Below are 57,671 nucleotides of genomic sequence, written 5' to 3'. Positions count from 1 at the left end.
AGGCGGAACTCTACCAGCTTGTCCGCTCCAAACCTTTTTGGCTAATAGAAGGGCTGCTCTTTTTTCTCATTTTCATCAGCTCTCTTGGTGAAAGCAACTTTAATTTTTATATCTCTACGTCTTCTGATCCAGAAGAAATAGTCATCCAAGGTTGGACAGGATTTGAAGCTCTCGGGGAGCTTGCTAAAGATTTCCTGCCCTTTGTCATGATTACTGTCCTTGTGCTCGTTATCTTTCTGTTAGGTCGTGACCTGACTAGAAAATTATACAACAATATATTAGCCAGCGGGGTTTCTCGGAAAGAATTTTACTTATCCAAAATAGCTCTTCTTGTCACAATTATCATCTTTCAACTAGTAACAGCCTTTGCTATAGCCTTTATCTTTGGGAGCCTCTTCCACGGACTTGGGACTATGCCAAAGAACTTTTTCTGGAGCTTTTCCTTGTCTTTCTTTCGCTCCTTTCTCTTTATTATGACCTGCAGTTCCGTAGTTACCTGTCTTCTCTACCTGACCCGCTCTACCCTAGCCAGCTATCTCGTCTTTTTCGCCCTAATTATGCTTCAGTCTAGCCTCGTCATCGTTTTCCCCCAGATAAATTCTGAACTATTCTTATTCCTTATCCTTGCTGGTTCTCTCTTAGGTGGTTACCAAGCCTTTCAGCACAGAGACTTATAAATTTAAGCAGTCAGCCCTTTGGCTGCTTTTTTATTGCTTTTGGATTGGTTCTGCATTTCTTTAGAAATATTTTAGAATTTCTTGAGAAATATTTGAAGTCTAGCTTGTATACTAAAATCAAACCTAAGAAAGCGAGAATATACCATGCAAACTGTTTTAGAAGTAAAGCAAGTTACCAAACAATATGGCCAGCAATATGCCCTTGATCAAGTCAGCCTATCTATCCAAAAAGGCGATATTTATGGACTGATTGGCAAGAACGGAGCTGGTAAGACTACTCTTCTCAAGACCATTAGCCGGCTCATTCATGCCAACAGCGGAACCGTTTCTGTCTTTGGTTCGCAGAACTCTAAGGAATGGAATGAAGCCCTGCGCAAGATAGGTACCGTCATCGAAACACCGGTCGCTTACAATCAGATGACTGCTTATCAAAACCTCAACTACTACTGCAAGGTCCACCAGATTGCCCAGCCCGACCAACTCATCAAGGAAACCTTGGCCTATGTCGGATTGAGCAATACTGGTAAAAAGAAATTCCGCAACTTTTCGCTAGGAATGAAGCAGCGCTTGGGGATCGCAATTGCACTTATCAGCAAGCCTGAACTCATGATTTTAGATGAGCCCATCAACGGCCTAGATCCTCTTGGAATCAAGGAATTTCGACTGATGATTCAGCGACTCAATCAAGAATTGGGAATCACTTTTATCATTTCCAGCCACATCTTGTCTGAGCTTTATCTGGTAGCCACCAAGTTTGGCGTGATTGACCAAGGACGCCTTGTCGCAGAATTCACCAAAGACGATTTTGACCGAGCCAGCGAAGATTATATCGTCCTCAAAACCAGCGATAGAGATCAGGCTGCCAATCTCATCCAAGGCAAGCTCCACTATCAGCTCAAGGACGCTGATAAATCTGACGAACTGCACATTGTCGCCCAAGAGCAGGAACTAAATGACATCAACAGGGAGTTGGTCCTATCCAACATTCATGTCAATGGTATCTATGCAGCTCACAAAGATTTAGAAAAATACTTTACAGATTTAGTCCAGTAAGGAGAAAAAACATGTTACATACTTTTCAAGCAGATTTTTACCGTTTCTTTCGTTCCAAGGCTGTTTGGATTACCGAATTCATCTTTCTACTGACGACCTTGAGCGCAGTCTTTGGCAAATTAAATGCCGTCCAGCTTATACAAGCGGTGTCCAACGCTATCGGTAACAATACTTTTATCATCATTATCCTCTCTATGGTCGTCATCGGGACAGATCTGAACAAGCAGCTTTACAAGAATACATTAACCAGCGGCGTTTCCCGTACCAGTTTCTTCGTCTCTAAAGCCCTAGTCATGGTCTGCGTAACGTTCCTGCAGTTGGCTCTCTTTTATAGCATCAACTTTATCCTAGCGGCCATTCTAAACGGTATTGGTGATTTATCCGCCACCTTCCTGCTTCAGTTTATTCTTCTATTCTTTGTGCAGTGCCTGACTGTCATTGCTTGGACAGCTATTATCTCCTTTATTCTTTATCTGAGTAAATCTATGATTGCTGCTTTGGGAGGTTACCTTTTCTGCGCATCCTTAACCGGAGCTCTTGCTCAATTTTATCCCAAATCTTTATGGCTGCAGCATTTCACCATGAGCTTTGATTTTGAGACGCTTCAAAGCAACGGTGTAACCTTAAGAATTGTTCTAATCGCCTTGTTTTTAGGAACAGTCTTCACCGCAGCAAGTCTCTATACTTTCCACAAAAAGGATTTATAGTAAACAATGAGCTGGCTCTCGACTGGCTCATTTTAATCTTTCCAATTTTAAATTTCTTTAGAAATATTTTAGAATTTCTTGAGAAATATTTGAAATTTAGTTTGTATACTAAAAGTATAAACAAAGTAACTAAAGGAGAAACATCATGCAAAATGTTTTAGAAGTGAAAGGACTCACTAAAAAATACGGTGATCAATATGCTCTGAAAGATGTCAGTCTTTCCATCAAGAAAGGAGAGATCTACGGTCTCATCGGAAAAAACGGTGCTGGTAAGACCACTCTGATCAAAATCATCACGCAAGTCATCTATCCTAGCGGAGGGACCGTATCTGTCCTGGGCTCTCAGAACCAACAAGAATGGACCAGAGCCCTCAGCCATACTGGATCTGTCATCGAATCCCCTGTAGCTCATGCCCACATGTCGGCCTATGAAAATCTGCGCTACTACTGTACCGATCGGGGCATTCCAAATGCTGACAAAGTCATCAAAGAAACCCTGCAATATGTCGGCCTGACCGATACTGGAAAGAAGAAATTCCGTAATTTCTCTCTGGGGATGAAACAGCGATTGGGCATTGCCATTGCCATTTTGGGGCGTCCCGACTTGCTCATTCTGGACGAGCCCATCAATGGTTTAGACCCCGTTGGGATTCAGGAATTTAGAGAAATGGTCAAGCGCCTCAATCAAGAACTGGGCATCACCATCATCATTTCCAGCCATATCCTGTCCGAGCTTTATCTAGTCGCAACTCGCTTTGGTTTTATCAATCAAGGGCATTTCATCAAGGAGCTGTCTAAGGAAGAATTTAACCGAGAAAGCGGCGACTATATCATCCTCAAAACGGATAATATCAAGCAAGCTGCTCATTTAGTGCAAGACAAGCTAGGCTACCAGCTCAGACCGACCAACAAGGAAGATGAGCTGCATATTTCCGGTAAGGTACAAGAAATTCGCAAGATTGCCAAGGAATTAGTCCTAGCCGACATCCCAATCGGGGAAATCTACTACGCCCACAAAGACTTAGAAAAATACTTTACAGACTTAATCAACCAACAAGGAGGAAACACTCATGTTTAATAGTATCAAGGCGGATTACTACCGTCTCTTCCGCTCCGTAGGATTCTGGGGAGTGCAGGCTTTCTGCATCTTTGGAATTCTCCTCGCCATTTTCACTTCCAAAGTTGTCAGTTCCGACAACGGTATCTTTTTTGCCATAGATGTCGTCTCCTACAACAGCGGCATGCTCTTTATTGCCTGCAATGTCATGACTAGCTTGCTTCTCGGTGTTGATCTCAATGACAAACTTTATCACAATAACCTGACTACAGGCAAGACTCGGACCCAGTATTACTTCTCTAAAGCACTGGTTATCGGTAGCTTACTGCCTATGCAGTTCATACTGCTCTACATTTTAGGTATTGTCATCGAATTTGTCCGAACCGGCGGTAATATGGGAACCCTGCCAGCTAATTTCTGGGGACAATTTGCAATACTCTTTGTCATGCAGGTCATCTGTACCTATGCTTGGTACTGCATTACCAGCTTTGTCCTCTACTTGACTCGAAACTATAGTGTCGTCTTTATCACCTATATCATGACCTACATCTTACTCGGCCTCCCTAGTCAAATGGTTGATGCCAATAATGAATGGTTCAAGGCTATCAAGATGGAGTTCGTCTACGGAGACGCTTCAATACCAGGTGTCATCATCAAAACAGCTATCTTTGCTCTCAGTCTGATCACGGTCTTTAGCTTAGCAGGACTGGCTACACTGAAAAAGAGAGATTTGTAAAATAAAAACTCAGCTAATCACTAAATTAGCTGAGTTTTTTGAGCGGATTTCACTCCTTCTGGTCTAGCACCGCTTTATCGGCTTTCTTTCACTACTTCCAATCTTGCTTTTTCAAGAACAGACTGATGCAGACTCCTAGGATAAGGTAGAAAGTGACAAAGGTAAGACTGGCTGCCAGACTGGTCGGATATGGAAAGATCTTGCCCAGAGGAAAAAGAACATTAGATAGAAATCCGAGGGGAACAAAGAACAAGAATAAAATCAAGGCTAGCTTAACCTGAAAAGAAGGTCTTACCTCGGATAGATTGCGGCCCGTTCCCCACACCAGCAGCCCTACTCCCTGAACGATCAGCACCGGCGTTAGCAAGATACTGATCTTGAGAAAATCAGCTAGGATAATGGAGAGGATGATGCCCAGACCGACAAAGCCAAGAGAGAGCTGATAGCAAATATTGCTGGCTATTCTCCTGTACTTGATTGACTGCTCTTCCTCTTTCTGGACTACAGGCTCAATTCCCTTGAGCAGATAGTCTGTGGTCACCTCAAAATAGTCACTCATGGAAATGATCTTATCTAAATCAGGCATACTCTGTTCACTCTCCCACTTGGAAACGGCCTGTCTGGACACACCGAGTTGGTCGGCTAGCCCCTCCTGAGAAATGCCCCGCGCTTTTCGCAGGTACTGGATTCTGTCTGATAGATTCATGGATTGTTTTACCTAATCTTTCTTATTTTTTATACTTTCTTTCATTGAAACTTATTATAGCACAAGGCGGATAGACTACAAAGTCTGATTGTCATCTCTTCATACAATGCTAGATTTCTTCTTTAGATGGAAGTGCTTTTTCCTCCCTATCCGTCCGATACCAGAGATAGATACTATAAAGTGTCAGGAGAATCACACCTCCAAAGTAAAAGAAGGGATTGACTTGAGAGAAATCCAATTGATTGTTAGCTTGAGCTATGCCAACAAAAGTCGGGATAAGGGTGTTGGAGAGCGCATGAAAGATGTTACAAGCAAGAACAGACTGGGTCTTCTTATAAAGTGCAGCAAGCCAGAAAGAGAGAAGGATACTGAAAATGATAAAAACTGAGAAAAGATCATGGCTTCGATCATAAAAGCGATCGTAAAACCAGAGAGGAATATGCCAGATGGCCCAAATAATACCGGTCATCAAGGTAGAGACAAAGAAAGAAAACTTTTTCTCTAAGGCCGGCTGTAGGAAGCCACGCCAGCCGAATTCTTCAATCCCGCCCGATAGGACAATACAATAGATAAAAAACCAAGGAAATCTTACTAAAGCGCCGTCTACCAGCTTGCCGCCAGAAGCTAGGGCATAGAAGGTGGTCAGACCGCCACCATAGATTAGCAAGTAGAGCCAGGTCTCTTTCTTGCCTGAAAAGAGATAGGAGCAAATGGCCTTGAAGCCTTTCTTTTTCAGTACGATCAGGCTGGCCAGCATAGGCCCAAACATAGCAATACCATTTAGAATAGCTTCAAGAGCAAGATAGGCTGTAGGTGGGCTGTCTGGCCAAAGGTTTTTGAGGATAATGTCCAGCAGCCAGAATCCCCATGTCCAGCCGAAGTTCCAAGCTAGGAACGGCAAAATTAGTTTTGGTTGTGGTTTGATAGTTGTTTCTGTATTCATGAGAATACCTCCTTATAATATAATTAAACTCAAGTTTTTAATCCAAATCTTCAAAGACAGCGACTCGTTCATTCCGAAATCAAAAACTTGGCTTCTGCTTTCAGATTAACAAAAAAGCCAGTTGCCTTTCTAGCGACTGGACTTGGAATAAAGAAAAAATCTAGTTGCTTTTTGAGTGATTGAACTTGGAATCATTGTCAACTGTCAGTTGCAAGTCAGTTATATCAAGGGTTTAGAGCAGTTGGCTGATTTTTCACTTTGACTGTTAAAATGACCTCGCTGATATGACTTGCTTTTCAAATCACAAAACAAAAAGGCATCTTTATCATGCCTTTCTTCGACTTAATCTAAAAACAAACCTCCGCCAATTCAAAAATTAGCTTAGGTTTTTTGAGCGGATTTTGAGACTAGCTGATAGAGCTGAGCCTTCCTTATTTTGCTTTTTCAAGTCTTTTTTACAAAGTCACAGCTAGTTCAAACCAGTCGTCCTCGGCTTTCATTGTCAAGTCTCCGCCTAGGATTTCGACTAACTGCTGGGTGATGTAGAGCCCCAGCCCTGAAGACCCCTCGCTGCTGGATAGATTTTCTGAGTAAAAGCGATTGGTCAGCTTATCCAGATATTGGATAGGCTGCTGGACGATATTTTTGACGGTAAAGATACAGTGCTCGCCGTCTTTTTTCAGCGAAATGCTAGCGGCCTTACGACCGTGCTTGAGGACATTGCTTATCATATTTTGGACAATACGCTCAAGAATTTCTGGGTCTGTCTCTAACTCTAGACCTTCAGCTAACTCTACCTGCAAGTCAATCTGGGCTTTCTGGAAGGCGTCATAATAGGTAAAAAGCTGCTGGGTTACCAGCTGAGATATATCTGTCGGCTGGACATTGGCCCTTATGGCCCCCTCCATCAGCCGGCGGTACTCCATCAAGGCTTCCAGCCGTTTGGATACCATTCCCAGACTATCTGCAATTTTGATTAACTGCTGACTTTCCTGACTATCATCCTTCAGCAGCTGCTGGGTATAGCCGCTAGCAATGGTCAGAGGGGTGCGGATATCATGGGCAATATTACTGATAGCCATATCCAGCGTCTTCTTTTCCTGCTGGACAACAAAGGTCGTCTTATCTAGCTCCCGAAAGAGCAACTCTGCTTCCTCTGTCAACTCCAAAATACTGGGGGCATGAGCAGCAGGAGCCAGACGATTCTGGCTCCCTGTCTGTCGCTTCCGACGAATCTGCTGTGCCACATCCTTGACCGCCAGATGATAGCGTATGAAACCAATAGCCAGAAACAGACTGATAAGGGCAAATAAAATGACTAACACCAACATATCAGTCCTCCTTGAGCCGGACACCCAGTCCCCAAACAGTCTCTATGTATTCCTCTGTTGGGTCCAACTGAGCCAGTTTCTTACGTAGGTTGCTGAGGTGAGTATTCAGGGTATTATCCCCAGGCAGATAGCTCTCTTCCCAGACCTGCTCAAAGAGCTCTTCCTTGGTGTAGATCTTCTTGGGATGACGAAGCAAGAGCTGGAGGATATGATATTCTTTCTTGCTCAGACGGACGCTTTTCTCACCGCAGGCCGCCTCAAAGGTAGCCTTGAGCAGACGAATATTTTTAAAGGACTGGCCTTCTTCTTCGCCAGCCAAAGTCTGCTGGCTGCGCAGCTGCACGGTGATACGGGCAAAAACCTCATCCAGATTGAAAGGTTTGACGATATAATCATTAGCACCATTCAGCAGGTACTGGCTAACCAGCGCTTTCTCACCAAGGGCTGTCAGCATAACCACTGGCACCGTAGCATTGCTGCTGCGAATTTCCCTCAACACTTCATCGCCATTCTTCCCCGGCAGCATGATATCCAAAAGGACCAAATCAATCTCCTCCCGCTCAAACAGCGAAATGCCCTCTGTCCCCGAATAGGCAGAATAAACCGTGTGTTCCTTCTGAAAAAGTTCTTTTAGAATTTCATGAATATCACTATTGTCTTCGATGAGTAAAATATGAGCCATAAACACTCGCCTCCAGAAATTTCCTATCACTAGTGTAGCAAGGATAAGAGGCTAAGTCAATAAAAGATGGACTATTCGAAAAACTTTAGAAATATTTTAGAATTACTTGAAGGATATTTGAGAATCGGACTTTAAAATAGAAAGAAATAAGAAATGTATGTGCTATAAAAAGGAGGCTTAATATGTTTAAAATTTTTTGCAAAATCATTTTTAGAAGTATCACTTTCGCCCTTGAGGGCTAAAGAAAAAGGAGACTCGCATGAAAAAATTGATTTGACTGATTCTTTTATCAAGCTTAAGGTCAAGGATTTTTCAACAAGAGCTGAAGTGCAAATGCCGTCTTTTATACAGAGTACAGCTAAACGAAGCAAAAAATCAATGACCTTATCAGAGTACAAAAATCAAACCATTTAAAGGAGAAAATCCTATGACTAATAAAACAAGAATAGAACCACAACCAAAACTAGTCTGGCCGTTCCTAGCCTGGAACTTCGGCTGGACTTGGGGATTTATGTTGCTAGCTATCATTCTCAAAAATCTCTGGCCGGAAAATCCACCTATACTCTATCTGGCTCTGGAAGGCCTCCTAACGAGTTTCAGTATGTTCGGACCGGTGATAGCAAGCCTAATCGTGCTGAAAATAAAAGGCTTCAAAGCCATCTGTTCCTTTATCTTCTCAAGCAAGAAAGGGACTTGGCTCTATCTCCTATTCTTCAGTGGAGGTCTGGCTGTGACTTTTGCATTAGCTTCCGGAGGCAAGCTAGTAGACGGAGCTCTGCTTTCATTTATTGGATCCTTTATCTACCTTATGACCTTGGCTGGTGGCATGGAAGAGCCTGGCTGGCGAGGCTTTCTGCAGCCGGCTTTGGAAAAGAAGTTCTCTATGTTTATCGCCTCCTCGATAACCGGACTAGCTTGGGCTTGCTGGCATATTCCTCTCTGGTTTTATGACCGCTTTTATGATCGAAGTCAGGATCCCTTTCTAGTCTTTATCATTGTAAGTATAGTCCAGTCCATCTGGTTTGCTGCACTGCATAAGAAGACGAAATCTGTCCTTGCCTGTATGATTTTCCATGCCCTACTAGATATTCTGATAGCAACGTTTGTCGGCATCAACCTAGCTGATAAGTTTGATTTCTCTCAGGTTAACTCCCTCATTTACCTTGGCGGCTTGGGTATTCTGACCCTTTACAGTATTTATCTCTGGTATCGGGCGGATAAGGAAGAGAAAAACGCATGATAAAAAAATAAGAATAACCTAATTCTAAATTAAAAGGAGACTGCGCCGACTATCTGAACTCAGCTTATGTGAATACTTAAGTTGAACAGAAAGGAAATGCTATGAAAAAAACATTTATTCTAACGCTTCTAACGATTATAACTCTAGGACTCTTCCGGCCAATTACTGCATCGGCTGAGGAGTCTCAAAAGCTGCCATCTGGTATCGAACGTGACCTGATCAGCCAGAAAATCCAAGACTATGTCAAGGAACATGAAAAAACAACAGCTGGCATGGAAACTGCTATCTTTGACAAGAATGGTACCATTTATCAAGGCAACTTTGGATACATGGATAAGGAAAAAGGCATTAAGGCTGATGATGATAGCGTTTTTGAATGGGGCTCCGTAACCAAATTAACCATCTGGGTCTCTGTCATGCAGCTCTGGGAGCAAGGTAAGATTAACCTAGAAGAAGACATCCGCACCTATCTGCCAGAGGGCTTTCTTAAGAATCTCCGCTATGACAAACCTATCACCATGTTGGATCTGATGAGTCATCAGGCAGGATTCGATGAGGTAACCATGTACCTACAAGAAGATAAAAGTATCGAAGAAATCCTTAAAGAACAACAACCTATTCAGTCTTTTGAACCCGGTACAGTCACAGCTTATTCAAATTACGGTGCTGGCTTGGCTGCTCTGATTGTCGAGCGGATCTCTGGTCAGACTTTTGCCGACTATGCCCATGAGCATATTTTCCAACCACTGGGCATGGATAAAACGGCTATTTTGCCGGATCTATCAGACAATTCCTACGTTCAGAAAAAGCATCAAGAAACCAAAGGTTACGACACTAAAGGAAACTTACTGAGCAAGGACCATTTCATCACTAGCATCTATCCTATCGGAGCGGCTACTGGCACCTTGAAAGACTTGGAGAAGTTCGCCCAAGCCCTGCTGGCTCGCAAGACGCTCTTTGAGCGCCCAGAGACCTGGAACACCCTCTATACTGCCAGTTCCACCTATCCTGACACGGATATCATCCGCAATGCTCATGGCTTTTGGGCCAACGAATACGGTACTACTGTGTTAGGCCACGGCGGAAATACAGCTGGCGCTACTTCACGGATAATCTTGGACTTGGAACACGGTATCGGCTATGTCGTCATGACCAATCAAGGTACAGAGCAAAATTATAATTTCCAAATGCCAGAGCTCGTCTTTGGACCGCGCAAAACGGCCAGCAAGGAAACCAAAGAGCAGTTCAGTCCAGGCTATTATCGCACTCTGCGTAACTTTAATCAAGGGCCTCTGGCTATCTTTAAAATGATTCCAGCCTCCGCAGACTACTTACAGGAACCATCTGACGATCAGCGATTGCCAAACAACTTCTGGACCATTTATCAGAGCCAAGGCAAGACCCGTATCGCAGTGGCTGTCGCAGACTATGAGAAAGTCTCTGACTTTGATTTCTTTAAAGACTATGTTGTTCTAGGCTTTGCCGGACTTGGTATCATCTACGCCCTCGGCCTGCTCATCATCAGCCCGCTTCTAGGAGTCTATCGGCTTATCTTTCGCAAGAAACAAGACCAGCCAGACCGCACTTGGAAGGTCTGGAACCTCCTAACAGCTGTTGGTATTTTGGCTGTCCCAATCAATCTCTTTCTGCTATTCATGTCAGCAACTTCAGGAGATTTCAGCGAAATCGCTCAGTGGCGCTACATGCTCTTTGCTGCTTTGGGACTCCTGCTAACCGCAGCCGCTCTGTTACCTCTCTTCAGAAAGTCCAGAGAAAAGCTCAGCAAAGGCCGCCTCTTCCTGACGGCCATGACTAGTCTATCTGCCTTAGCAGTGACCGCTAATATCCTCTATTGGTCCCTCTATCAGTGGTGGGTATTCTAATATGAAAGGAGCCAGCTATGAAAAAAACATTTTCCCTAATCCTTTTAACTTTTCTGACTTTAGGACTCTTTCGAACAATTACCGCACTGGCTGAAGAGCAGAAACTCCCATCTGGCATTGACCGCAACCAAGTTGGCCAGAAAATCCAAGACTATGCCAAGGAGCATGAAAAGACGACTGCCGCTATGGAAACAGCAGTATTTGACAAGGATAGCACCATTTACCAAGGCAACTTCGGTTATATGGATAAAGAAAAAGGCATTAAAGCTGACAACAGCAGCGTCTTTGATTGGGGCTCTGTGACCAAGCTGACCGTCTGGATAGCTGTCATGCAACTCTGGGAACAAGGAAAGATTGACCTAGAGGAAGATATCAAGACCTACCTGCCAGAGAATTTTCTTAAAAATCTGCACTTTGACAAAGCTATCACGATGCTGGATCTCATGAATCATCAGACGGGATTTGATGAATCTCTGTCTTACACAAAAGGTGACAAAAATATAGAGGAAAATCTACGCATGCTCCAGCCTGTCCAATCCTTTGAACCTGGAACAGTAACCTCTTATTCTAACTATGGTGCTGGGCTCGCTTCTCTGATTGTCGAACGGATTTCCGGCCAGACCTTTGCTGACTATACCCACGAGCATATCTTCCAGCCGCTTGGCATGGACAAGACAGCTCTCCTACCGGACTTATCTGATAATCCCTATGTTCAGAAAAAACGCCAAGAGTCTAAGGCCTATGATACAAAGGGAAATTCACTAGGGACAGCTTTTTATGAATATGGTCTCTACTCAATTGGCCAAGCAGCCGGTACCTTGGAGGATTTACAGAAATTTGCTCAGGCTCTGCTGGGGCGCAAGGCTCTCTTTGAACGTCCAGAAACTTGGAATACCCTCTACAATCCCACTTCGACTTATCCAGGTACAAACATAGCCCGTAATGCCCACGGTTTTTGGATCAACGAATACGGAGTCAGCATCATTGGCCACGGCGGCAATACTGATGGTTTCAGCTCTCGTCTCATACTAGACTTGGAAAGTGGCATCGGCTACATAGTCATGACCAATCAAAGCATGGAAGAGAATTACAACTACCAAATGCCCGAACTGGTTTTCGGAAGACGCAAAACAGCTGACGAAGAGACTCAAAAGCAGTTTAAACCAGGCTACTACCGTTCTCCGCGCACCTATCTCCATGGTCCCTTGTCCTTTCTAAGACTCATGATGCCCTCAATAGAAAAGATTGACAATCCTGCTCAAAACCGAATCTTGAGTACCAATTTTTGGACCATCTATAAGAGCAAGGGAAAGATTACAATCCCCGTCGCTGTGGTGGACTATGAGAAAATCTCTGCTTTTGACTTCTATAAGGACTATATCATCTTAGGATTAGGCATCCTTGGAATTGTCTATAGTTTTGGAACGCTCATTATCAGCCTTTTATTAGGAGCTTATCGCTTGATTTCCCGAAAAACGGTTGAGCGCACAGACCGCACTTGGAAGGTCTGGAATCTACTGACTTCTCTTGGTATTCTGGCTGTTCCCCTAAACCTACTAATGATTATGATACCTTTGATGTCAGATGACCTTGATTCTCTAGCTCATTGGCGCTACATGCTCTTTGCTGCCTTGGGGCTCCTGCTAACCGCTACTGCTCTGCTGCCGCTGTTCAGAAAATCCAGGAAAAAGCTCAGCAAGGGCCGTCTCTTCCTGACGTTCATGACCAGTCTATCTGCTTTGGCAGTGGTCGCTAATATCCTTTACTGGTCTCTTTACCAGTGGTGGGTGCTGTGATATAAGTTGCCTGCCTTCCTTTGGGAAGGTGGGCTTTGGCTTTTTGGAAAAATATGATGTCCTCCATATTAGCTGCTTAGAGGTACGAGGGAAAGATGTAGAGAAGCAGTGTCAGGTTGACAGAATAGATAGGCGAGAAAGAGAAAACATATGCTTAGCTATCAAATAGTAACATGTCATACGTTTTTTGATTCATACTCAAGTTATTCCTGCCTAGTGTGAATTTTCATTATTTGAGTATGAATGCCAAACTGATAATTTGTTAATTTGTTCTTGAATAAAGAGGGTTAGTTCCTCAACTGTTAAGGGAATATCCTGTCTGGCATATTTTTCTAGCAGCGCGAAAATCCCTCCCATTACAAAATCAAAAATCAAGTCTAATTCTGTATTTAGTTTTTCAACTTTTAAAAATGCCAGCAAATGAGGTTGCAAGGCTTGTTTGTAAGATTCATAAAAGGAAGAATCTCTGTTTAGAAATACGATTATTTCACCATAGACTTTATGAACAGTAATCAACGATTTTATAAATTTCTCGTCTGTCAGATTTGGTTGCAGACTGATTTCAGAAATGATAGAGTGAATCAAATTGGTTTCCACTTGCTTCCTGAGATCATAAACATCCTCAAAATAGTAGTAAAATGTCGACCTATTATAACCCGTCCTTTGACAAAGTTCTTTTACTGATATTTTATTTAAAGGCTTTTCGCGTAAAGCCTTGAGAAAAGCTTCCATAAAAAATTCTCTGGTTTCTTCTAATGCAAATAACAAACTCATGACTTTCCTTTCGGACACTTTGGGCAAAATTGTTGGTATCATTCATGGCAGATTTTGTCTATACTAGACTTATCTTATACAAATGAGGTATTGTTATGTCCAAACTGATTTCTGTTTGGTTAAAAATCTGGATTCCCATTCTCTTTGCTATGGGAATCGGTATTCTCTTATATCTTATCACACATTGGACCACACTAGATGCTGGAAGCAGATTTGTCGCTATAATCTATGTCATGCTCCCTTTACACTGTCTAGAGGAATGGAGATTTCCTGGCGGTTTTCATTATAACTACAACATGCTTCGGCGCTCTCAACAGCCCGATCGCTATCCTATGAATCAATTTTCTGATATGCTGACTATCATGTTAGCTGAATTAATTGGTATTGTCTGTCTCTTCTACGGTGTCAATCAGATCATTGTCATCTGGAATCTTATCTTTTGCTTTTTTGAAATGATTGGCCACCTGATTTTTGGGTTCAGTATGTACCGACGTTTTCGTACAGTAGGAAAAAGAACCATTTATAACCCAGGTTTTGCGACAGCGGTTGTCTTTACGCTTCATGCTCTCTACTATGTTCTGAACCAGTATCCTACAAATCTCCCCAGCTTGTCAATAATCATTTTAGCCATTATCAGTGGAACAGTTCTTGTAAGTAGTGTCGTTCTTATCCCTGAGCAACTGTTCAAATCAAAAGAGACCCCTTATCCTTTTGATAGCAATCGTTATTATGAAAAATATATTGCAAGAGAAAAAATCTGAATTCCCTTCCCTATTTCATAATCTTCTTTAAAAATTCTATGAGAAGTCGAAGGCATAACTGAGCGACTAATACTCACCGAAAATCAAAAAGTGACCTAGTTTTATTCTTCTATTTTAAGTTTGGCCTTGCGACTCAATCAGACATATCTAATGTTTGTTAGCTGCTATTTCCAACTCTGTCGCGACAGAAACAATAATATAGACACACCTGACCAGTCTCTCTGCTTTGGCAGTGGTGGGTGCTCTAAGGCAAATTTTATATATCAGTCCCTCTGGCTTTCTATTTTTTGACCACTAAATTGTATTTAGTTTTTTCTTGATTTTTTATATTTTATTTATTACAATATGAACAAATTCATAAAATGAACGCATTCATATTTTGAAAAGGGATTTAAAAATGAAAGTAAGTAAAAAAGAAAAAAATCGTCAAGTTATTTTAGAAGTGGCAGGGGAGTTGTTTCGCTCTAAGGGCTTTGGAGCAGTTTCTATGCGAGAGATTGCAGAAGTCTGTGATATAGCTACTGGAACTCTATATAATTATTTTAAAAGCAAGGGGCAAATTTTTATTGAAATAGTTATCCAGAAGCAGTTTAAGTTGACTACAAAATTTGATGAAAATGCTGAGACTTATACAGAGCTTGTGGCAAGTATTAAAAAGCAGATTATATCTGATGTTGGCACTATAACTGAAGTTGAAAAGTCCGACTGGCAGAGCATTTTTCAAATCCTCACCTCTGATACTGATTCAAGTCAATATTTGAGCAATTTGCTGTATCTTGACAGCCAATATCTTCAATCAATTAAGACTTACTTGGAAAGCAAGGCCCATCTACTGCCAGAAAACTACCCAATCGACCTCCTGCTGGAAATACTTTATAACAGTTTAGGGCTTTTGGTAATCCGATATCTTTATACGGATATGCCATCATCACTTTTAATGGAAAAAGGATTGGAACAGATAGAATTTATCATGGGGCAGGGAGGAAAAAAATATTGAGAGATATTTGCACACCTAAGTTTTTACAGGAACTATTTGGACGGAAAACAAGTCTGATGACCATAGTTATCACGATGACCTTCTCTTTTCTGGTAACTGGATTACTCTGGCGTCTTTCCTTGCCAGATCAGAATTGGCCATTATGGCAAATCATCACTTTTTGCCTCTTATCTGTAGATATCAGCGGAGGAGTGATCGCTAATTTATCTCAAGGGACTAATCATTATTATCGGGAGTCTGTAAAACGACGATGTATTTTCCTCCTGATTCATATTCAGCCCTTACTTCTAGCTCTACTTTTTAATCAATCTTTACTAACCTGTACTATGGTCTGGCTTGGTGCGATGATAGGCGCTCTGTTTGTTAGCGAACTACTGAAAGATTGCAGGGAGCAAGCATTAACTGGTGCTTCTATGGCGGGGTTGGGTTGCATTCTTCTTATTAGTTACAGTAAATTGCCAATCAGTATGACAGCTCTTTTATCACTTTACCTGATTAAACTTCTATTCGCTTTTAGTGTAAATCACGATATGACCGCTTGGAGTAAAGATTATAAATAAAAGTATGCGAGTCTAAAATACGATGAACAGAAAGGAATCCCTATGTTGAAAAGAATCTTTATATTTATCCTTAAAACAATCACTTGGCTGGTAGGACTCTTAGCTCTGGCCTTATTGGCTATCTTTCTCTATCACCGCTTTCAAATAGCTCAGGAAAGCAAACTCATTGAGAAGCCGATTGGCCAGCTAGTCGAGGTAGAGGGTAAGAAGCTTAATGTCTACACTGCCGGCAAGGGCAAGAAGACCTTGGTTTTTCTAGCAGGTCTAGGCACCAATGCTCCGGTTCTGGATTTCAAGGCTCTTTATTCCAAGCTGGAGGATGATTATCGCATCGTCGTGGTAGAACGTCTAGGCTATGGTTACAGCGATGATGGAAACGATGACCGCTCATTGGATAGACAAGTGGAGCAGACACGTAAGGCCCTCAAAGCTGCTAAGATATCCGGTCCCTATGTTTTGGTTCCGCATTCGATTGCTGGTTTAGAAACGATTCACTGGGCCAATCATTACCCAGAAGAAGTAGAAACTATTATCGGGCTGGATATGACCATGCCTCATACAGAGGTGGCCGACCAGCAGAAATTTTATGGTTCTTATCAGACTATCCAGCTGGGGAGAATGTTAGGCTTAGCCCGCCTACCGATTTTCTTTGATGAAAATAGCAGCCCAGCCATAAAGTCTGGGGCTCTCAATGATCAGGAAAAAGCTGTCTTTAAAGCCTTGTTCCACCAGCGGTCAGTCACCCAGGCGGTCATGAACGAAGTCAAGAATCGGAAGAAAAATGTTGAAACGATTAACAAAGAACCCGTGCCTCAGATTCCGACTCTTATCTTTGCGGCTGTCCAGAAAGGCGGAGAAGCTCCCAAGTTAGAGGAAGAGTTTGCCGCGCAGAATGCCCAAGCCAAACTTGTGACATTAGAAGGCTCCCACTATATCCATGATGAAAAGCCAGAGGAAATCGCCCAGCAAATAAAAGAATTCTTGAATTAATGAATCTTGTAAAATATTTAATAAAAATACATCCTTGAAAAAAGCTGAGAAATTCATATCTCAGCCTTTTTCTTATTTCACAGATGCTCCGTTAGTCGCGATGACTTCCTTGTACCAGTCAAAGGATTTCTTCTTAGAGCGTTTGAGTGTCCCCCTGCCTTCATTGTCCCGGTCCACGTAGATAAAGCCATAGCGCTTCTTCATCTCGCCAGTGCCGGCTGATACCAGGTCGATACAGCCCCAGGTCGTGTAGCCCCACAGAACTACCCCATCCTCATTGATGGCTTCCCGCATAGCCTTGACATGGGCCGCCAGGTAGTCAATCCGGTAATCATCAGCCACATAGCCATTTTCATCTGGAGTATCCACTGCACCCAGACCATTTTCCACGATAAACATGGGCTTTTGATAACGATCCCAGATGGTATTAAGCGTAATGCGCAATCCCAGAGGGTCGATCTGCCAGCCCCACTCAGAAGCTTCCAAATAAGGATTCTTGAGAGAAGCAAAGATATTGCCCTCGGTCAGCTCATTGACCTTAGGGTCGCCCGAAGCCACTCGGCTAGAGTAGTATGAGAAGGAAATGAAGTCCACCGTATGTTCCTTAAGCAGCTGCAAGTCTTCTTCTGTCATTTCGACAGTGATGCCCTCGCGCTCCCAAGCTTTCTTGGCATAATTAGGATATTCGCCATGCGCCTGCACATCAATGAAGAAATAGTTTTCTCTATCTTCCTGCATGGCCGCCCAATAGTCAGCTGGATGAGCTGTATTGGGATAGTATGGACCCGCCGCTAGCATACAGCCGACCTTGTTTTCCGGGTCAATCTCATGAGCCAGCTTGGTGGCAATAGCTGACGCGACCAGCTCATGATGGGCTGCTTGATATTTGACCTGTTCTTCGTTTTCACCTTCTTCAAAGCAGAGCCCCGCCCCCATAAATGGTGCATGGAGGATCATGTTAATCTCATTGAAGGTCAGCCAGTACTTGACCAAGCCCTTGTAGCGGGTAAAGAGAGTTCGGCAGAGACGCTCGTAAAATTCCAGCATGCGACGGCTCCGCCAACCGCCATATTGCTCAATCAAGTGCATGGGACAGTCAAAGTGAGTAATGGTTACCAAGGGCTCAATGCCATACTTGTGGCATTCCTTAAAGAGGTCTTCGTAAAATTTCAGGCCAGCTTCATTGGGCTCCAGCTCATCCCCCTTAGGGAAAATCCGGCTCCAAGCAATGGACAGACGATAGGTCTTAAAACCCATCTCACCAAAGAGGGCAATGTCCTCCTTGAAGCGATGGTACATGTCAATAGCTTCCTTGGCTGGGTAGAAATAGCCTTCCTCAAAGTCAAACATCTTTTTCTTACCCGTGATGATGGCCAGACGGTCCTCACCAATCGGCACCACATCTACATTAGCCAGCCCGCGACCATCCGCATCATAAGCGCCTTCGCACTGGTTGGCAGCTGTCGCTCCGCCCCACAAGAAACCAGCAGGAAAAGTCCGTTTTTCAGTCATATCTTCCTCCTTAGTAAGATAAAAGATTTTCTATACTTTATAGTATAACAAAGTAAAATCTAAAATACTTATAACATAATGTCGAATAATAATATTATTCTATGACCGATCAATTTCACAGCTGAAATAACAAATTCCCAATCTGGCATTTCTCTTCAGACCAGTGATAGATTTTCCTTATCAGTGCGATAAAAAATACATATTACTAAAGGTCTGTTATCTATGCTAAACTAGGAACATCAAGTGTTTAAGGAGTGAGAGCCGTGAACTGGGACATTGTAAGTGACTACTATCCCCTCTATCAAGAGGCCTTTCTTTTAACCATGTTCATCGCCTTTTGGGGGATTTTGGGGTCGATTGCTGTTGGATTTTTAGTCAGTCTGATTCGCTTTTACAAGATTCCCGTTTTGAAGCCGCTAGCAACCGCCTATATTGAGTTTTCCCGCAATACGCCGCTGTTGCTGCAGCTTTTCTTTCTTTTCTTTGGCCTGCCTCGTGTTGGCCTCGTTCTGTCCTCTGAGGCTTGCGCAACGATTGGGCTAATCTTTCTGGGTGGTTCCTATATGGCTGAGTCTTTCCGAAGCGGCCTTGAAGCAGTCAGCCGAACGCAGAGGGAGGTCGGACTATCTATCGGCTTACGACCAGTGCAAGTCTTCTACTATGTCATCCTGCCTCAGGCTACAGCTATTGCCCTGCCTTCCTTTAGTGCCAATGTCATCTTTTTAATCAAAGAAACCTCAGTATTTTCAGCTGTTGCCTTGGCAGACCTAATGTTTGTAGCTAAAGACTTGATTGGCCTTTACTACGAGACAGATACGGCTCTGCTCATGTTGGTCATCGCTTATCTGATTATTTTGCTGCCAATCTCACTTGGCTTTAGCTGGATAGAAAGGAGGCTGCGGCGTGCAGGATTTGGGCATTCAAGTACTCTTTCAGGGGAATAATTTCTTACGTATCTTACAGGGGCTGGGCGTTACCATTGGTATTTCTATCCTCTCGGTCATCATCTCCCTTATCTTGGGGACTATTTTTGGCATCATCATGACCTCGAACTCAAAAGTCGTGCGCTTTCTGTCCAGAGCCTATCTAGAGTTTATCCGCGTCATGCCCCAGCTGGTTCTGCTCTTTATGGTTTACTTTGGCCTAGCCAGAAACTTTGACATCAATATCTCTGGTGAGCTTTCAGCCATCATCGTCTTCTCTCTTTGGGGAACGGCGGAGATGGGAGACTTGGTACGAGGGGCCATTACTTCCCTGCCCAAGCATCAGTTTGAGAGTGGTCAGGCACTGGGACTGTCGCAGCGCCAACTCTATGTCTACATTATCATCCCACAGGTACTGCGACGGCTTTTGCCGCAGGCGATTAACCTAATCACGCGGATGATTAAGACAACCTCACTCATCGTCCTTATCGGAGTCATTGAGGTTGTCAAGGTCGGCCAGCAGATTATTGATAGCAATCGTCTGTCTATCCCTTCTGCTGCTTTTTGGATTTATGGCTGCATTCTGCTGCTTTACTTCGCAGTCTGCTTTCCTATTTCTAAGCTGTCCTCTTATTTGGAAACCATCTGGAAGGAGTAACGGACACCATGTCGGAAATCATTTTAGAATTACGAGACATTCGCAAGTCTTTCGGCAGCAATGCCATCCTTAAAGACCTGTCTCTTTCTGTCCAAAAAGGAGAGGTCGTGGTCATCCTAGGATCATCTGGCTGCGGCAAGTCGACCCTGCTTCGCTGTATCAACGGTCTTGAAAGCATCCAGTCTGGCGATATTTTACTGGATGGCCAGTCCATCCTCAGCCAGAAAAAGGACTTCCATCTCGTTCGTCAGAAGATTGGCATGGTCTTTCAAAGCTATGAGCTCTTCCCCCATCTGGATGTCCTGCAAAATCTGATTCTTGGTCCCATAAAAGCTCAAGGGCGCAAGAAGGACGAGGTCATCAAGGAAGCTGAAAGCCTGCTGGAGCGGGTCGGCCTGGCTGATAAAAAGCACAGTTTTGCTCGCCAACTGTCTGGCGGCCAAAAGCAACGGGTAGCAATCGTCCGTTCGCTCCTCATGCACCCAGAAATCATCCTTTTTGATGAAGTAACTGCCTCGCTGGATCCCGAGATGGTCCGCGAAGTGCTAGAGCTCATTAATGATCTGGCTGAGGAAGGCCGGACCATGTTGATTGTGACCCACGAAATGCAGTTCGCCCGTGCCATTGCCGATCGGATCATCTTCATGGACCAAGGTGGTATCCTCGAGGAAAATACCACCCAGCAGTTCTTCAGTCAACCCAAAACCCAGCGAGCTCAGGAATTTCTCAATGTCTTTGACTTCAGCCATCTAGGCTGACAGTTAGGTCTACCCCACCACTGATGTGGCTGCTCTTTGGTAGCTCTGTATTTTCTTCACATTCCCATATCTTATAAAGGAGTCTCCTATGAAATTATCTAAAACAATCTTTGCTTTAACAACCCTTACTCTAGCTTTCTTCCTTGTCGCTTGTGGCAGTTCCAGCAAGAAAGATGCTGGTAACAAAGACGCAGCTTCCAGCAAAACAGTCAAGGCCCGCAGTCTTGAGGAAATTAAAAAGAGCGGTAAGCTTCGTATCGCGGTTTTCAGTGACAAGAAACCTTTCGGTTATGTAGATAACAAGGGCAAATATCAAGGCTATGACATTTATCTGGGCGACCAACTAGCCAAAGATTTGGGTGTTAAGCCAGAGTACGTGCCTGTAGATGCTGCTAATCGAGCGGAATACTTAATCTCCAACAAGGTCGATATTACCCTAGCCAACTTCACTGTCACAGACGAGCGGAAAAAACAAGTTGACTTCGCTCTGCCCTATATGAAAGTATCTCTTGGAGTTGTATCACCAAAAGGCTCAGTTATCACCAAGCCTGAGCAGTTGGAAGGTAAGACCCTGATCATCACCAAAGGAACCACAGCTGAAACCTACTTTGAAAAGAACTATCCGAATATCAAGCTGCAAAAGTATGATCAATACAGCGATGCTTACCAAGCCTTGCTGGACGGCCGCGGCGATGCCTTTTCTACGGACAATACTGAAGTCCTTGCCTGGGCGCTGGAAAACAAAGGCTTTGAAGTCGGCATCACTTCGCTAGGTGATCCAGATACCATTGCTCCAGCTGTGCAGAAGGGCAATACCGAGCTGCTCAACTATATCAACGACGAAATCAAGAAACTCGGCAAAGAAAACTTCTTCCACAAGGCCTATGAAGAAACTCTCCACCCGACATACGGCGAAGCTGCTAAGGCTGACGACCTAGTTGTTGAAGGCGGGGAAGTTAAATAAACCTGCTGATATAGAGCAAGAAGTTAGAAAAAACTTAATTTCTAGCCGAAATATAAGAACAGTTCACATAAAAACGCATAAAATCAACACTTTTGTAATCAGTTGATTTTATGCGTTTTTTCTATGTCAAACAGACCTATTTCATTCGATAAAAATCAATCACTAGACCAGCAGGTCCTTTAACTAGCAGGGATTCTGTTCCCCAATCAGTTACAGCTGGGCCGTGTAAAATTTCAGTACCAAGCTCTTTCAACCGCTGGTAATTCTGGTCTACATCCTCAATCTCGATGTGGAGAATGATTCCTGATTGGAAATTTTCCAAAGGAATCAAATGATTTTGGGACAACATGAGGCAATGACTGCCAATCGTGAACTGAGCAAAACTGTCGTCAACATAATCGGCTTTTTTATCAAAAATACGCTCCAAGTCAGCACAGACTTGGGGAACATCTGAAACGATAATATCTAATTGATTTAAATTCATTGACTATTCTCCATAAAAAGACCAGATTGCTCCGATCTTTTCAAGTTCGACTCTAAGAAAATCAAGTTATAAACAAGACATCAAAGCGCAGGCTGTACCGCTATGCGGCAAGGTGAAGATGACACAGTTTAAATTTGATTTTCAGCGAGAGGAATTATTTAATTGCGCGTGATTGCAAACCTTCTTCTTCCAAGAAGAGGCGGAATGGTACGAGTTCTTCTGCTTCGTATTTTTCCTTGAAGGCTTTGATTTCTTCTTCTGAGTGAAGTTTTGGATCCAACTCAAGAACTTCTACCGGAAGCGGACGGTGTTGAGTGATGCGGGCATCAATAACAACTGTCTTACCTTCTTTGTTGAGTTTCACAGCTTCTGCAACAACTGCGTCGATGTCTTCGATACGGTCAACTGTAAATCCAACAGCTCCTTGAGCTTCAGCGATTTTCGCGTAGTCAGCGTTAGGGAAGTCAACACCAAACAAGTGTTTGTTGGTATCTTCGTATTTATTCTTGATGAAGGCATATTCAGCGTTTGAGAAGACAAGGTTGATAACTGGAAGGTTGTATTGAACGTTCGTGATAACGTCTGGGTAGCACATGTTGAATGCACCGTCACCCATGATGTTCCATACTTGGCGATCCGGATTGTCTTTCTTAGCAGCGATACCACCAGGAAGGGCGATACCCATTGTCGCAAAGAGTGGAGATGTACGCCACATATTCTTAGGTGTCATGTGGAGGTGACGAGTAGATGTTTGAGTTGTGTTACCTACATCGATTGAGTAGATAGCGTCTTGATCAGCGTATTTGTTAACTGCGTTGTATACTTGGTACAATTGCAATTCACCCTCAGTTTTACCTTCGAGTTTGTTCATGTAATCACGCCAGTTTTGGTTGTTCTTAACGTTTGCACGCCACCATGGAGTTGACTCAACTGCGTCTACCTTATCAAGAATCGCTTTAGCTGCTTGACCTGCATCACCAAGGATAGAAGCGTCAAGGGCATGGCGTTTACCAAGTTTGTAAGGGTCGATATCTACTTGGATGAATTTTTCAGTGTTCTTGAAGGCTTCGTACACTTCAGCAAATGGGAAGTTTGATCCAAGGAAAAGAACTGTATCTGCTTCGAAGACCACTTCGTTGGCTGGTTTCCAACCAACACGGTAAGCAGAACCTGTCAAACCTTCATAGTTCCACTCGAAAGCTTCAAAGTTTTTACCAGTTGTGATGATTGGTGCTTTGATTTTACGTGACAATTCAGTAATCACTTCACCAGCTTTAACACCGCCAAATCCAGCGTAGATAACTGGACGTTCGGCCTTGTTCAAAATTTCAACAGCTTTGTCGATTTCAACTTCGTTCAAGGCAGGAGCGATGAATGAACGCTCGTAAGAACCTGATCCATAGTATGAGTTTTCGTCGATTTCTTGGAAACCAAAGTTTACTGGAATTTCAACAACAGCTGGACCTTTTTTAGATACTGCAGCACGGCAAGCTTCGTCGATAACTTTTGGCAATTGCTCAGCGTAAGCTACACGTTTGTTGTATACAGCGATTCCGTTGTACATTGGGTTTTGGTTAAGCTCTTGGAAGGCATCCATGTTGAGTTCGTTGACTGGACGTGATCCAAGGATAGCAAGGAATGGAGTGTTGTCCATAGCTGCATCGTAAACACCGTTAATCAAGTGAGTCGCACCTGGACCACCTGAACCAACTGCAACCCCGATTGAGCCGCCAAATTTAGCTTGCATCACCGCAGCAAGAGCACCAGTTTCTTCGTGGCGAACTTGCAAGAAACGGATATCCTTGTCTTCAGCCAAAGCGTCCATCAATGAGCTGAGTGTTCCTGATGGGATACCGTAGATAGTGTCTACGCCCCATGTTTTCAATACGTTGAGCATTGCTGCAGATGCAGTAATTTTTCCTTGAGTCATTGTAACTCTCCTTTAAATCTATTTTGATCCTTTAAAAATGTAGCATAGCGCTTCTACTCCATCTTTGCGATCAGGTTTCGTTTTGAAAATGAGTTTTTTCTGACATTTCTCATGAAAACGATTTACAAAACGATTACAGTATTAATTTATCACAAAGAGATTCACATATATAAGAATCTGCTCAGAGATGCTCAATCCCTATTACATAACAGATGCTCTTTTTTTGAGAAAATTTCACAAACTATAGTAGAATAGGATATTTTATTATAATTTGCATGCGCCTCTAAGACTTGTAGCTGTAGGAAATCAAACAAAAAGCGATACAAAATTCTGTATCACTTTTTATTTCATTTAATCAATTTTCTCAACATTGAGAAGCAGCGAGCTAGTCAAAACAGACAAAGAGCTAAGGGCCATAGCAAGACCTGCTAGTTCTGGATTGAGGGTCAATCCCAGTCCTACAAAGACTCCAGCAGCAATTGGAAGCCCAAGGATATTGTAGATAGAGGCCCAGAAGAGATTGAGTAATATCCTGCGGAAGGTTTTTTGACTCATGTCAAAGGCGCGCACAACGCCAAGTAAATCATTTTGCGTGAGCACGATGCCACCGGACTCGATCGCAATATCCGTTCCAGATCCCATAGCGATCCCCACATCCGCGATCGAGAGAGCTGGAGCATCATTGATCCCATCTCCAACAAAGGCGACCTTGCTAGCTTCTTGCAGTTTTTGGATGGCGCTAGCTTTTTCTTGAGGAAGGACATCAGCAATGACGGTGTCAATTCCCACTTGCTTAGCAATAGCTTGGGCCACCCGTTCATTATCCCCCGTTAACATGACCGTTTTCAAGCCCCGTTCTTTGAGCTTTTTGATCGCTTCTTTTGAGCTGGCCTTCGGAGCATCTTGAATGGCAATCAAGCCAATCACTTGCCCATCCACAGACAAACTGATCACTGTTTTGGCCTGCTCTTGCAACTCTACCATCCGTTTTTCAAGCTCCGGATCCATCGCTGTCCCGTCATGAAGTTTGCCATTTCCCAAGGTCACCAACTGCTGGTCGATCTGACCTTGGACCCCTTTTCCTTCAATCGCTTGGAAGTTTTCCACAGGGAATAACACCAAACCTTTTTCTTCTGCTTGGGATAACACCGCTTGGGCTAGTGGATGTTCTGAAAAAGTTTCAAGACTAGCAGCCAGTGTCAAGACACGCGCTTCATCTCCTACAACATCGGTTACAAGTGGTTGGCCAATGGTAATAGTCCCTGTCTTATCAAACACAACGGTTTGAATCTTTTGCACTTCTTGAAGAACCGTTCCATTTTTAATCAGAACCCCCATCTTGGCACTACGGCCGGTTCCGACCATCAGGGCTGTTGGGGTTGCTAAACCAAGGGCACAAGGACAGGCAATAATGAGGACAGAGACTGCATAGAGCATGGCCTCTTGAAGCGACGCGCCCAGAAGCACGGACCAAACCCAGAAAGTCGCAATGGCCAAAATCGTCACCACTGGAACAAAGATACCTGAAATCTTATCCGTCAAATCTTGAATAGGAGCACGACTGGATTGGGCCATTTTGACAAAGTCCACAATTTGAGATAAGAGGGTCTCACTACCGACTTTTTCAGCCTTAAAGAGAATGGTCCCATTGCTGTTGATAGTGGAGCCGATAACTGCATCACCAACTGATTTTTCCACAGGCAAGCTTTCACCTGTCACCATCGACTCATCAATGGTCGTACTTCCTTCTACAATCGTCCCATCAACCGCAATCTTTTCCCCAGGACGGACCCGAATCAAGTCATCAATTTGGATATCTTCTGCCGCCACCTCGACATAGTTCCCATCACGGAGAACTTGAGCCGTTTTTGCCTGCAAATCCAACAACTTTTCCACAGCCTCGGAGGCATTGTTACGCATCCGTTCTTCAAAGATTTGCCCTAAGAGGATAAAGAAGATGATAAAACCCGCAGCCTCAAAGTATACTGGCTGACCAGTAAAAAGGGCAAATACACTATAGACATAGGCTACCAGGGTTCCAAGAGCTACCAAGGTATCCATATTGGAATGGTGCTTCTTAAATGAGGCCCAGGCACTCTTGATAAAAGGAACTCCTGCTACCAACATGATCGGCGTTGTCGCTAGAAAAGTCCCCCAGCGACTGACTGTATGGGATACAAATCCTGCCATCATCCCGATCATCAAGATCAATAAAGGAAGGGTAAAGATACTAGTAATCCAAAAGCGATCCCGTAAACTTAAGACACGACGGCGTTTTTCCACAACCGTGTAGGAACCCTTTTGCATCTTCATTCCACATGAAAACTCGAAGTCCCCTGTTTCTGTCGGGGTAAAGGATATCACCTTATCCACACCGACTTCCAAAGGCTCTAAAATCCCCTGATCTTCAAACAAAATTTCCTTGTAACAGCCGGAAAGATTGACCCGATGGAAGGTGATTTCAGCAGGGATCCCTTTTTGAAGTTGAAATTCTTTGGGACTATAGCCCTTTTCTGCTGTAATACGGATCTTTTGCACTCCGTTTTCCACAACTGCTTTTTGTTTTTCTACCATACCTACTCCTTTATTCCACAATCATGTGACCATGCATCATGTTCATTCCACATGAATACCCATATTCGCCCGCTTTTTCTGGCGTAATTTCAATGACATGTTTTTCACCTAAAGGCAAATCTTCGTGAACGCCAAAATCTGGAAAGATCACTTGAGCCAGACATGAAGATGGATCCTTGCGATTAAAGATGATCCGGGCTGGAACATTCTTTTTCAGGACAATGGTTTCAGGCGAATAGCCCCCCATGACTTCGACTTCAATTTCTTGATAACCTGATTTCTGACGAGCGTGGCCGCTTACCTTTTCATGCTCTGCAAAGAACCACCAAGCAATAAAAGCAACCACAAGTAAACAAACAATACTAATCAACAATCCAAACATGGAATTTCCTTCTTTCTACTACATACAATTGCAAGGGACTGTTTCGACAGCCTCTGCTTTCTTTTCATCGAGGACCCGCTGCAGCTGATTAAGATCTGCAAGCGTAAAGTCACTCTCCTGAATCAAGTTTTCAAGCACCTGGACAATTCTTTTTGAGCAAACCTTGTCTTTCACCTCCTCAACCACCAAGTCTAAACTCTGGTCCTGCTTCAACAAAGCCGAGTAAACAAAGGCTTTGCCTGATTTTTCTCTAGTCAAACATCCTTTCTCCACCAAGCGGGTCAAGAGAGTCTTGACCGTCGACTTCGACCAGTCAAAGCGCTCGGACAAGACGGCGATCAAATCCGTGCTGGTCTGCTTGCCTTCCATCCAGATAATCTTCATGATGCGCCATTCCGCATTGGAAATTTTCATGGCTTCTCCTTTCAAAATCTACATTTGTAAATTTCATAATGCTATTTTACCTCTAAGATTTACATTTGTCAACCAAAAGTTTTAAAAAAAACAAATCTTCCTTTGAAGATTTGTCTGGTTGGGCTTTTTTCGCTCCCTATTTTTATCTCTATAACGTCTCCTGCAAAACCTTGGACAGGGCTGCATAGCCAGCAATGGTCAGATGGAGGCCGTCCCTTGTGTAGTCTGGGCGCAGCTGGCCTTCCTCGTTCAGAAAAGCATCGTAGAGATCGATAAACTGGACGTTCATGTAGGCGCTAGCCAGCTGACGATAGGCCTGATTAAGGGCCTGAATCTTTTCATTGCTGCGGACATAGACCGTGCTCTTGTAGGCTGGAGCTTCATTGACGGGAAGGACAGACAGCAACTGGATCTGAGCCAGAGGATAGTCACGAGAAATCTCCTGAATAACGGCTTCCAAATTAGCCAGCGTTTCTGTCTGAGGCATCTCCTTGCCAATATCGTTGGTACCTATCAGGATAAAGACCTTATCCAAAGCCTGCCCAAAGAGATGGGCATCTAGGTTTTCTAAAAGCAAATCAGTCTTATAGCCCCGAATGCCACGGTTAATCAGTCTTTTATCCGTCTGTAAGAGCTCCTGAAGCGGATAGTATTCTACGATGGAGTCTCCAATAAAGATGATGTCTGGCTCCTTGACAGAGAGTTGATTGAGCTCTCTGTAGTTTTGCTGCAATTTTGCCTGCTCCTTGAGAAGCCATTCTTCTAGTAATTGTACTGCCATTATTCCCTTTCCTCTTCTAAGTATTGCTCAAGTATCTGTAAAACACCGGCTTCTGTATTTGCTGGCGCTAGGTAGTCCGCTATCTTTTTGACCCGCTCATCGCCATTCTCCATAGCGTAAGAAATACCTGCTAATTCAAGCATTTCTATGTCATTTTCACTATCCCCAAAAGCCATTATTTCTGAGCTTTGAATCTGCCACTTAGCCATCAGCTGCTGCAAGCCCCAAGCCTTGTGCATCCCATCTTGGAGGATGTCAATCGCACCGTAACCACTGGCAACAGCGCTCAATCGGCCAGCAAAATGCTGATTAATCAGACGAGCATGCTCTGCTGCTGCAGCCTCTTCTACCATCATACTCATTTTTAAGACCTTGTCAAAGGGATAATCCTGAAGGCTTGGCAAAAAGTTCATTCGCTTGTAGAAGAGCTGAGCCATTTCCTTAGTCATGACTTTTTCAATCAAGGGAAACTCTGTCCCCTCCTGGACAAAGCCGCCTATTTCAGAAGTCACAACCAGCTGAAGCTCCCTTTCACGACCGGAAAAATAATCCAGCGCATCCCTAATCAATCCAGGTTCCCAGAAGCTGCTCATGCTTAGCCGATTCTTTTCAAAAATCCTCGCTCCGTTGGCGACTACCAAGGTCATTCGTTCTACCAAATCTCCCAATAGCAGGCGCATCCGTGGAATTTCATTACCAGTAGCCACCACAAAGCGAATGTCTCTCTTCTCCAGCTCATCTAAAATAGTAGTCAGACGCGGCAAATCCAGCTGTCCCTGTCCGTCCAGCAAGGTTCCATCCATGTCTGTCGCTATCATCTTTATACTCATTTTTTATCCATTTCTATTTTTAGCATCTGGTTTTTACTGTTCCTTTTCCAGAAAACCTCTGACTTTTAGACATATTATACTACTTAAAAAAGTAAAAAGAAAGGCAAGAAGAGGCGGATAAGACGGTCGATTTTACAAAGGGCACTTTTCAATCCTCCAGTTTTATATTATAATCATAGCTATATTCCTGTCGTAAAATTGGAGGTCCTCATGAGCAAAAAAGAAGTCGCATTCCCACGCTACCAGCAGATTGCCGTCGCCATTGCCGAGCGAATCGTTGACGGCAAATATCCTATCGGCAGCAAGATCTATGCTCGCTCTACCTTAGCCAGCAACTTCAATGTCTCCCCTGAAACAGCCCGCAAGGCTATTAATGTGCTGGTAGATTTGGAAATCATGGAAGTCCGTCATGGCAGTGGGGCCTTCATTTCCTCCAAGGAAAAAGCTCAGCAGTTTCTCAAGACCTATAAAGATGTCAACTCTCTGCAGGACCTCAAAAGCAAGCTCCACCAGAGCATCCAGCGCCAAGAGGAAGAATTTGCAAACTTTTCCCAGCTCCTTAACCAGCTTCTCAGCCGAACTAAAGATGTCCAGCAGCGCTTCCCTTTTAATCCCTACGAGCTGCAGCTCTCAGCAGACGCTATCAACCTAGGAAAATCTATCAATGAACTCAATATCTGGCACTCGACTGGTGCTACCATTGTCGCAGTCCAGCAGGGAGACCAGCTCCTAATCTCGCCTGGTCCTTATACCAAGCTGGAAGCCGGCAATACCATCTATTTTGTTGGCAACGAATTATCAGTCGGTTTGATGCATAATTTATTTTTTAATGAAATTGAAACAAACAAGTGAAACAGCACTTGTTTTTTCTTTGTCAAAAAACAGAATAGACAGGCGAATCCGCTGTCTGACAAGCTTTTTGCTACTTTCAGAAATATTCTAGAAAATCATCCTCCTTTTTTATAATAGCCGAAAAAGGCCGGTCTGACGGCCTTTTGGGTTTGACAAAGTGACCACACGATGTTATACTGTGATGGTCTTTTAAGTGACAACTTATCAAAATAAACATGTAGTCACTTGTGCAAAAGGAGAAATACGTTGAATAAACTAGAAGTAAAACATTTGACTAAAATTTTCGGTAAAAGGCAAAAGCAGGCACTGGAAATGGTGCAGCAAGCCAAAAGCAAAACTGAAATTTTAGAAAAAACCGGTGCTACTGTCGGAGTTTACGATGTGAACTTTGAGGTTCAGACCGGAGAAATTTTTGTCATCATGGGACTGTCCGGTAGTGGAAAATCTACCCTTATCCGCCTGCTCAACCGATTGATTAACCCGACATCAGGCGACATTTACATCGACGGCCAGGATGTTGCCAAGATGAACGAAGAGGAGCTGCGTGAGGTTCGCCGCCACAAGCTCAATATGGTCTTCCAGAACTTCGGCCTCTTTCCACATCGGACCATTCTGGAAAATACAGAGTTCGGTCTGGAAGTTCGAGGTGTTGATAAGGAAGAGCGCACGCGCCTAGCTGAACAAGCTCTGGACAATGCTAGTCTCCTCTCCTTCAAAGACCAATACCCCGAACAGCTCTCTGGTGGGATGCAGCAGCGGGTTGGTCTGGCTCGAGCTTTGGCCAACAATCCTGATATTCTGCTCATGGACGAGGCTTTCTCAGCTCTAGACCCCCTCATCCGCCGTGAAATGCAGGATGAGTTACTAGATCTGCAGGCAGAGCATGAGCGTACCATTATCTTTATCACGCACGATCTCAATGAGGCCCTGCGTATCGGTGACCGCATCGCCATCATGGCTGACGGTCAGATTATGCAGATTGGCACCGGTGAGGAAATCCTGACCAATCCAGCCAACGACTTCGTTCGAGAGTTCGTTGAGGATGTGGACCGCTCCAAGGTCTTGACTGCCCAGAATATTATGACAACGCCACTGACTACCAACATTGACATCGATGGACCAACCGTGGCTCTCAATCGCATGAAAAAAGAAGAGGTCAGTATGCTGCTGGCTGTGGATAGGAAGCGGCATCTCAAGGGTAGTCTAACTGCCGAAGCCGCCCGCGATGCCCGCAAGGAGCATCAAGCACTGGCTGACGTCATTGATAAGAATGTCCGCAAGGTCACTCAGGAAACCCTGATTACTGATATTTTCCCGCTGATTTACGATTCACCAGCGCCTCTAGCCGTTGTAGATGATATGGACAAATTAGTCGGTGTTATTATCAAAGGTCGGGTCATCGAAGCCTTGGCCAATACTACTGAATCTGAAGAATAAGGGAGGTTCGCATTTTGAATATTTTACAACAGCCAATCCCCGTTTCTCAATGGGTTGAGGCCTTTACTAACTGGGTAACGGATACCTTCTCCGGGCTTTTCTCGGTCCTTCAGGCTATCGGAAATGCCATCATGAATGGGATGACAGACACCCTGCTCTTCATTCCGCCCCTGCTCTTTATCGCAGTCATCACTATTTTTACCTATTTGATTTCCAAGCGTAAGCTGGGACTGCCCCTGCTCACCTTCATAGGCCTGCTCTTTGTTTACAACCAAGGCCTCTGGGAAAATCTTATGAACACTGTGACCTTGGTTATCGTCTCCAGTGCCATTTCCATTATCATCGGTATTCCACTGGGGATCTGGATGGCTAAGAGCAACCGCGTCGAAGCAGTTATCAAGCCCTTGCTGGACTTTATGCAGACCATGCCGGCCTTTGTCTACCTGATACCGGCTGTGGCCTTCTTCGGTATCGGTATGGTGCCTGGGGTCTTTGCCTCTGTCATCTTTGCCCTGCCACCGACTGTCCGCTTTACCAATCTAGCCATTCGTCAAATTCCGACTGAGCTGATTGAAGCGTCAGACTCCTTCGGGGGCACTGGCAAGCAGAAGCTCTTCAAAGTCGAGCTGCCTCTGGCTAAAAATACCATCCTAGCTGGGGTCAATCAGACCATCATGCTGGCTCTTTCAATGGTCGTTACCGCCTCTATGATTGGGGCGCCAGGACTGGGCCGCGGCGTTCTCTCTGCCCTGCAGCACGCTGATATCGGTTCCGGATTTGTCAATGGGGTATCTCTGGTTATCCTGGCCATTATCATTGACCGCCTGACTCAGAAGCTCAACCAACCTCTGGCTAAAAAATCACCGGTCACTGCCAAGGAAAAACGCAAGAAGATTATGCTCTGGTCTGCTCTGGCCGCTGTCATCCTGACAGCCTTTGTCGGAAATCAAGTGACCAAGCTTCAGCAAAGCAAAAAAGAAAAGGTCAACCTTGCCTATGTTGAATGGGACTCCGAAGTTGCCTCAACCAATGTCGTAGCGGAAGCTCTCAAGGAAATGGGCTACGATGTCACCATCACACCGCTGGACAATGCCGTTATGTGGAAGTCCGTTGCTAATGGCGAAGCCGATGCCATGGTTTCTGCCTGGTTGCCGACCACCCACGCTGCTCTCTATGAGGAGTACAAGGACAAGCTAGTGGACTTGGGGCCAAACCTTGAGGGCGTTAAAACAGGGCTAGTCGTACCAAGCTATATGGACGCTGACTCTATCGAAGACCTGTCAGACCAAGCCAAGAAAACCATCACAGGTATTGAGCCCGGCGCTGGTATCATGACCGCGACTGAGAAGACTATGCAAGAATACAGCAATCTCAGTGGCTGGAATCTTTCTTCTTCCTCAACAGGAGCCATGACCACTGCTCTGGATCAGGCTATTAAGAATAAAGAAGATATTATCGTAACCGGCTGGTCACCTCACTGGATGTTCTCCAAATACGACCTCAAATACCTAAAGGATCCCAAGGGAACCATGGGCGGCAAGGAAGCTATCCACACTATGACTCGAAAAAATCTAGACAAGGACTTACCAGAAGTCAACAAGGTCCTAGACAACTTCAACTGGACTCAAAAGGACATGGAAGAAGTCATGCTTAAGATTAACGAAGGCAGCTCACCAGAAGCTGCAGCCAAAGAGTGGATTAAAAACCACCAGAAAGAAGTCGAAAGCTGGAAGAAATAAAAGTATAGAAAACCCTGAGATAACAGTATCTCAGGGTTTTTGATTGGCTTCTTCCTTGCCTTACAAGACTTAGGCATCATTTAAAGATTGCTTCTATTTGGAGCATCATTCTTTAATAGCATCTTCGTATCTGTCAAAGGCATAGTGACTCTGTGCGTAGAGTGGATTATCCATGGCCAATAGCAAGTATTCATTTTCTGTTTTATTACTGTCTCCATCAGAGTCATTCCAGGTAACATCTAAGGCCAGCCACTGACCATCTACTTTTGCGTAGTTCCAAGCATGCGGGTCAAAATCATCTGTATTTCCACTCACATACATGGTTTCGAGACCAGCTTCCTGAGCTAGAGCCTGGAAGGTTACAGCATAAGCTTGACAGACTCCCTTACCCTCAAATAGCGGACCAGTAATATCAAAACTAGATTCGTACTTGCGAATACCGTCTTGCATATCTTTAAACGCTTTTGAAATAGCCTCTTCTGATTCTTTATTCTCAATAGATGTTTTGTAATTCAAAAAGCCTTGGTAAGCAGCCTTATCATAGCTAATATGCTCAATCATATACTGATTAATTGCCTCAATCTTTTCTCTGTCGCTCATCTGGTCTTTGATGATGTCTTTGACAATCTCTTTGACCTTTTTACGGGCTTTCTTATATTTGGCTGTTTCGTCAGCATCATATTTAAAGTGTACCACATGTTGCTTAGCATCAATGGCAGGAAGTACTCCCTGCTGAATGACTGGATTTTGCTCTAAAACATCGTGAAGCAATTCACTGACATCTCCTTCACTCAGCTCTGGAAACTCACTGTAATCAACATATTCTGCATCGGACAGAAGGGCCTTGGCAAAATATTCCTGCGCTGCACTTCTGGCTGCCACTCTTTCCTCAATATCACTAACATCATGAACGACTGTTTTACCCTTGAGATCCAGGTCAGCCTGTTCTACACTGATATATTTATCTGAAACACCCGACTTGCTTTCCTCTTTATTGACCTTTTCATTATGCCTATCTACAACAGGCTGCACTTCTTCGACACTGGCCTGTTCAATGAAAAAGTCCGTTTTGACAGTAGGCATGCCCTTGATAGAGACCAGACATCTGACATCCCGGCCTTCTTTTTCAATTTTTTCATAGACGATTGGAAAGTTCTGAATCTGGCCATCCATCATCTGCAGTGGTGCTTCTTCAGGAATGTTTCCCTTCTGCCGCAGAGCGGAAACCTGGTCAGAAAAAGTCCGAAAATCGATTTGATTCGGCATCAATTTCGCAAAGTTATCAGATGAGATAGGATTACTGATAGTGCCTAAAGCTTCTTTGTCTTTGAGGGGAACAACAAGGAGTTCATAAGGCTTTTTCTCAACCGTTTTCTTACTGTAATCCTGGTCGTAAGCCTGCAGCAACCGTTGTCTGGCAAGTATCGGATCATCACCGGAACGGCCGCCGTTGCGGCTATCATAGTGGGTAGGCAAATCTGTCCGATACACTGTCGAAGTGACCCGATCGACCTCTTTATAGTTATAAAGACCTGTCTTGGTATCACTGCCAGGCATGGTCACATACTCTCTTTTTATAATGGAATAAGAGTCCGCTCCCGGTACTTCGGTCCATTCCAGCTGCAAGCGACCATCTCCGAGCAGACCGCTCTTGGTCTTCAGAGCTAGCTTATCGCGCCCTTTCTTATCTATCTTAACGATCCAAAGTTTTGGCTTTTTAAGCTTTTTACCTGTGCGCTCATCATCCCGTTGCAACAGATAGAGCGTATCAAAAACACCCCAGCTCTCACCTTGCTTGGCTAGACCATATTCCGTATGCTCTCCATTTGCCTCCACTCTAGTAGCAGAGAAATGATAAGCTGGCTCAATCACTATCTGCCGCTTATCATTCAGCTTAAAGTCGCCCCCTAAAATAGCTCGTAAGTTGCTGTCCCCATAAATTTCAAAGGAAGAAATCAACTCAGTCTGTCCTGCACGTGGCAGTGTCTCAAAATCGTTAGGTTTTTGTACCTCTGTCGGAAATGTAATAGGCTCATTTTCCTTGATCTGAATGACCTTTTCTTGGACATCATAAGGAGTATTTTTGCTGTATTTTTCTCTCAGCTTACGAACACTTTCCGAAAATTGGCCGCCTTGCTCTCCCGTACCGCCACCATTCTTTTGAAAAAGACTGCAGCCCATCAGAAAACAAATCAACAGAGTAAGCAGAGAAATGAAACGGATTTTCCTACTCATGATTTTCCCTCCTGAAATAGATATTCTTAACATATTATACCATATTTTATTTGAGGCGTCTTTGTTTTTTGTAAACGTATTCATACATCTGCAATTTTGCGAATAAATTCTTATTTTTTATAGAGACAGCTTCCCTCAAACTACTGCCTTCCCTCATCTTGCTTTTAAAATCAAGAGGGATCAAGCAATTCTCAGCTTAAAATATAGAAAAAACCAAGCCAGATAGGACTTGGTTTATTTTATAAGGAGCTATTTTGTTTAAGTCATTCAATCCTGATAGAGACTGTCTCCATTCGTCGCGATGACTTCTTTGTACCAATCAAAAGATTTTTTCTTATAACGGGCTAGAGTTCCGCTACCGTCATCGTTGCGGTCAACGTAGATAAAGCCGTAACGCTTGCTGAGTTCTGCCGTGCTGGCTGAAACCAGGTCAATACAGCCCCAAGTTGTGTAACCTAGCAGTTCTACGCCATCTTCCAGCGCTTCTCCTACCTGTTGCAAATGCTGTTTAAGATAATCAATGCGGTAGTCATCTTCAACCGTTGGGCCAGTTAGACCATCCACCAAGACATCCTTGGCACCGAGACCATTTTCCACGATGAAGAGAGGGAGCTGATAGCGGTCATAAAAGCTATTTAACACCAAGCGCAGGCCGACTGGGTCAATCTGCCAACCCCATTCTGAGCTAGCCAGATGAGGATTTAGGATGCCACCTAGAAGATTGCCTCGGCCGGAAGAATAATTTTCCGGATCATGAGCCGCAACCACACTCATGTAGTAGGAGAAGGAAATAAAGTCTACAGTATTTTCAGCTAAAAGCTCTTTGTCGCCCGGCGTAAACTGAATCTCAATCCCATTCTCCTTGAAGAAACGATTGATATAGGCTGGATATTTTCCACGCGCATGGATATCAGAGAAGAGGTAGTTTTGATTTTCAAATTCCCGAGCTGCCAGAACATCTTCAGGTTTAGGTGTCATGGGATAGGCCGGCATGGCGAGAACCATACAGCCAATCTTAAAATCAGGATTGATCTCATGACCAATCTTCGTTGCTAAGGCAGACGCCACCAGCTCATGATGGACCGCTTGATAGAGGTCCTGCTTGGATAACTCTTCAGCTGGCGTGGCAATGCCGCCACTCATAAAGGGCGCATGGAGAACAGAGTTGATTTCATTAAAGGTCAGCCAATACTTGACCTTGTCCCTGTAGCGGGTAAAAACCGTGCGAACATAGCGCTCGTAGAAGCCAATCAAATCACGGTTGGCCCAGCCATTGTATTGACACGCCAAATGCAGGGGCGTTTCATAGTGAGACAGGGTAATCAGCGGCTCAATGCCATATTTAGCCAGTTCATCAAAAAGATTGTCATAGAATTGCAGACCAGCTTCATTGGGCTCCAGCTCGTCCCCATTTGGAAAAATCCGAGACCAGGCTATGGAAGTCCGGTAAACCTTGAAACCCATCTCCGCAAAGAGGGCGATGTCCTCCTTGTAACGATGATAGAAATCAATCCCTTCCAGCTTGAGATTATCTGCTGTCGGCTCCTCGGTAATCAAAGGGTTGCAATCACCTGGCTTGGCTGGCACTCCGCCTTTTGGAGTCACATCCTGAACAGACAGGCCTTTTCCATCCAGATTATAGGCGCCTTCATACTGGTTGGCTGCAGTTGCACCACCCCAGAGGAAATTCTGCGGAAATTTACCCATTTGCATTTTCTCGCTTTCGTTTTTTTTATATTTATATTATAATAGTTGTCAAACATATTTTCTAACACAATTATCTTAATAAATTGTACTATTCTATGAAAGAGTGTCCCCATGATTGATTTAGGCCAACTACATAAAAATACCGTTTTTAAAAACCAAGGAACCCCTTATTCTCTGACCCGCACCATCACTGAAAATGGTCATCCAGATATTCTTTTCCACTGGCATACCGATGTTGAAATGATTTATGTCCATGAAGGAAAAGCACAATTTCATATTGACGACGACTACTTTAACAGTGAAAAAGGTGATATTATCCTGATTCGCCCCAATGCCCTGCACTCCATCCACCCCATCAACGACGAGCGCCATTATATGGACGCTATTAATTTCCATCTGGATCTGATGGGCTACTCTGCCATGGATCAGGCCAGCATCAACTATCTGCAGCCCCTCTACAATGGTCAGCTGGACTTGACTCATGTGATCAAGCCCAATGATACAGCCTATGCGGAGATTCGCCAGTGCCTCTTAGCAGCTATGGAAACAGGCTATTTCCGCAAATCTCACTACGAGTTTCAGCTCAAAGCCCAGCTCAACCAGCTCTTCTACCTGCTCTTTGAGAATGACTATGTCATTTCCAAAGACCTGTCACCCGAAGGCTACCGCAAGGAAGAAAAGATTCGCTCTATCATTGACTACATCAATGCCCACCACCAAGAAGACCTGAATATTGACCAACTGGCTGGCATTTGCGGCTACAGCTCCACCCATTTCATGAACTTCTTCAAGAAGCATCTGGGCGTTTCCTGCATTGAGTACTTGATCCAATTCCGCTTGCGCAAGGCCGCCGAACTCCTGCAACACTCTAATCTCTCTGTACTGGAAATCTCCAGCCAAGCAGGCTTTAATAACCTATCCAACTTCAACCGCCAGTTCAAAAAATACTACCAAATGACACCAAGCCAGTATCGGAAGAAATGAAGCACTAAAATAGAAAATAAAAAAACGAATACCTGCTAAGCTAAATGAACTTTGAGGTATTCGTTTTTTGTAATGCTAATATTATAAGAAGTATTGAAACAGCACCATGTTTTGTAAGATATTATTCTATATCTCGGTCCCTGCCTTCTGAGCCATAGACTCTGTGATAGGCTTTGACATAAAAAGATATGGGTTTATCTGATTCGTTTTGGACAGTGATATCTTGATCACTGTCGCTTACACTAAAAACAAACGTTCTATTTTGGGTAAAGTTGACATCAATGCTATAGTTTTCGTTAAACTCAACACCTAAATCGGATAAAGCCTGTTCGTTTGGGATTGTTATCCCCCCATCCTTTTCATTATAGTAGTGAACAGACTTTTTTTCTGCATCATAGATATACTCATTTTCATCTATCTGCTCTCTCAAATAAGAATCATAAATTCTAATTTTCCCATCTGTTTTATCTTTAAATTTTAAAACACTGACTCCTGAACCCTTTATTAGGTCAAGATAAGGCTTTTTAATCTTTACATAAACAGCTTCGCCTGGCTTTAATTTGACTAATTGATAGGAGCCGCCATGATCTTCTTCGACAAAATAAACCAGATTCCAAATCAAGGTTCCCAAAAAGAGTAGACTAATCAATTTCCCATAAATGCTTTTGTAGAAAGGTTTCTTTATACAGATATAAACTATCCATGAAACGATAAAAACAACAAAGATAAATAAGAGTGGTAAAAAGTGAATTAAAAAGTCTATTAAAAGAAAAAGTTGTTCAAAAAAATTCATATTTCGCCTTTCTTTAATTCTCAACCAATATTTAGTTTCAACGAACAAGGATAAAGCTAGTTCCTATCATCCAATCATTTCTATACTAGCAAGTTCAGCAGGAGATTGAAGAGCCCCAGCCAAAAAATAGCTAGCAGCAAATTGCGCCCCTGCTTTTCTTTGAAGAAATTTCTCCGCAAAAACAGGCAGAAAATCATCAAAACCAGGGAGCACACTAGCAACAAAAACAAGATAAGCGTAGGTATAAAATACAAAAGCAGCCACAAACCAAGATGCATTTCATTTTCTTTCCAATCAAATAAGTCAAAATAATAGACGAACTCGAAAGCGGTCAGTTTCATTCATTAACAGTTCTATAATCCTTTTTAATTATAACAAAATCTTAAATTTCAAAACAGCAAAAACCAGATTGGTAAATCCAATCTGGCTAAAATCATATTCAAGCAATTTATTGCCCCGGCCAATTCAGTCCAACATGAGACTTCATTTCCTGATAGGCGGTATCAATCCGTGCTCTGCTTTCTTGATCCAGTTTGTCTCGATACTTGCCACCTTCGACAAAGTCGTCCAAAATCCAGGTCTGGTAAGTGTATAAAGGAAGACCGTCTGCTGAAGTAGTGCCCTTTTCAACTCGGCTGACCCAGCTCGGATGAGCCTGGGCACTTTTTATCTGTGTGCCCTTTGGTGTCTTTTCAATGGTAACATCCATCAGCACTCCGCGCTCGGTCCAATGAGCATTTTCAATTCCCTCCATGGTTTCAATACGCTGATTGGAAATGAAATTCCCCATAGAATACATGATTAGCTTCTTCTGGCCATCTTTCTCTAAAATCTCTGCCGGCTCAACCACATGCGGATGCCCTCCAAAGACGATATCTGCTCCCCAGTCAACCATTTTATGGTAGAGGGTCATCTGCTCCTCTGTCGGCTCCAGCTGGTACTCTATCCCCATCTGAGGCATGACGACTGTAATATCTGCTTCCTTTTCTGCCCGCTCAATCTCGGCTCGCATCTTTTCTTCATCCAGATCGGACAGACGGTTATCATAGTCTTCCTGACTGAGCAGCCCCTCCATGCCATTGTAAGCATAGGAGTAAGCCAGCAGTGCAATCTTAATGCCTTTGACTTCCTTTATCAAGAGCGGTGCCTGACTGCGGCTTTCATGCGGATAAACACCGATGGGAGTGATTCCCTCTTTTTCAAATGCCTGAGCTGTAGTGAAAACTCCCTCCAAGCCAGAGTCTAAAATGTGATTATGAGCCAGGTCCATCACCTGATAGCCAGCATCCTTGATTGCTGGAACTACGGCTTCTGGAGCATTAAAAAGCGGATAGCCATTCAAGGGATAGTCCGGCCGAATCGTGCCTTCAAAGTCTCCTAAGACCAAATCACCCTGCCGAAGCCATTCCTTGGCATAGTGGAAATTCTCAGAAAAATCATAAGTGCCGTCTTCTTTCTGAGCACTCAGATAAAGACCGTCATGATAAAGTAAATCCCCAGTCGCCATGATACGAACCGTCTGATCCTGAGAAGAACCTGACTGCTGCTCTTTCTTACTAGGAGACCGAAAGGTAAAATCCTGCAAATGTTCTGACAAGAGGATTAAGCTGGCTGACAGCCCTACTACGGTCAAAAGTACTCCGACAAACTGGCGATTGCTAAGCTGTTTTTTAAAGATTTTGGGACGAGGAAATGGAAGTTCCTTAAACCAGTCCCGCCAAGCATGGTAAGCATCTGCCAGCAGATTATGTTCCGCAGTAAAATCCGATATCTTTTTCCAAAGTTCCTGAAAAAAAGTCCGAATCTTCTCCCAAAGAAATTTTTTACTCATCACATCTCTCCACTTTTTCTTACTTGATAATAGTGCATCAATATTTACTATATTGTACTATTTTTACCGTCAAAAGGAAAGCGAAGCAAAAAGCAGGAGCGGGGAGAAGCGTGCTACAATCTCCAAATTGCGGCATGCTTCCACCATTCTCCTGCTTCATTTTCTATTTTTTCAATTCTAATAGCTGATTGCCGAGCTGAACTTCTCCTTTTGCAAGGACTTCAATCTGCTTATAATTAGCTGTGTTAGTAACAATGATTGGAGTTGTCACTGGATAACCAGCCTCCTTGATAGTATCGATATCAAAGCTAAGCAAAAGCTGTCCTTTCTTGACTTTAGAGCCTTGGACAACATGGGCTGTAAAGCCTTTTCCGTCAAGGGCTACTGTATCCATACCGACGTGAATCAACAGTTCTGCTCCATCATCCGTAGCTAAACCGATTGCATGGTTGGTAGGGAAGAGCAGGCGAATGACTCCATCAACAGGGGCCACTACTTCACCAACACTTGGCTCAATGGCAACTCCTTTGCCTATAGCTCCGCTGGCAAAGACTGCGTCTGGAGTATCCTCAAGAGCGATTATTTCGCCAGCTAATGGGCTTGTCACGACTTGCTCAGTAGCTCCGTCAGAGACTCTTTCGTTTTCAACATTTAAAGACGGAGTAGCATCTTTTTCAGACGGAGCACCGAAAAGGTTTGGAATCTTGACCAGCTGAGTCAGGCCAAAACCTAGCACAAAGTTTGCCACAATGGCAATGAGGAAGTGAATCAAAGTCATGCTATTGCCAGCTTCAATAAAGGATGGAATGGCAAAAAGTCCCATACCTCCCATAACCTGCATTTTGACATCAAAGAAAGCTAGATACGCACCAGTCAGCGCTCCAGAAATACAGGTCATGATAAATGGCAAGCGCATAGGGAGCGTGATCCCGTAAATAGCTGGCTCCGTCACACCAAAGAGAGATGAGATGAAAGCTGGAATCGAAAGCTGACGAACCTTATCTTCCTTGGTACGCATCATGATATTAAGCAGGGCACCTGCCTGAGCGAAACAGATCGCAATAGTGGCAACAAGGATGACCCCCGGACCTTTTTGGAGCTCCAAGATTGCTAGCGGTACCAAGCCCCAGTGAAGACCAAACATGACCAGAACCTGCCAAGCAGCCCCTAGGACGATACCGTACAGCACCGGACTAAGGTCATAGATTCCTGTAAAGAGAGCACCAACCAAATCAGAAGCCCAGCTCATAACCGGACCGATGACCAGAAAGGCCAGTGGCACTGTAATTAAAAGGGTAAAGAATGGTACGATAAAGACTTTGACAACATCGGGAATGATCTTTTTAAAGCCTTTTTCAATCTTGGCCCCAACCCAAACAGCTGTAATCACTGGAAGGACTGTTGATAGGTAGCTAGATGCAGGGAAGATAATAGGAAGACCAAAGAAAGTCGAGAAAATCGGAGACTCGATCGGTGTACCTGCAAAAAGTGTATAAAGCGGTTTTTCTGCTGTAAAACTAGCTGCGATATTTGGATAAACCAAAGCAAAACCGATAGCCAAAGCGGTAAACTGATTCATCTTGAACCGTTTAGCAGATGTAATAGCTAAAATCAAAGGAAGAAACTGGAAGATACCATCACCGGCTGCATTGAGAACAACATAAGCACCATCTGTTTTGGAAACGCCTAAGGCTGCCATAATAGCTACCACACCTTTTATCATACCAGCTGCTGACAAGGTACCAAGCATCGGCTGGAAGAGACCGGATACGAGCGCAATGAAGCGGTCAAACAGATTTCCTTCTACAGCGTCATCATCTGCATCAACACTGCCCTCACCAGAAATACCAGAAACCTTGAGCACAGTTTCATAGACATCAGGCACATGATTGCCAATAACAACTTGGTATTGACCACCAGCCTTGACAACCGTTACAACTCCGTCGCGCTTCATCAGATAGTCTGTATCTGCTTTAGATTCATCCTTTAGAGAAAAACGCAAGCGTGTCACGCAGTGTACCAGTTTTGTGATGTTGTCCTTGCCACCTACATGGGCAACAATATCCTGAGCTAATTCAGTATAGTCTTTAGCCATAATGGAACCTCCTTGTATTTTTTAGGTTAGCAGTCTGTTCCTATTCCCGGAAAATAGGGCACGAAAAAAACCTAAACACACACCAAATAGAAAGCAAGAAACTGCTTCATATCTCGTATTTGCTTAGGTTTTGCCTGCTTGACCAGTAACAATCCATAAGTCCATTATATCAGAAGCCAGAGAAATTGCAAGCGTTTTCTTAACAATTTGTCAAATTTTATAAAAACAAATGGAAGCAAGGCTTGTTCCTCACTTCCATTTTAAGCTTTTACACTTACACAAAATTTCCTACATCAACGGTCAGCACTTGGCCATTTCGGACAACCTGCTGCCCTGCAATGTAGACATCCTGAACATCGCTGCCCTTGACTGCGTATACTAGATGAGACAGCATATTTTCCAAAGGATAGAGATGAAGCCGTCCCTTAGGCTGAATGACAATGAAATCGGCTTGCTTGCCCGCTTCCAGACTACCGATTTTGTTATCCAATCCCAACGCCTTGGCTCCTTCAATAGTCAAAGCTTTCAAGGCCTGCTCAATCGTAAACTGGGTTGCATCGCCTGCCCGCATCTTCTGAAGGAGAGCAGCTGTCCGGCCTTCTTCAAACATGTCCAGATTATTATTGGAAGCGACAGAGTCTGTCGCTAAGCCAACGGTCACCCCAGCGGCTAGTAAGTCGGTCACCGGAGCTACACCGGAAGCCAGCTTGAGGTTGCTGATAGGATTGTGGGCGATGCTGACTGGTGAAGCCGCCAAATCCGCAATCTCTGACGGATTCAGTTCAACTCCGTGAGCAAAAATTGCTGGCTGCTCCAAGTAATCCAAACCCTTTAAGAAAGCCAGAGGCCGTTTGCCATAGCGCTCCAGTATGATTTTATTTTCATCCTGTGTCTCCGCCACATGGATATGAAGCTTCAAATCCAGTTCACGCGCTAGCTCAAGACTGCCCTTGAGCAACTCTTCGTCACAGGCATAAGGCGAATGAGGCGCCACCATAACCTGAAAATCTTCATCGTCATAGGAGAGGATTTTCTCAATAATGGCCTGAGTACGAGCCAGAGTCTCTTCTGCAGTTTCCGCCTCTGAGCTAAAGAGGGTTGGTGAGAAATAGCAGCGCATACCAGACTGCCGCACAGTTTGATAAATCCGGTCAATCTCTACTCCCTGAGGATTATACATGTCGTTAAAAGTTGTTGTTCCTGACAGCAGCATTTCAGCCAGAGCCAGCTGGACAGCCTGGGTCGTTAGATCCGATGTGAACTGACTTTCTGCCGGCCAGATATAGTCCTCTAGCCATTCATGCAGATTACTGTCATCACGAATCCCGCGTAGCAAGGTCATGGCCGAGTGAGTATGACAGTTGACCAGCCCTGGCATGATCCAAGTACCTTCATAATCCACTGTTTCACTACATTTCCCTAGCCAGCTTTCATCATAGGGACCACAGTAGGCAATGCGGTCGTCCTCAATCACCAATAGCCCTTCCCGGTAAACATGAAATTGGCTGTCACAGGTCACCAGATTGACATTTGTATAAGCTTTCATCCGCCATATCCTCACTTTCCCAATACTTGGCTTCAAGAGATTTTAGCTATTATAACAAGCCTAATCTAATTGCGCAAGTCTTTTTATACAATTATGGCATTAAAAAGAGCCCCATATGGAGCTCTCCAAAACCAACTTAACGTTTATCAACTTTCTTAGTAACGAAGTCACCAAGAATTTGAATAATAAATACCAATATCAAAATACAAACTGTTGATACAAAAATAACATCTTGCATATTCCGAGTAAAGCCAACTTGATAAGCAAGGTTACCAAGACCACCTGCACCAATTACCCCAGCAATAGCAGTTGACCCTACTAGAGCAATAGCAGTTACAGTAATACCAGAAACAAGTGCAGGTAAAGATTCTGGAATTAGCACTTTCCAAATGACCTGAAAAGTATTAGCTCCCATAGATTCTGCAGCCTCAATGACGCCAGACGGTATTTCATTTAGAGCAATAGAAACTAAGCGGGCATAAAATGGAGCCGCGCTGATAACCAGAGTTGGAATGGCGCCTTCCGGACCAATAATTGTTCCCATGATTGAACGAGTAAAAGGAATCAATAAGACCAAAAGGATGATAAAAGGAATGGAACGAAATACGTTAATAATCCCTGCCAGTAAAAAATTAACAAACCTGTTGGCTAGAACTTTGTTAGGACCTGTAAGATAGAGAAATAATCCCAAAATCAATCCTATAACAAAGACATAAAATGTTGATACCAGAGTCATATACAAGGTCTCTTGAATAGCAACAATTAAATTTTCCCAAACAACATTTTTAAAACTCAACATTTCGTTCAGGAGAGCCAAGAACCCTCTTTGTTCTACACTAGCGAACATTATCTAACACCTCCACACTGACACCAGCCTGACGGAAACGATCCAGAACTTCGTGTGTCTTTTCTTCATTTTCTTCGACCACAATAACCATGGAGCCCAACGGGCCTTTTTGGGTTACATTGACTTTGGCTTGCAGAATCGTAATCGTAGCATCCAAATCCCGAATAACGTTCGAAAGCATGCCTTCTGCTGTCTTATCTCCCAGATATTGGATGCGAACCAGAGTTCCAGATTTTAGCGATTTTTCTAGATGATGATAGACATGTGTCAGGTCATCTTCCGCAAATTCTTCTCCGACAAACTGTTTGGTGATTTCCTGCTGAGGATTCTTAAAGACATCAATGACTTGCCCTTCTTCGACTACACGCCCATTCTCCATAACGGCAACCTTATGGCAAATCTGACTGACCACATGCATCTCATGGGTAATCATAATAATAGTCAGTCCAAGTTTCTTATTGATATCCACTAGAAGTCTCAGTATATCATCGGTTGTTTTAGGATCTAATGCACTCGTTGCCTCATCACAAAGAAGAACTTCTGGGTTATTAGCTAATGCACGAGCGATCCCTACACGCTGTTTCTGACCACCAGATAATTGAGCTGGATATGATTTTTCTCGCCCTTTTAAACCTACTAACTCGATCAACTCATTGACACGTTTAAGACGATCATCCTTAGGAACTCCCGCAACTTCCAGCGGAAAGGCAATGTTTTGCTCCACTGTTCGAGACCAGAGCAAATTGAAATGCTGGAAAATCATCGCAATCTTTTTACGTGCTTCTAACAAGTCTTTCCGTTTCAGGCTGCTAATATTTTTATCGTTAATGGTTACAGTACCTTTGCTAACCGTTTCAAGACCATTCAGCAAGCGAACTAAAGTGCTCTTTCCTGCGCCAGAAAAGCCTATAATCCCATAAATCTCACCTGTTTGGATATCTAGTGAAACATCATCAACAGCCTTTACCAAACCTTGCTTGGTATGGTAATACTTAGATACATTCTCAATACGAATCATTATTAGTCCTTTCATTTTTTCATGATGCGCAATCATTCATTTTCTTACATAGAGTGGATAAAATAGCTTATTCTATGAAAAAAACGAACTTAGGAGGAAATCTGTGCTTGATGTAAGTCAGAGTCGCCTCCAAGCGTTCGTCTTTTATATCTCATTATTTTGCTGGAATAACTGATCCGTCCTTGTATTTATCCTTGATGAATTTTTGAATCTCATCACCTTGCAATACCTTAATCAACGCTTTGATTTTTTCGGAATCTTTGTCAGCTGGTCTAACAGCAATCAAATTTGCATATGGTGATTCACTATCCTCAAGAGCAATAGAGTCCTTGACTGGAGAAAGCTTCGCATCAATAGCAAAGTTTGAGTTGATAATAACTGCATCTCCTTCATCATTGTTATAGGTTTGTACCAACAATTCTGGAGCAATCTCTGTTTTGATCTGGATATTCTTTGGATTTTCAACAATATCTTTCAACTGAGCATCGACTGGATCTACCCCATCTTTAATCTTCATCAAACCATTTTTGACAAAAAGATCAATAAAGCGACCTACTTCAGCAGGATTGGTTGAAGCATATACTACAGCATCGTTTGGCAAATCTTTGATAGACTTGTATTTCTTAGAATATAACGCCATTGGCTCAATATGAACATTCCCCACACTTACCAAATTTTCATTATTCTCTTTGTTAAATTTATTCAAGTAGGGAGTATGCTGGAAGAAGTTTGCATCTGCGTCACCATCAAAGACTAGTTTATTAGGTGTCACATAATCATTGACAATTTTAACTTCTAAATCATAGCCCTCTTTTTTCAAAATCGGTTTAGCCGCTTCCAAAATCTCAGCATGAGGTGCTGGCGAAGCAACTACCAAGATTTTTTTATCATCACTAGCAGCATCTTTATTTTTTGCACCTCCGCCGCAAGCTGCCAAACCCAAGGCTGCAAGGCCGACTAAGCCTACTGAAAAGATTTTTTTCAAATTCATCATTTATTCTCCTTTAATGGATAAAATTCTAAATCTTCTATTTTATAAGATTACTTCTCATTTTACCATGTTAAAGGAGACTTGGCTTATATAAATAATTTATCGCCGTGATAAAAAAATTATATAACGATTTGAAGCATTTGAGTTGATTTTATGCCCTTTTACTGCATGAAGGTCAGCAGATAGCCATATCCTTCTGCTTCCATTTTTTCTTTCGGAATAAATCGCAGAGCTGCTGAGTTGATGCAGTAGCGCAAGCCGCCTGCTGCTTCTGGACCGTCAGTGAAGACATGGCCCAGATGGGCATTACCAGAACGGCTGCGCACTTCAATCCGCTCCATGCCATGACTCTTGTCTTCATAGTATTTTAGAACATCTCTGGCAATCGGCCGGCTAAAGCTAGGCCAGCCGCAGCCAGATTCAAACTTGTCTCCAGCAAAAAAGAGGGGCTCACCAGTCGTCACATCTACATAAATTCCTTCTTCAAAAGTGGCATTGTAGGCATTATGGAAAGGGCGCTCTGTCGCACTATGCTGGGTCACCTGATACTGCTCTTCCGTCAGCTGCTCTTTTAGTTCCGCATCTGTAGGTTTCTCGTATGGGCTAGGATCGACCAAGGGCTGATAGGCATCATTGACATTGATATGACAGTAGCCACCGGGATTTTTTTTGAGATAATCCTGATGATAGTCCTCAGCTAGGACATAGTGGCGCAAAGGTTCTAGCTCAACAGCAATCTTTTGTCCCAGCTGCTTTTCCTGCTCAGCAAAGACCTGCTCAATGACCGCCTTATCGGCTTGATCCGTATAGTAAACGCCCGTCCGATACTGACGCCCCACATCATTTCCCTGCTTATTGACCGACAGAGGATCAATAACTCGGAAATAATAGAGCAGGATTTCCCGCAGGCTGACTCGCTTTTCATTATAGATTAGATGAACTGTTTCTGCATGGTCCGTCTGGTGAATCAGCTGGTAGTTGGTTGTTTCTACTTGTCCATTGGCGTAGCCCACTGTCGTTTCCTCCACACCCTCAATGCGAGAAAAGTACTCTTCCAATCCCCAGAAGCATCCACCTGCTAAATAAATTTCTGCCATAAAAGCACCTCATTTCTTTGCGTCTATTTTCTCATAAAAGGAGTAAATTTTATAGTGATTCAACTCAAAAATGATTTCTGCTACTGACTATAACCACTATTATACAGGCAGAATCTCATCATATTTATTTTTTTGCTCACCGACAACTTGCTTCACTTTTTTAGCCATAGCACCCATCATACTTTCTGAAGTATCTAATTTATTATATAGATTTTCAATCGTTTCTTTTGTTGATTTAGCAGCCTTTCTTATTTCGTCTTCACCTGCTTTCTTAATCTTTTCTTTCTCTGCCTTCATCATCGGCACCCAAAAGAGCTTAATGCGATTTGTTTCAAGCTTCTTCATGAAATCCTTGGTATCGCCAAAGGCATTCAGTTCACTCAAAGGTTTTTGCATATTCTCTCCTCAATTCTTCAATATCTTCTTCATATAAGGCTCGTTTTTTATAAAAAGCTTCTCGCAAATCTTCCTCTTCTACTTCTAACTTTCCTTGTTCTATTTTATGAGCAAGTTCAGTCTCATCTAAAAATTCAGTCAGTTTATTGTAATAACCATTTAGAAATGAAGAATCTGATACTTTCATGGTTCTCACAAATTGACGAGCTTGTTCAGCTTCTTGATTAATCAAAGTCGTTCTGAAACGAAAGATTTCATCAATATCATTCCATTTATTAGCAAGCTCTCGCTTATTTCTCCGATAGAAGATTTCTAGCTCCTCTAACTCACTCTCTTTCGCTCTTAACGAACGATAAATCAAATCTTGCTCCATTGATTAAAATCTCCTGCTAATTGGGCATCCTCTTCTGTCATTTTTTTGATCGCACTTTCGATGTCTGATCGGACATTTGAAAAAGCAGTGGCAATAGCTGTTGCTTTTGTAACCTCAGCATCAAAATGACTACGTAAAGGTTCCACGATATCCGTCTTACTGACACCCTCACTAATTAAAATTGTCTCAATCTCGCCAGCACTCAAGGCAGTACAGGTTGTTTCTAAAGCTGTTTTAGATAAATCATAAAAATTTTCCATCTGCATTATAGCCTCATTCCTTGCTAGACTAATTCTTGTCAAACCTGCTTGAGCAGCACTATCCAGACCAGAAGCAATAATTGAAGATTGTTCACTATCTAAAAAAATTTTCTCATTACTAGAGTAACCATCTGAAGCAAGGGTGTTTTTATGCCTTTCAAATGCAGATAGTTGTATAGCAACAAGTTCTTTTATTGGTTGCATTTCTGTGCTTGTTTTGAGTATAATATTTCCCTTTTCATCCAATTGATAACCGTTAGTCATGTGTTGACCAACAAAGCCTACCTCTCTACTCTCTACAAAGTGAACAATTCCAACTGATCCATCACTTCCTTTCTCAATCTTTCTGCCTACCATGCTAATCATATCTTTTGGATCAGCATAGTTCTTTATCCTATCTTTAATCAAATCAACAGTTTCTCGTTGCTTATCACTTAAAATCCCATAGACATTGGGGCCATTATAGATATAAGCTTTCTGGATTCTCTTAATATTCTCAGGTGATAAATCAGCCATTGAATATTGGGCATCCATAGAGCCTAGTGAGTGGCCATAAATATTAATCTTAGCATTTGGATATTTTTCCATAATATCCTTTAAGGCTCTCGAGGAGGCTTTCAATTGTCCCGTTGAACGGTCGTTACTAAGAAAAGAAGGTTTACTTTCTTGATACCATACACGAAGAGCAAGGAGAGCATCATTTTCTATCCAATCATTCCATACATCTCCAGGATTGGTCCCTATTTTATCTGGAGCGGTTGAGCCACGAAAAAGAACGGTTACTTCCTGAACTTGCTCAGCTGGAACTTCTGGATTATCAACTACAGCATAGACTTGCTCACCAGCACCAGAAGTCGTTGTCACAACTGGATTGATGATTGATGATTCTGGAGTTCCATAATAAGAAGGAAGAGCAACGTGACCAGTATTATCGTAAACTTGAGAGACTGTGCCAACACTTCTATCATACTGATCTTTTACTTCACGATTAAGAGAATTATCGTTATATTCAGTCATAGCCGTCTGAAGATTTTGTTCATTCACATATTTTTTGCTCATTTAACATTTTCCTTTAACAAAGCTGATAATTTAGGTGATACGGTATATCCATATGTTTCATACTCTCCATTGTCATTTTTTATCAATCCAAAATGAAAGTCCAACTCTTTATTGTTATTAAAATACAATCGAACCATCAGTCCCCCCATCGGATTATATTCTAATGTCTCAGTATCAATTTCATAAGATTGAATAACTCCTTCTCTGGTTAGAGCATTAGGATCATTCGCTCTCATATGTTCTTCATAAACCTTTCTTGCTTCTTTACTAGTTGCAATGCGTATCATTTCCTGTTTCTTCTGATGTTGGTACATACCAAATCCTCCTACTACTATCCCAATAACTGCTAGAATGCTAAACAAAACTATCAACCATCTTCTTGTGCTTTTCATAATTCCTCCTTCATGATATTAAATATTTAGTTTAATTTGTAACTTGCTACCTTACTTCTATTATACTATAAATAGATTACATAGAAAATATTTCCGCAACAGTTATTTACCTCTCTGTAATATTTTTCTTAAATTTTCCAAAATTTAGAGGAGCTTTTATAATGAACTGAATGATATGATTCATCTTCATTATTTATTTTACTCGTAGTGTAATACAATTTTAAAATATCTTTAAAAAGCGGAGGTTAGTAGTTCTCAGATATTACCGTTGCCTTAAAAAAGATTGAAGAAAGTCTTCAAATATGGAGCTTTCTTCAATCTTAAACAGTCGTATTTTAATTACTCCTCAATATACTTCAATTTCCCTCGGAAATCTTCCAGATTTTTATAGCCTTTTTCTTCCATAATAGCCCTGAGTTCTGAGGTGATGCGTTCGAAGGCTGCCACTCCTTCTTTATGAAGGGTTGTTCCTACCTGTACCATACTGGCTCCACAGAGGATATGCTCAAAGGCATCTCGCCCCGTCAGGACACCACCAGTACCAATGATTTGGATTTCTGGTTTCAGGCGTTGATAAAAAGCATGGACATTGGCCAGAGCGGTCGGCTTGATGTACTGACCTCCGATACCTCCAAAACCATTTTTCGGACGAATGACCACTGACTCATCTTCTATATAAAGGCCGTTTCCGATCGAGTTTACACAATTGACAAACTTAAGAGGATATTTGTTAAAAATCTCAGCGGCCTGGTCAAAATGCACGATGTCAAAATAAGGAGGCAGTTTGATACCCAGCGGTTTGGTAAAATAAGCAAAAACCTCTGACAAGATTTTTTCCGTCGTTTCAAAATCATAAGCAATCTGTGGCTTGCCAGGGACATTGGGGCAGGAGAGATTGAGCTCAGTAATGCCTTTAAAGTCACTTGCCTGCACTTTCTTAAGAATGGTGTGAGTTTCTTCTGGCGACATACCGACTAAAGAGAGGAAGAAGGTCCGGTTCGGTTCGCTTTCCTGGAGTTCCAGCAGGTAGTCAAGATAGTAGTCCAAACCATTGTTGGGCAGGCCCATGGAGTTGATAGACCCCAGCGGAACATCCTGATAGCGCGGTTCTGGGTTTCCCTGACGAAATTCCAGCGTCGCTGTCTTGGTCACAAACGTTCCCGCAGCAGAATCTTTGACTTCCGCCAGTTCCTCTTTTGTCATGCAGGCAACCCCAGCTGCATTCATCAGGCAGTTGTCAAATGCAAAACCAGCAATCTGTGTATATGTAGAAACCATAGTAAAACGCTCCTTTTTCTTCTGAAGGCGAGTGCCCTTAGCTCATTTCCTCTATTATATCACCAAACTCCACTTTTTCGTTTTTTAAACCGGCAATTCCTGACTAACGTTAGGAAAACATCCCGTTCGATCAGCTATTTTCTGGAATATTTCAGAAAACAAATTGTGGAAATTTTTAGAAAATTCAACTTTTTTCTTTACAAGATAAAAAAAGTCTGCTATAATGTTCCATGTAATAAAATATGACATCTAAAAGATGCCTGTTTTAAAAATTTAAACACATCCTCGTCACACAAGCTGCAAGCAGCTTCCGACAGGATGGTTTACTATTTTATTTAAAGGAGAATGACAGATGACAACTGCTAAAGAATATATCCAAAGCACTTTCGAGACCGTAAAAGCCCGCAACGGACACGAGGCAGAATTCCTCCAAGCTGTTGAAGAGTTTCTCAATACTCTGGAGCCCGTTTTTGAAAAACACCCAGAATACATCGAAGAAAACATCCTAGCGCGTATTACTGAGCCTGAACGTGTAATCAGCTTCCGTGTTCCTTGGGTAGACCGCGAAGGTAACGTACAAGTCAACCGCGGTTACCGCGTACAATTTAACTCAGCAGTTGGCCCTTATAAAGGCGGACTTCGTTTCCACCCAACTGTAAACCAAGGTATCTTGAAATTCCTCGGATTTGAGCAAATCTTTAAAAATGTTTTGACTGGCCTGCCAATCGGTGGTGGTAAAGGTGGATCTGACTTTGATCCTAAAGGTAAAACTGATGCTGAAGTGATGCGCTTCTGCCAAAGCTTTATGACAGAATTGCAAAAACACATCGGCCCATCTCTTGACGTTCCAGCTGGTGATATCGGTGTCGGCGGACGTGAAATCGGCTACCTCTATGGCCAATACAAACGCCTTAACCAATTCGATGCTGGTGTCTTGACTGGTAAACCTCTTGGCTTTGGTGGCAGCTTGATCCGTCCAGAAGCAACAGGCTACGGCTTGGTTTACTATACCGAAGAAATGCTCAAAGCTAACGGCCAAAGCTTTGCTGGCAAGAAGGTGGTTATTTCCGGTTCTGGTAACGTAGCTCAATACGCTCTTCAAAAAGCAACTGAGCTGGGAGCAACTGTTATCTCTGTTTCTGACTCAAACGGTTATGTCATCGATGAAAATGGTATTGACTTTGATCTTTTGGTTGATGTTAAAGAAAAACGCCGTGCTCGTTTGACTGAATATGCAGCTGAGAAACCAACTGCTACATACCATGAAGGTTCTGTATGGTCTTACGCTGGTAACTATGATATTGCTCTGCCATGTGCGACTCAAAATGAAATCAATGGCGAAGCCGCTAAACGCTTGGTTGCTCAAGGTGTTATCTGTGTATCTGAAGGTGCCAACATGCCTAGCGACCTGGATGCTATCGCTGTTTACAAAGAAAATGGTATCTTCTACGGACCTGCCAAAGCTGCCAACGCTGGTGGTGTAGCTGTATCCGCATTGGAAATGAGCCAAAACAGCCTTCGTCTGTCATGGACTCGCGAAGAAGTTGACGGCCGCCTCAAGGACATCATGACAAACATCTTCAACACAGCTAAGACTACCGCTGAAACTTACGGACTTGGCAAAGACTACCTAGCTGGTGCTAACATTGCTGCTTTCGAAAACGTAGCCAACGCTATGATTGCCCAAGGTATTGTTTAACTAGTCGATACATCCTATCGGAGGACAAATCATGAACTTACGGCCAATGGAAGTGAGAGACAATCCAGCTGTAGCGCAGCTCATTCGAGCCAGCCTAGAAGAATTCGGGCTTGACAAACCAGGAACTGTCTACTTTGATTCTCATCTAGATCATTTGGCCGACTATTATCAACATCAAGAGAGGGCAGCTTACTTTGTTCTGGAAGACGAAGGTCATCTCGTTGGCTGCGGTGGCTTTGCACCTGTGTCTGATAAAATTGCTGAATTACAAAAACTGTATGTCACTAAAAACAGTCGTGGCAAAGGTTATTCCAGTCGGCTGATAAAGCAGATATTCCAAGAAGCCCGCCTAGCAGGTTATGAACAGCTTTATCTAGAAACCACTACTGAACTGGCTACGGCCGTGGCCGTCTATCAACACTATGGTTTTACATCACTGCAACAACCACTTTCTAACGCTGCCGGCCACCCAGCTATGAATATCTGGATGATAAAATCCCTCTTATCAGATGAATAGATGTCGGTATACTCTGGCTGTCTCAAGAACATCATGACAAATATCCTCAACACAGCTAAAACTACCGCTGAAACTTACGGACTTGGCAAAGACTACCTGGCTGGCGCTAACATTGCTGCTTTCTAAAACGTAGCCAACGCTATGATTGCCCAAGGTCCTGTTTAAGTACTATTTAACTAGAACTCAAAGAAATCCGACTGCTTATAAAAGCGGTCGGATTTTTATATATCTAATTTTTCAAAAAACTTGCCTGATGACTGCTTTTCTTTTAGCTTCTCCAGCAGCTCATTCTCCAGAAAAGGACTTAGTTCGTCAAAATCTTGACAAACCTTAAAGACAGTTTCTCTGTCCAACTGGTCATAAGCTAGTTCGTAATAATCCTTCTTATGATGCCAGTTCTGGTCATAATTGACATCTGTTCGCTGATAGTAAACGATGTTTTGCTTCGGTGTCAGGTAAAGCTTCTGCGTCAGAATGCTTTTCTGATCTTTGGACAGCTTGCTACGATTGAAAATCTTGACACCTTGAAAAATCTTGTGCTCATGGATACCTTGATTTGTGACTTTTAATTCAATTCTTTTATAATGCATACTGATCCCTCCAGAAATTACCTACATTATATCAGGTTCTGGCAGATTTTCAAGCAGAAATGTGTCATTGCCAAAAGTCTTTCGTCGCCTCTAAAATCTCTTCTGCCGATGTTACTGTCGCTTCAATAATGCTCTTGCCAGTCTTTTTCAGATAGGCTTGTATCAAATGATAGCCATAAGCATAGCCCGCAGCATAAGGCATACCGATTGGTATTTGACCTTGAATCTCAGCGATTTCATCACCGTAGAGATAAGGAGCCATTTCCGCCATCCCTGTTAGCTGAAGCTGACTTGAGATGATGGGCTTTATCTCCTCTAATTGCTCTGGACTGGTTGAAGTTACCCAAGGTCCAATGAGCTCCTTGACATAGAGTTCAGCTGCAAAAGACTCTGCCAATCCTTCACTAACTACCCAGTCTGCTAATGTCGTCTGCTGATTCCATTTGATAAATTGGAAGCGGACATTGTGATTGCACTCGTGGGCTAATGCCGCCTGCACACGTGGCAAAGTATAGTCATTTGGTAGTAGACTAAGCATGAGGTAGCCTGGGATTCCACCATCTCCGCTGTAACCCTTATTGAGCTGTAGCATAGGCTTGTCTGGATTGCCCAATAAAATAGTAAAATGGTAATCTTCAACCTCTAAATCATAGCCAGCCTGTTCAAAAAGACCAATACTCCTTTTGATGGTATCCTGGCAGTCTTGCCAGAGTTGATCAGAGCTCAGAGAGTCGATAGCTGGTCTATCCTTTTCCGACAGAGTTCCAGGCATCTGATTCATAAAGCCAAGTAGAAATAGAGCATCAAATCCTCCAGGATACTTCGCTTTTAAAGGAATGTGCTGAGTTTGGTATTTAGGAGCAAATGGAGCGAGTATTTTCGCTCGAAAACAGCCCTCCCTTTTATCAAATGGAAGTTCAAGCAGCTCCTGATAAACTTTATCAGAGCGAATAATATTAATTTGCATAGTGATCTCCTTTTCTAGTTTTCACTAGTATACACCCTCCCCTAAGGTTAGAGTCAAGAAAAAGATTTGAAACTTTTGTCTCAAATCCTCTTTCATCTATAACATTTGCTGCCTCCACTTTCAAATCTGGGTGCGGAAAGTAGCAAAGGTATTAGAGTAATAGGATAATTTTTCCTATTGCTCCTTCTTTTTCTCTTGCTTTGGCTTGCTTTTCTCCTTTTGCCACTTAGCATTTTCGTAGGTCACGGTATAGGTATCCTCATCGCCGCCTTCCCCGTCAAAGATTAGGTCAAAGCTGATCGACTTGCCAGGCGCCAGATTGGTGCCGATTTGGGTATTGTCAAAGGTTGAGCCGTCCAGTATATAGACATTTTCCTTCTTATCATAGAGCCCGAAGTCATAGGGACTGACAAGAATGGACTTTCTAGAAGTATTTTCAACCGTGATGGTCGCAACGACAGCTACTCCTGTCGACTCATCGCTCATGACTCGCTTGCTGTCTTCCACTGCCGAATGAACTGTCACCTTGAGTCCACTGGAAAATTCAACTGTTTTCTCAAAAGCATGGCTGGAATAGGTCTCTAAGGGCGAGTTATGATAACCTGTGAGGGACTTGAGATGGTCATTTTCCTCCATAAGGCCAATCGTGGTGATGACGAGGAGAATGCTGAGTAAGGCCAGAAGAAAGATGATAATACCAGACACCAGAGCTGCCCAAAAGAGCCCCTGCTTGTGGAGAGGACGTTTTAAACGGTAAACAAGATTGTCCTCACTGACAATCTCCTGCTGAATTCGCTGATTCATATGGACCTTTCTAAATCAATAATTACTTGCCTTTTGAAAGAGGTCCAAGCGTCGGAAGCTCAATCCCCTCTCGCAAAAGCGCCTCATGGTAAAGACGGTAGAAGATATGGTAAATAGAAATCTGCATACCTCCCTGCACTATCATGCTGATACGGAAGTTGAACTGGCCATTTGAAGCCATCTGCGGTCCCAAGACATCCGGTTCCTTGAGAATCTCTGGATGTTCTGGCACAGCTTCTTCATTAACCTTGGAAATAATGCGGTAAATCTCGTCCAAATCCGTCTGGGCATAAATGGGAATGTCAATCAGGACACGCATATCTCCACGAGACAAATTGCTGACGACCATGATATTGCGGTTTGGCACAAAATGAAGCGTTCCGTCCGCGTCCCGTACTTGCGTCGTCCGAATCCCGACACTGATTACTGTTCCAGCGATGTTGATAGGACCGTTAGTTAGACGAACATTGTCACCAACATCTAACTGGCGCTCGAGAAGAATAAAGAAACCATTGACTAGATCCGACAAGAAGCCCTGGGCTCCCATCCCGATGGCCACCCCGGCAATTCCGGCACCAGCTAAAAGGCTGGAAACCGGCAGTCCCAAGATGGATAAAACCCAGTAAATCAAGAGAAAATACAAGACATAATTAAGCAGATTCTCAATCAGACGGGTAATGGTTTTCTGTCTGGCTACATCCTGCTTGGATAGTTTGAGAGAGGGGGCAATGATCTTGGTCACTGACAAATGCAGGATTTTCTTAACGATGTAAAATAAGATAAAAAGCAGAAGTAAAGAGACCAGCTTGGAAAAAAGGTCATCTGCAATCTTGCTCCAGTCAAACTGCTGGATATAGCGGGAAAAGACATTTCCGGTCTTAGACATAGGCTACCTCCAAAAAGATTACTACCATTATACCACAAAGACCAATCAACGCGGACATAGAATGGTTAGTCCGACCTAGCATTGTTTTCACTCCCTTTCTATCGTATAATAAAATAAGTATCTAAGACAAGAAAGGAACTGACATGCTCCATCGCTTCATCACCATTTGGAATAA

General features: G+C 43.2%; 56 protein-coding genes and 1 pseudogene (2 of these 57 running past the window's edge). 24 read left to right on the top strand and 33 right to left on the bottom strand.

Annotated elements, in window-relative coordinates; all coding sequences use genetic code 11:
- From O3621_RS07135 to O3621_RS07115, 5 genes are all read left to right on the top strand, one after another.
- On the top strand, positions 1 to 677 hold the 3' portion of the coding sequence (locus O3621_RS07135) for an ABC transporter permease (protein WP_314449753.1). It extends 16 nt beyond the left edge of the window; the window shows 677 of its 693 coding nt (coding positions 17-693); its start codon lies beyond the left edge, outside the window; its stop codon occupies positions 675 to 677.
- A 144-nt stretch (positions 678 to 821) separates the two neighbouring features.
- Positions 822 to 1,730, top strand: coding sequence for an ATP-binding cassette domain-containing protein (locus tag O3621_RS07130; protein ID WP_371513989.1), 909 nt, complete (start codon positions 822 to 824; stop codon positions 1,728 to 1,730).
- Positions 1,731 to 1,741: 11 nt separating this feature from the next.
- Entirely contained in the window at positions 1,742 to 2,437 is a 696-nt protein-coding gene (locus tag O3621_RS07125) for a lantibiotic ABC transporter permease (protein ID WP_371513988.1), read from the top strand.
- A 145-nt stretch (positions 2,438 to 2,582) separates the two neighbouring features.
- The gene (locus tag O3621_RS07120; protein WP_002910625.1) at positions 2,583 to 3,515 is read left to right on the top strand and encodes an ABC transporter ATP-binding protein; all 933 of its coding nucleotides are present in this window, start codon (positions 2,583 to 2,585) and stop codon (positions 3,513 to 3,515) included.
- The gene (locus O3621_RS07115; protein WP_002911208.1) at positions 3,508 to 4,230 is read left to right on the top strand and encodes a lantibiotic ABC transporter permease; all 723 of its coding nucleotides are present in this window, start codon (positions 3,508 to 3,510) and stop codon (positions 4,228 to 4,230) included. The genes O3621_RS07120 and O3621_RS07115 overlap by 8 nt, the downstream gene beginning before the upstream one ends.
- Before the next feature lie 91 nt (positions 4,231 to 4,321).
- Here O3621_RS07115 and O3621_RS07110 read toward each other — a convergent pair whose 3' ends face one another.
- From O3621_RS07110 to O3621_RS07095, 4 genes are all read right to left on the bottom strand, one after another.
- Positions 4,322 to 4,936: a helix-turn-helix domain-containing protein gene (locus O3621_RS07110; RefSeq protein ID WP_371513987.1), complete on the bottom strand. Its 615-nt coding sequence runs from the start codon at positions 4,934 to 4,936 to the stop codon at positions 4,322 to 4,324.
- 109 nt (positions 4,937 to 5,045) lie between these two features.
- Complete coding sequence (locus tag O3621_RS07105) at positions 5,046 to 5,879, bottom strand: CPBP family intramembrane glutamic endopeptidase (protein WP_111676474.1); 834 nt, start codon at positions 5,877 to 5,879, stop codon at positions 5,046 to 5,048.
- Positions 5,880 to 6,334: 455 nt separating this feature from the next.
- A complete protein-coding gene (locus tag O3621_RS07100; RefSeq protein WP_371513986.1) occupies positions 6,335 to 7,210 on the bottom strand; it encodes a sensor histidine kinase in 876 nt (291 codons plus the stop codon).
- A 1-nt stretch (position 7,211) separates the two neighbouring features.
- Positions 7,212 to 7,892 (bottom strand): response regulator transcription factor, encoded by a 681-nt coding sequence (locus O3621_RS07095; protein ID WP_004188707.1) that lies wholly within the window; start codon positions 7,890 to 7,892, stop codon positions 7,212 to 7,214.
- Positions 7,893 to 8,319: 427 nt separating this feature from the next.
- On the opposite strand from O3621_RS07095, the gene O3621_RS07090 reads away from it, so the two are divergent.
- From O3621_RS07090 to O3621_RS07080, 3 genes are all read left to right on the top strand, one after another.
- Positions 8,320 to 9,132 (top strand): CPBP family intramembrane glutamic endopeptidase, encoded by an 813-nt coding sequence (locus tag O3621_RS07090; RefSeq protein WP_125341086.1) that lies wholly within the window; start codon positions 8,320 to 8,322, stop codon positions 9,130 to 9,132.
- Positions 9,133 to 9,233: 101 nt separating this feature from the next.
- The gene (locus O3621_RS07085) at positions 9,234 to 11,015 is read left to right on the top strand and encodes a serine hydrolase (protein ID WP_125341088.1); all 1,782 of its coding nucleotides are present in this window, start codon (positions 9,234 to 9,236) and stop codon (positions 11,013 to 11,015) included.
- A 17-nt stretch (positions 11,016 to 11,032) separates the two neighbouring features.
- Complete coding sequence (locus tag O3621_RS07080) at positions 11,033 to 12,811, top strand: serine hydrolase domain-containing protein (RefSeq protein WP_371513985.1); 1,779 nt, start codon at positions 11,033 to 11,035, stop codon at positions 12,809 to 12,811.
- Positions 12,812 to 13,024: 213 nt separating this feature from the next.
- Here the strand turns inward: O3621_RS07080 and O3621_RS07075 are convergent, their stop codons facing one another.
- Positions 13,025 to 13,585, bottom strand: coding sequence for a TetR/AcrR family transcriptional regulator (locus O3621_RS07075; RefSeq protein ID WP_208447622.1), 561 nt, complete (start codon positions 13,583 to 13,585; stop codon positions 13,025 to 13,027).
- Positions 13,586 to 13,680: 95 nt separating this feature from the next.
- Between O3621_RS07075 and O3621_RS07070 the strand changes: the two genes are divergently transcribed.
- From O3621_RS07070 to O3621_RS07055, 4 genes are all read left to right on the top strand, one after another.
- Positions 13,681 to 14,346 carry an HXXEE domain-containing protein gene (locus O3621_RS07070; RefSeq protein WP_371513984.1) on the top strand — a complete coding sequence of 222 codons (666 nt, stop codon included), beginning with the start codon at positions 13,681 to 13,683 and terminating at the stop codon, positions 14,344 to 14,346.
- A gap of 397 nt (positions 14,347 to 14,743) precedes the next feature.
- A complete protein-coding gene (locus O3621_RS07065; RefSeq protein ID WP_371513983.1) occupies positions 14,744 to 15,343 on the top strand; it encodes a TetR/AcrR family transcriptional regulator in 600 nt (199 codons plus the stop codon).
- The gene (locus tag O3621_RS07060; protein WP_125341094.1) at positions 15,340 to 15,903 is read left to right on the top strand and encodes a hypothetical protein; all 564 of its coding nucleotides are present in this window, start codon (positions 15,340 to 15,342) and stop codon (positions 15,901 to 15,903) included. The genes O3621_RS07065 and O3621_RS07060 overlap by 4 nt, the downstream gene beginning before the upstream one ends.
- Positions 15,904 to 15,945: 42 nt before the next feature.
- Positions 15,946 to 16,893, top strand: a complete 948-nt coding sequence (locus O3621_RS07055; protein WP_125341095.1) for an alpha/beta fold hydrolase — start codon at positions 15,946 to 15,948, stop codon at positions 16,891 to 16,893.
- 72 nt (positions 16,894 to 16,965) lie between these two features.
- Here O3621_RS07055 and O3621_RS07050 read toward each other — a convergent pair whose 3' ends face one another.
- Entirely contained in the window at positions 16,966 to 18,405 is a 1,440-nt protein-coding gene (locus O3621_RS07050) for a 6-phospho-beta-glucosidase (protein ID WP_371513982.1), read from the bottom strand.
- A gap of 263 nt (positions 18,406 to 18,668) precedes the next feature.
- Between O3621_RS07050 and O3621_RS07045 the strand changes: the two genes are divergently transcribed.
- From O3621_RS07045 to O3621_RS07030, 4 genes are all read left to right on the top strand, one after another.
- Complete coding sequence (locus tag O3621_RS07045) at positions 18,669 to 19,349, top strand: amino acid ABC transporter permease (protein WP_125341096.1); 681 nt, start codon at positions 18,669 to 18,671, stop codon at positions 19,347 to 19,349.
- Positions 19,309 to 19,986: an amino acid ABC transporter permease gene (locus O3621_RS07040; RefSeq protein ID WP_371513981.1), complete on the top strand. Its 678-nt coding sequence runs from the start codon at positions 19,309 to 19,311 to the stop codon at positions 19,984 to 19,986. The genes O3621_RS07045 and O3621_RS07040 overlap by 41 nt, the downstream gene beginning before the upstream one ends.
- A gap of 8 nt (positions 19,987 to 19,994) precedes the next feature.
- Complete coding sequence (locus O3621_RS07035) at positions 19,995 to 20,744, top strand: amino acid ABC transporter ATP-binding protein (protein ID WP_371513980.1); 750 nt, start codon at positions 19,995 to 19,997, stop codon at positions 20,742 to 20,744.
- An 88-nt stretch (positions 20,745 to 20,832) separates the two neighbouring features.
- A complete protein-coding gene (locus O3621_RS07030) occupies positions 20,833 to 21,708 on the top strand; it encodes a cysteine ABC transporter substrate-binding protein (protein ID WP_125336385.1) in 876 nt (291 codons plus the stop codon).
- 136 nt (positions 21,709 to 21,844) lie between these two features.
- Here the strand turns inward: O3621_RS07030 and O3621_RS07025 are convergent, their stop codons facing one another.
- The 7 genes from O3621_RS07025 to O3621_RS06995 form a co-directional block, all read right to left on the bottom strand.
- Positions 21,845 to 22,192, bottom strand: a complete 348-nt coding sequence (locus O3621_RS07025) for a VOC family protein (protein ID WP_125341100.1) — start codon at positions 22,190 to 22,192, stop codon at positions 21,845 to 21,847.
- Between the two features lie 154 nt (positions 22,193 to 22,346).
- Positions 22,347 to 24,122, bottom strand: a complete 1,776-nt coding sequence (gene spxB / locus O3621_RS07020; protein ID WP_125341102.1) for a pyruvate oxidase — start codon at positions 24,120 to 24,122, stop codon at positions 22,347 to 22,349.
- A 351-nt stretch (positions 24,123 to 24,473) separates the two neighbouring features.
- On the bottom strand, positions 24,474 to 26,696 hold the full coding sequence (locus O3621_RS07015) for a heavy metal translocating P-type ATPase (RefSeq protein WP_314449854.1): 2,223 nt from the start codon (positions 26,694 to 26,696) through the stop codon (positions 24,474 to 24,476).
- Between the two features lie 10 nt (positions 26,697 to 26,706).
- A complete protein-coding gene (locus tag O3621_RS07010) occupies positions 26,707 to 27,078 on the bottom strand; it encodes a cupredoxin domain-containing protein (protein ID WP_002901455.1) in 372 nt (123 codons plus the stop codon).
- 18 nt (positions 27,079 to 27,096) lie between these two features.
- Positions 27,097 to 27,492, bottom strand: a complete 396-nt coding sequence (locus O3621_RS07005) for a CopY/TcrY family copper transport repressor (RefSeq protein WP_002914394.1) — start codon at positions 27,490 to 27,492, stop codon at positions 27,097 to 27,099.
- A gap of 148 nt (positions 27,493 to 27,640) precedes the next feature.
- Entirely contained in the window at positions 27,641 to 28,273 is a 633-nt protein-coding gene (locus tag O3621_RS07000; protein ID WP_314449853.1) for an SGNH/GDSL hydrolase family protein, read from the bottom strand.
- A complete protein-coding gene (locus O3621_RS06995) occupies positions 28,273 to 29,103 on the bottom strand; it encodes a Cof-type HAD-IIB family hydrolase (protein WP_002914396.1) in 831 nt (276 codons plus the stop codon). Before O3621_RS06995 ends, O3621_RS07000 begins: the two co-directional genes overlap by 1 nt.
- A 210-nt stretch (positions 29,104 to 29,313) precedes the next feature.
- Here O3621_RS06995 and O3621_RS06990 point away from each other — a divergent pair, with 210 nt between their 5' ends.
- From O3621_RS06990 to O3621_RS06980, 3 genes are all read left to right on the top strand, one after another.
- The gene (locus O3621_RS06990; RefSeq protein WP_002914397.1) at positions 29,314 to 29,955 is read left to right on the top strand and encodes a GntR family transcriptional regulator; all 642 of its coding nucleotides are present in this window, start codon (positions 29,314 to 29,316) and stop codon (positions 29,953 to 29,955) included.
- A gap of 246 nt (positions 29,956 to 30,201) precedes the next feature.
- Positions 30,202 to 31,392: a glycine betaine/L-proline ABC transporter ATP-binding protein gene (locus O3621_RS06985; protein WP_314449852.1), complete on the top strand. Its 1,191-nt coding sequence runs from the start codon at positions 30,202 to 30,204 to the stop codon at positions 31,390 to 31,392.
- Between the two features lie 14 nt (positions 31,393 to 31,406).
- On the top strand, positions 31,407 to 33,131 hold the full coding sequence (locus tag O3621_RS06980) for an ABC transporter permease/substrate binding protein (protein ID WP_314449851.1): 1,725 nt from the start codon (positions 31,407 to 31,409) through the stop codon (positions 33,129 to 33,131).
- 105 nt (positions 33,132 to 33,236) lie between these two features.
- Here O3621_RS06980 and O3621_RS06975 read toward each other — a convergent pair whose 3' ends face one another.
- Entirely contained in the window at positions 33,237 to 35,366 is a 2,130-nt protein-coding gene (locus O3621_RS06975) for a transglutaminase domain-containing protein (protein ID WP_314449849.1), read from the bottom strand.
- Between the two features lie 267 nt (positions 35,367 to 35,633).
- Complete coding sequence (locus O3621_RS06970; RefSeq protein WP_371513979.1) at positions 35,634 to 37,079, bottom strand: glycoside hydrolase family 1 protein; 1,446 nt, start codon at positions 37,077 to 37,079, stop codon at positions 35,634 to 35,636.
- Positions 37,080 to 37,184: 105 nt separating this feature from the next.
- Between O3621_RS06970 and O3621_RS06965 the strand changes: the two genes are divergently transcribed.
- Positions 37,185 to 38,057 carry a helix-turn-helix domain-containing protein gene (locus tag O3621_RS06965; RefSeq protein WP_371513978.1) on the top strand — a complete coding sequence of 291 codons (873 nt, stop codon included), beginning with the start codon at positions 37,185 to 37,187 and terminating at the stop codon, positions 38,055 to 38,057.
- Positions 38,058 to 38,178: 121 nt separating this feature from the next.
- Here the strand turns inward: O3621_RS06965 and O3621_RS06960 are convergent, their stop codons facing one another.
- The 14 genes from O3621_RS06960 to O3621_RS06895 form a co-directional block, all read right to left on the bottom strand.
- Positions 38,179 to 38,850 carry a hypothetical protein gene (locus tag O3621_RS06960; protein WP_371513977.1) on the bottom strand — a complete coding sequence of 224 codons (672 nt, stop codon included), beginning with the start codon at positions 38,848 to 38,850 and terminating at the stop codon, positions 38,179 to 38,181.
- Positions 38,851 to 38,916: 66 nt separating this feature from the next.
- Complete coding sequence (locus O3621_RS06955; protein WP_326845100.1) at positions 38,917 to 39,114, bottom strand: RhtB family transporter; 198 nt, start codon at positions 39,112 to 39,114, stop codon at positions 38,917 to 38,919.
- A 184-nt stretch (positions 39,115 to 39,298) separates the two neighbouring features.
- Positions 39,299 to 40,681, bottom strand: coding sequence for a CapA family protein (locus tag O3621_RS06950; protein WP_268697531.1), 1,383 nt, complete (start codon positions 40,679 to 40,681; stop codon positions 39,299 to 39,301).
- 163 nt (positions 40,682 to 40,844) lie between these two features.
- Entirely contained in the window at positions 40,845 to 42,776 is a 1,932-nt protein-coding gene (locus tag O3621_RS06945) for a beta-glucoside-specific PTS transporter subunit IIABC (protein ID WP_268697532.1), read from the bottom strand.
- 274 nt (positions 42,777 to 43,050) lie between these two features.
- The gene (locus O3621_RS06940; protein ID WP_371513976.1) at positions 43,051 to 44,322 is read right to left on the bottom strand and encodes a TRZ/ATZ family protein; all 1,272 of its coding nucleotides are present in this window, start codon (positions 44,320 to 44,322) and stop codon (positions 43,051 to 43,053) included.
- A gap of 136 nt (positions 44,323 to 44,458) precedes the next feature.
- Complete coding sequence (locus O3621_RS06935; protein WP_002910662.1) at positions 44,459 to 45,169, bottom strand: methionine ABC transporter permease; 711 nt, start codon at positions 45,167 to 45,169, stop codon at positions 44,459 to 44,461.
- Entirely contained in the window at positions 45,159 to 46,187 is a 1,029-nt protein-coding gene (locus O3621_RS06930) for a methionine ABC transporter ATP-binding protein (protein WP_260468639.1), read from the bottom strand. Before O3621_RS06930 ends, O3621_RS06935 begins: the two co-directional genes overlap by 11 nt.
- A 154-nt stretch (positions 46,188 to 46,341) precedes the next feature.
- Positions 46,342 to 47,181 (bottom strand): MetQ/NlpA family ABC transporter substrate-binding protein, encoded by an 840-nt coding sequence (locus tag O3621_RS06925; protein WP_371513975.1) that lies wholly within the window; start codon positions 47,179 to 47,181, stop codon positions 46,342 to 46,344.
- 158 nt (positions 47,182 to 47,339) lie between these two features.
- On the bottom strand, positions 47,340 to 48,275 hold the full coding sequence (gene msrB / locus O3621_RS06920) for a peptide-methionine (R)-S-oxide reductase MsrB (protein WP_227964072.1): 936 nt from the start codon (positions 48,273 to 48,275) through the stop codon (positions 47,340 to 47,342).
- Between the two features lie 99 nt (positions 48,276 to 48,374).
- Positions 48,375 to 48,671: a hypothetical protein gene (locus O3621_RS06915; protein WP_223312646.1), complete on the bottom strand. Its 297-nt coding sequence runs from the start codon at positions 48,669 to 48,671 to the stop codon at positions 48,375 to 48,377.
- Positions 48,652 to 49,044: a hypothetical protein gene (locus tag O3621_RS06910; RefSeq protein WP_223312647.1), complete on the bottom strand. Its 393-nt coding sequence runs from the start codon at positions 49,042 to 49,044 to the stop codon at positions 48,652 to 48,654. Before O3621_RS06910 ends, O3621_RS06915 begins: the two co-directional genes overlap by 20 nt.
- Positions 49,029 to 50,363 (bottom strand): cutinase family protein, encoded by a 1,335-nt coding sequence (locus O3621_RS06905; RefSeq protein WP_223313520.1) that lies wholly within the window; start codon positions 50,361 to 50,363, stop codon positions 49,029 to 49,031. Before O3621_RS06905 ends, O3621_RS06910 begins: the two co-directional genes overlap by 16 nt.
- Positions 50,360 to 50,755, bottom strand: a complete 396-nt coding sequence (locus O3621_RS06900; protein ID WP_128834613.1) for a DUF1310 family protein — start codon at positions 50,753 to 50,755, stop codon at positions 50,360 to 50,362. Before O3621_RS06900 ends, O3621_RS06905 begins: the two co-directional genes overlap by 4 nt.
- Positions 50,756 to 51,094: 339 nt before the next feature.
- On the bottom strand, positions 51,095 to 52,033 hold the full coding sequence (locus O3621_RS06895; protein ID WP_227964071.1) for a dihydroorotate oxidase: 939 nt from the start codon (positions 52,031 to 52,033) through the stop codon (positions 51,095 to 51,097).
- 352 nt (positions 52,034 to 52,385) lie between these two features.
- Between O3621_RS06895 and gdhA the strand changes: the two genes are divergently transcribed.
- From gdhA to O3621_RS06880, 3 genes and pseudogenes are all read left to right on the top strand, one after another.
- Positions 52,386 to 53,732, top strand: coding sequence for an NADP-specific glutamate dehydrogenase (gene gdhA / locus O3621_RS06890; protein WP_125408775.1), 1,347 nt, complete (start codon positions 52,386 to 52,388; stop codon positions 53,730 to 53,732).
- Between the two features lie 31 nt (positions 53,733 to 53,763).
- The gene (locus O3621_RS06885) at positions 53,764 to 54,249 is read left to right on the top strand and encodes a GNAT family N-acetyltransferase (protein ID WP_125408774.1); all 486 of its coding nucleotides are present in this window, start codon (positions 53,764 to 53,766) and stop codon (positions 54,247 to 54,249) included.
- Between the two features lie 15 nt (positions 54,250 to 54,264).
- A pseudogene (locus O3621_RS06880) lies at positions 54,265 to 54,375 on the top strand (NADP oxidoreductase); the annotation flags it as partial.
- A gap of 95 nt (positions 54,376 to 54,470) precedes the next feature.
- On the opposite strand, the gene O3621_RS06875 reads toward O3621_RS06880, so the two are convergent.
- The 4 genes from O3621_RS06875 to O3621_RS06860 all read right to left on the bottom strand — a co-directional run bounded on the left by O3621_RS06875 (position 54,471) and on the right by O3621_RS06860 (position 57,496).
- Positions 54,471 to 54,839, bottom strand: a complete 369-nt coding sequence (locus O3621_RS06875; protein ID WP_314450481.1) for an EXLDI protein — start codon at positions 54,837 to 54,839, stop codon at positions 54,471 to 54,473.
- 64 nt (positions 54,840 to 54,903) lie between these two features.
- Positions 54,904 to 55,806, bottom strand: a complete 903-nt coding sequence (locus O3621_RS06870) for a DUF2268 domain-containing protein (RefSeq protein ID WP_314450479.1) — start codon at positions 55,804 to 55,806, stop codon at positions 54,904 to 54,906.
- 174 nt (positions 55,807 to 55,980) lie between these two features.
- Entirely contained in the window at positions 55,981 to 56,610 is a 630-nt protein-coding gene (locus tag O3621_RS06865) for a DUF4352 domain-containing protein (RefSeq protein WP_314450477.1), read from the bottom strand.
- A gap of 22 nt (positions 56,611 to 56,632) precedes the next feature.
- A complete protein-coding gene (locus O3621_RS06860) occupies positions 56,633 to 57,496 on the bottom strand; it encodes a mechanosensitive ion channel family protein (protein ID WP_314450475.1) in 864 nt (287 codons plus the stop codon).
- Positions 57,497 to 57,639: 143 nt separating this feature from the next.
- On the opposite strand from O3621_RS06860, the gene sstT reads away from it, so the two are divergent.
- Positions 57,640 to 57,671: the 5' portion of a serine/threonine transporter SstT gene (gene sstT / locus O3621_RS06855; protein ID WP_314450473.1), read on the top strand. Its footprint extends 1,186 nt past the window's final position; 32 of the gene's 1,218 nt are visible here — the first part of the coding sequence; its start codon is at positions 57,640 to 57,642; the stop codon falls past the right edge of the window.

The sequence above is a fragment of the Streptococcus sp. 20925_1_22 genome, from assembly GCF_041431685.1.
In the GTDB taxonomy this organism is placed as follows: domain Bacteria; phylum Bacillota; class Bacilli; order Lactobacillales; family Streptococcaceae; genus Streptococcus.
This window is presented reverse-complemented; position numbering and strand designations above follow the sequence as displayed.

What these genes read in the sequence shown, in the direction of transcription:
- O3621_RS07080 (WP_371513985.1), top strand. Translation starts at nt 11,033, where the DNA reads ATGAAAAAAACATTTTCCCTAATCCTTTTAACTTTTCTGACTTTAGGA.
- O3621_RS06950 (WP_268697531.1), bottom strand. Translation starts at nt 40,681, where the DNA reads ATGAGTAAAAAATTTCTTTGGGAGAAGATTCGGACTTTTTTTCAGGAA.
- O3621_RS06930 (WP_260468639.1), bottom strand. Translation starts at nt 46,187, where the DNA reads ATGATTCGTATTGAGAATGTATCTAAGTATTACCATACCAAGCAAGGT.
- O3621_RS06995 (WP_002914396.1), bottom strand. Translation starts at nt 29,103, where the DNA reads ATGAGTATAAAGATGATAGCGACAGACATGGATGGAACCTTGCTGGAC.
- O3621_RS07085 (WP_125341088.1), top strand. Translation starts at nt 9,234, where the DNA reads ATGAAAAAAACATTTATTCTAACGCTTCTAACGATTATAACTCTAGGA.
- O3621_RS07065 (WP_371513983.1), top strand. Translation starts at nt 14,744, where the DNA reads ATGAAAGTAAGTAAAAAAGAAAAAAATCGTCAAGTTATTTTAGAAGTG.
- gdhA (WP_125408775.1), top strand. Translation starts at nt 52,386, where the DNA reads ATGACAACTGCTAAAGAATATATCCAAAGCACTTTCGAGACCGTAAAA.
- O3621_RS07095 (WP_004188707.1), bottom strand. Translation starts at nt 7,892, where the DNA reads ATGGCTCATATTTTACTCATCGAAGACAATAGTGATATTCATGAAATT.
- O3621_RS07010 (WP_002901455.1), bottom strand. Translation starts at nt 27,078, where the DNA reads ATGTTTGGATTGTTGATTAGTATTGTTTGTTTACTTGTGGTTGCTTTT.
- O3621_RS06870 (WP_314450479.1), bottom strand. Translation starts at nt 55,806, where the DNA reads ATGCAAATTAATATTATTCGCTCTGATAAAGTTTATCAGGAGCTGCTT.
- O3621_RS06885 (WP_125408774.1), top strand. Translation starts at nt 53,764, where the DNA reads ATGAACTTACGGCCAATGGAAGTGAGAGACAATCCAGCTGTAGCGCAG.
- O3621_RS06915 (WP_223312646.1), bottom strand. Translation starts at nt 48,671, where the DNA reads ATGCAAAAACCTTTGAGTGAACTGAATGCCTTTGGCGATACCAAGGAT.
- O3621_RS06990 (WP_002914397.1), top strand. Translation starts at nt 29,314, where the DNA reads ATGAGCAAAAAAGAAGTCGCATTCCCACGCTACCAGCAGATTGCCGTC.
- O3621_RS07070 (WP_371513984.1), top strand. Translation starts at nt 13,681, where the DNA reads ATGTCCAAACTGATTTCTGTTTGGTTAAAAATCTGGATTCCCATTCTC.
- msrB (WP_227964072.1), bottom strand. Translation starts at nt 48,275, where the DNA reads ATGGCAGAAATTTATTTAGCAGGTGGATGCTTCTGGGGATTGGAAGAG.
- O3621_RS07100 (WP_371513986.1), bottom strand. Translation starts at nt 7,210, where the DNA reads ATGTTGGTGTTAGTCATTTTATTTGCCCTTATCAGTCTGTTTCTGGCT.
- O3621_RS06925 (WP_371513975.1), bottom strand. Translation starts at nt 47,181, where the DNA reads ATGATGAATTTGAAAAAAATCTTTTCAGTAGGCTTAGTCGGCCTTGCA.
- O3621_RS06895 (WP_227964071.1), bottom strand. Translation starts at nt 52,033, where the DNA reads ATGGTTTCTACATATACACAGATTGCTGGTTTTGCATTTGACAACTGC.
- O3621_RS07015 (WP_314449854.1), bottom strand. Translation starts at nt 26,696, where the DNA reads ATGGTAGAAAAACAAAAAGCAGTTGTGGAAAACGGAGTGCAAAAGATC.
- O3621_RS07035 (WP_371513980.1), top strand. Translation starts at nt 19,995, where the DNA reads ATGTCGGAAATCATTTTAGAATTACGAGACATTCGCAAGTCTTTCGGC.
- O3621_RS07050 (WP_371513982.1), bottom strand. Translation starts at nt 18,405, where the DNA reads ATGACTGAAAAACGGACTTTTCCTGCTGGTTTCTTGTGGGGCGGAGCG.
- O3621_RS06900 (WP_128834613.1), bottom strand. Translation starts at nt 50,755, where the DNA reads ATGAAAAGCACAAGAAGATGGTTGATAGTTTTGTTTAGCATTCTAGCA.
- O3621_RS07025 (WP_125341100.1), bottom strand. Translation starts at nt 22,192, where the DNA reads ATGAATTTAAATCAATTAGATATTATCGTTTCAGATGTTCCCCAAGTC.
- spxB (WP_125341102.1), bottom strand. Translation starts at nt 24,122, where the DNA reads ATGACTCAAGGAAAAATTACTGCATCTGCAGCAATGCTCAACGTATTG.
- O3621_RS06960 (WP_371513977.1), bottom strand. Translation starts at nt 38,850, where the DNA reads ATGAATTTTTTTGAACAACTTTTTCTTTTAATAGACTTTTTAATTCAC.
- O3621_RS07055 (WP_125341095.1), top strand. Translation starts at nt 15,946, where the DNA reads ATGTTGAAAAGAATCTTTATATTTATCCTTAAAACAATCACTTGGCTG.
- O3621_RS06945 (WP_268697532.1), bottom strand. Translation starts at nt 42,776, where the DNA reads ATGGCTAAAGACTATACTGAATTAGCTCAGGATATTGTTGCCCATGTA.
- O3621_RS06935 (WP_002910662.1), bottom strand. Translation starts at nt 45,169, where the DNA reads ATGTTCGCTAGTGTAGAACAAAGAGGGTTCTTGGCTCTCCTGAACGAA.
- O3621_RS07030 (WP_125336385.1), top strand. Translation starts at nt 20,833, where the DNA reads ATGAAATTATCTAAAACAATCTTTGCTTTAACAACCCTTACTCTAGCT.
- O3621_RS07120 (WP_002910625.1), top strand. Translation starts at nt 2,583, where the DNA reads ATGCAAAATGTTTTAGAAGTGAAAGGACTCACTAAAAAATACGGTGAT.
- O3621_RS06875 (WP_314450481.1), bottom strand. Translation starts at nt 54,839, where the DNA reads ATGCATTATAAAAGAATTGAATTAAAAGTCACAAATCAAGGTATCCAT.
- O3621_RS06940 (WP_371513976.1), bottom strand. Translation starts at nt 44,322, where the DNA reads ATGAAAGCTTATACAAATGTCAATCTGGTGACCTGTGACAGCCAATTT.
- O3621_RS07075 (WP_208447622.1), bottom strand. Translation starts at nt 13,585, where the DNA reads ATGAGTTTGTTATTTGCATTAGAAGAAACCAGAGAATTTTTTATGGAA.
- O3621_RS07105 (WP_111676474.1), bottom strand. Translation starts at nt 5,879, where the DNA reads ATGAATACAGAAACAACTATCAAACCACAACCAAAACTAATTTTGCCG.
- O3621_RS06905 (WP_223313520.1), bottom strand. Translation starts at nt 50,363, where the DNA reads ATGAGCAAAAAATATGTGAATGAACAAAATCTTCAGACGGCTATGACT.
- O3621_RS06910 (WP_223312647.1), bottom strand. Translation starts at nt 49,044, where the DNA reads ATGGAGCAAGATTTGATTTATCGTTCGTTAAGAGCGAAAGAGAGTGAG.
- O3621_RS06865 (WP_314450477.1), bottom strand. Translation starts at nt 56,610, where the DNA reads ATGAATCAGCGAATTCAGCAGGAGATTGTCAGTGAGGACAATCTTGTT.
- O3621_RS07115 (WP_002911208.1), top strand. Translation starts at nt 3,508, where the DNA reads ATGTTTAATAGTATCAAGGCGGATTACTACCGTCTCTTCCGCTCCGTA.
- O3621_RS07005 (WP_002914394.1), bottom strand. Translation starts at nt 27,492, where the DNA reads ATGAAAATTTCCAATGCGGAATGGCGCATCATGAAGATTATCTGGATG.
- O3621_RS06975 (WP_314449849.1), bottom strand. Translation starts at nt 35,366, where the DNA reads ATGAGTAGGAAAATCCGTTTCATTTCTCTGCTTACTCTGTTGATTTGT.
- O3621_RS06860 (WP_314450475.1), bottom strand. Translation starts at nt 57,496, where the DNA reads ATGTCTAAGACCGGAAATGTCTTTTCCCGCTATATCCAGCAGTTTGAC.
- O3621_RS07110 (WP_371513987.1), bottom strand. Translation starts at nt 4,936, where the DNA reads ATGAATCTATCAGACAGAATCCAGTACCTGCGAAAAGCGCGGGGCATT.
- O3621_RS07000 (WP_314449853.1), bottom strand. Translation starts at nt 28,273, where the DNA reads ATGGCAGTACAATTACTAGAAGAATGGCTTCTCAAGGAGCAGGCAAAA.
- O3621_RS06965 (WP_371513978.1), top strand. Translation starts at nt 37,185, where the DNA reads ATGATTGATTTAGGCCAACTACATAAAAATACCGTTTTTAAAAACCAA.
- O3621_RS06970 (WP_371513979.1), bottom strand. Translation starts at nt 37,079, where the DNA reads ATGCAAATGGGTAAATTTCCGCAGAATTTCCTCTGGGGTGGTGCAACT.
- O3621_RS07090 (WP_125341086.1), top strand. Translation starts at nt 8,320, where the DNA reads ATGACTAATAAAACAAGAATAGAACCACAACCAAAACTAGTCTGGCCG.
- O3621_RS07130 (WP_371513989.1), top strand. Translation starts at nt 822, where the DNA reads ATGCAAACTGTTTTAGAAGTAAAGCAAGTTACCAAACAATATGGCCAG.
- O3621_RS07125 (WP_371513988.1), top strand. Translation starts at nt 1,742, where the DNA reads ATGTTACATACTTTTCAAGCAGATTTTTACCGTTTCTTTCGTTCCAAG.